The organism is Kitasatospora sp. NPDC051702, assembly GCF_040681575.1.
In the GTDB taxonomy this organism is placed as follows: Bacteria; Actinomycetota; Actinomycetes; order Streptomycetales; family Streptomycetaceae; genus Kitasatospora.
The window spans coordinates 1-57,491 of record NZ_JBFAZB010000012.1 but is presented as its reverse complement, the minus strand read 5'-3'; the positions used below and the strand labels follow the sequence as shown (position 1 = coordinate 57,491).

The 57,491-nt window shown below is 75.0% G+C and carries 48 protein-coding genes (1 of these 48 running past the window's edge); 28 read left to right on the top strand and 20 right to left on the bottom strand.

Annotation, left to right across the window (positions count from 1 at the left end; all coding sequences use genetic code 11):
• Positions 1 to 62, bottom strand: the start of a protein-coding gene (locus AB0N04_RS13240; RefSeq protein WP_360213813.1) for an O-methyltransferase. 547 nt of this gene lie to the left of the window's left edge; only the first 62 of its 609 coding nucleotides appear in the window; it begins with the start codon at positions 60 to 62; its stop codon lies off the left edge, out of view.
• Positions 63 to 260: 198 nt separating this feature from the next.
• On the opposite strand from AB0N04_RS13240, the gene sigE reads away from it, so the two are divergent.
• The 4 genes from sigE to AB0N04_RS13220 all read left to right on the top strand — a co-directional run bounded on the left by sigE (position 261) and on the right by AB0N04_RS13220 (position 3,601).
• On the top strand, positions 261 to 1,106 hold the full coding sequence (sigE, locus tag AB0N04_RS13235; protein ID WP_360213899.1) for an RNA polymerase sigma factor SigE: 846 nt from the start codon (positions 261 to 263) through the stop codon (positions 1,104 to 1,106).
• The gene (locus tag AB0N04_RS13230) at positions 1,103 to 2,128 is read left to right on the top strand and encodes a zf-HC2 domain-containing protein (RefSeq protein ID WP_360213815.1); all 1,026 of its coding nucleotides are present in this window, start codon (positions 1,103 to 1,105) and stop codon (positions 2,126 to 2,128) included. Before sigE ends, AB0N04_RS13230 begins: the two co-directional genes overlap by 4 nt.
• Positions 2,129 to 2,284: 156 nt before the next feature.
• Positions 2,285 to 2,722, top strand: a complete 438-nt coding sequence (locus AB0N04_RS13225; RefSeq protein ID WP_360213817.1) for a sec-independent translocase — start codon at positions 2,285 to 2,287, stop codon at positions 2,720 to 2,722.
• Between the two features lie 201 nt (positions 2,723 to 2,923).
• Entirely contained in the window at positions 2,924 to 3,601 is a 678-nt protein-coding gene (locus AB0N04_RS13220; RefSeq protein WP_360213819.1) for a hypothetical protein, read from the top strand.
• Between the two features lie 148 nt (positions 3,602 to 3,749).
• On the opposite strand, the gene AB0N04_RS13215 is transcribed toward AB0N04_RS13220, so the two are convergent.
• From AB0N04_RS13215 to AB0N04_RS13200, 4 genes are all read right to left on the bottom strand, one after another.
• Entirely contained in the window at positions 3,750 to 4,910 is a 1,161-nt protein-coding gene (locus tag AB0N04_RS13215) for an Mrp/NBP35 family ATP-binding protein (RefSeq protein ID WP_360213821.1), read from the bottom strand.
• A gap of 56 nt (positions 4,911 to 4,966) precedes the next feature.
• Positions 4,967 to 5,611, bottom strand: coding sequence for a DUF1003 domain-containing protein (locus tag AB0N04_RS13210; protein WP_363364279.1), 645 nt, complete (start codon positions 5,609 to 5,611; stop codon positions 4,967 to 4,969).
• Positions 5,601 to 6,902: a CBS domain-containing protein gene (locus AB0N04_RS13205; RefSeq protein ID WP_360213823.1), complete on the bottom strand. Its 1,302-nt coding sequence runs from the start codon at positions 6,900 to 6,902 to the stop codon at positions 5,601 to 5,603. Before AB0N04_RS13205 ends, AB0N04_RS13210 begins: the two co-directional genes overlap by 11 nt.
• A 130-nt stretch (positions 6,903 to 7,032) precedes the next feature.
• The gene (locus AB0N04_RS13200) at positions 7,033 to 7,572 is read right to left on the bottom strand and encodes a hypothetical protein (RefSeq protein ID WP_360213825.1); all 540 of its coding nucleotides are present in this window, start codon (positions 7,570 to 7,572) and stop codon (positions 7,033 to 7,035) included.
• Positions 7,573 to 7,785: 213 nt separating this feature from the next.
• Here AB0N04_RS13200 and AB0N04_RS13195 point away from each other — a divergent pair, with 213 nt between their 5' ends.
• Positions 7,786 to 8,643, top strand: coding sequence for a DMT family transporter (locus AB0N04_RS13195; RefSeq protein ID WP_360213903.1), 858 nt, complete (start codon positions 7,786 to 7,788; stop codon positions 8,641 to 8,643).
• Between the two features lie 62 nt (positions 8,644 to 8,705).
• Here AB0N04_RS13195 and corA read toward each other — a convergent pair whose 3' ends face one another.
• Positions 8,706 to 9,827, bottom strand: coding sequence for a magnesium/cobalt transporter CorA (corA, locus tag AB0N04_RS13190; RefSeq protein WP_360213827.1), 1,122 nt, complete (start codon positions 9,825 to 9,827; stop codon positions 8,706 to 8,708).
• Positions 9,828 to 10,256: 429 nt separating this feature from the next.
• Here corA and AB0N04_RS13185 point away from each other — a divergent pair, with 429 nt between their 5' ends.
• Complete coding sequence (locus AB0N04_RS13185) at positions 10,257 to 10,898, top strand: suppressor of fused domain protein (protein ID WP_360213829.1); 642 nt, start codon at positions 10,257 to 10,259, stop codon at positions 10,896 to 10,898.
• A gap of 76 nt (positions 10,899 to 10,974) precedes the next feature.
• Here AB0N04_RS13185 and AB0N04_RS13180 read toward each other — a convergent pair whose 3' ends face one another.
• The 5 genes from AB0N04_RS13180 to AB0N04_RS13160 all read right to left on the bottom strand — a co-directional run bounded on the left by AB0N04_RS13180 (position 10,975) and on the right by AB0N04_RS13160 (position 16,274).
• Entirely contained in the window at positions 10,975 to 11,835 is an 861-nt protein-coding gene (locus tag AB0N04_RS13180; protein WP_360213831.1) for a PHP domain-containing protein, read from the bottom strand.
• Positions 11,836 to 11,881: 46 nt separating this feature from the next.
• Complete coding sequence (locus AB0N04_RS13175) at positions 11,882 to 12,520, bottom strand: DUF6758 family protein (RefSeq protein ID WP_360213833.1); 639 nt, start codon at positions 12,518 to 12,520, stop codon at positions 11,882 to 11,884.
• 305 nt (positions 12,521 to 12,825) lie between these two features.
• Positions 12,826 to 12,984: a hypothetical protein gene (locus AB0N04_RS13170; RefSeq protein ID WP_360213911.1), complete on the bottom strand. Its 159-nt coding sequence runs from the start codon at positions 12,982 to 12,984 to the stop codon at positions 12,826 to 12,828.
• A 366-nt stretch (positions 12,985 to 13,350) separates the two neighbouring features.
• Positions 13,351 to 14,226, bottom strand: coding sequence for an alpha/beta fold hydrolase (locus tag AB0N04_RS13165; protein WP_360213835.1), 876 nt, complete (start codon positions 14,224 to 14,226; stop codon positions 13,351 to 13,353).
• A 119-nt stretch (positions 14,227 to 14,345) separates the two neighbouring features.
• Positions 14,346 to 16,274 carry a DEAD/DEAH box helicase gene (locus AB0N04_RS13160; RefSeq protein WP_363364220.1) on the bottom strand — a complete coding sequence of 643 codons (1,929 nt, stop codon included), beginning with the start codon at positions 16,272 to 16,274 and terminating at the stop codon, positions 14,346 to 14,348.
• 695 nt (positions 16,275 to 16,969) lie between these two features.
• On the opposite strand from AB0N04_RS13160, the gene AB0N04_RS13155 reads away from it, so the two are divergent.
• Positions 16,970 to 17,698: a ferritin-like fold-containing protein gene (locus AB0N04_RS13155; RefSeq protein WP_360213839.1), complete on the top strand. Its 729-nt coding sequence runs from the start codon at positions 16,970 to 16,972 to the stop codon at positions 17,696 to 17,698.
• 15 nt (positions 17,699 to 17,713) lie between these two features.
• Here the strand turns inward: AB0N04_RS13155 and AB0N04_RS13150 are convergent, their stop codons facing one another.
• The 3 genes from AB0N04_RS13150 to AB0N04_RS13140 all read right to left on the bottom strand — a co-directional run bounded on the left by AB0N04_RS13150 (position 17,714) and on the right by AB0N04_RS13140 (position 19,195).
• Positions 17,714 to 18,040: a hypothetical protein gene (locus tag AB0N04_RS13150; RefSeq protein WP_360213841.1), complete on the bottom strand. Its 327-nt coding sequence runs from the start codon at positions 18,038 to 18,040 to the stop codon at positions 17,714 to 17,716.
• A gap of 137 nt (positions 18,041 to 18,177) precedes the next feature.
• A complete protein-coding gene (locus AB0N04_RS13145; protein ID WP_360213843.1) occupies positions 18,178 to 18,405 on the bottom strand; it encodes a DUF3107 domain-containing protein in 228 nt (75 codons plus the stop codon).
• A 130-nt stretch (positions 18,406 to 18,535) separates the two neighbouring features.
• Positions 18,536 to 19,195, bottom strand: coding sequence for a TetR/AcrR family transcriptional regulator (locus AB0N04_RS13140; RefSeq protein ID WP_360213845.1), 660 nt, complete (start codon positions 19,193 to 19,195; stop codon positions 18,536 to 18,538).
• A 217-nt stretch (positions 19,196 to 19,412) separates the two neighbouring features.
• Here AB0N04_RS13140 and AB0N04_RS13135 point away from each other — a divergent pair, with 217 nt between their 5' ends.
• The 5 genes from AB0N04_RS13135 (at position 19,413) to moeZ (ending at position 25,985) form a co-directional block, all read left to right on the top strand.
• Positions 19,413 to 20,315, top strand: a complete 903-nt coding sequence (locus AB0N04_RS13135) for an alpha/beta fold hydrolase (RefSeq protein ID WP_360213847.1) — start codon at positions 19,413 to 19,415, stop codon at positions 20,313 to 20,315.
• 429 nt (positions 20,316 to 20,744) lie between these two features.
• On the top strand, positions 20,745 to 22,406 hold the full coding sequence (locus AB0N04_RS13130; protein WP_360213849.1) for a DUF3492 domain-containing protein: 1,662 nt from the start codon (positions 20,745 to 20,747) through the stop codon (positions 22,404 to 22,406).
• On the top strand, positions 22,406 to 23,500 hold the full coding sequence (locus AB0N04_RS13125; RefSeq protein WP_360213851.1) for a hypothetical protein: 1,095 nt from the start codon (positions 22,406 to 22,408) through the stop codon (positions 23,498 to 23,500). Before AB0N04_RS13130 ends, AB0N04_RS13125 begins: the two co-directional genes overlap by 1 nt.
• A gap of 86 nt (positions 23,501 to 23,586) precedes the next feature.
• Positions 23,587 to 24,576 carry an NAD-dependent epimerase/dehydratase family protein gene (locus AB0N04_RS13120; RefSeq protein ID WP_360213853.1) on the top strand — a complete coding sequence of 330 codons (990 nt, stop codon included), beginning with the start codon at positions 23,587 to 23,589 and terminating at the stop codon, positions 24,574 to 24,576.
• Positions 24,577 to 24,806: 230 nt separating this feature from the next.
• Positions 24,807 to 25,985 carry an adenylyltransferase/sulfurtransferase MoeZ gene (moeZ, locus tag AB0N04_RS13115; RefSeq protein ID WP_360213855.1) on the top strand — a complete coding sequence of 393 codons (1,179 nt, stop codon included), beginning with the start codon at positions 24,807 to 24,809 and terminating at the stop codon, positions 25,983 to 25,985.
• Between the two features lie 108 nt (positions 25,986 to 26,093).
• Here moeZ and AB0N04_RS13110 read toward each other — a convergent pair whose 3' ends face one another.
• Positions 26,094 to 28,874: a lysylphosphatidylglycerol synthase transmembrane domain-containing protein gene (locus AB0N04_RS13110; protein WP_360213857.1), complete on the bottom strand. Its 2,781-nt coding sequence runs from the start codon at positions 28,872 to 28,874 to the stop codon at positions 26,094 to 26,096.
• A gap of 143 nt (positions 28,875 to 29,017) precedes the next feature.
• Here AB0N04_RS13110 and AB0N04_RS13105 point away from each other — a divergent pair, with 143 nt between their 5' ends.
• The 4 genes from AB0N04_RS13105 (at position 29,018) to AB0N04_RS13090 (ending at position 37,556) form a co-directional block, all read left to right on the top strand.
• On the top strand, positions 29,018 to 29,491 hold the full coding sequence (locus AB0N04_RS13105) for an MGMT family protein (protein WP_360213859.1): 474 nt from the start codon (positions 29,018 to 29,020) through the stop codon (positions 29,489 to 29,491).
• Positions 29,488 to 32,802 (top strand): ATP-dependent DNA helicase, encoded by a 3,315-nt coding sequence (locus tag AB0N04_RS13100; protein WP_360213861.1) that lies wholly within the window; start codon positions 29,488 to 29,490, stop codon positions 32,800 to 32,802. Before AB0N04_RS13105 ends, AB0N04_RS13100 begins: the two co-directional genes overlap by 4 nt.
• Before the next feature lie 123 nt (positions 32,803 to 32,925).
• Entirely contained in the window at positions 32,926 to 36,174 is a 3,249-nt protein-coding gene (locus tag AB0N04_RS13095) for an ATP-dependent DNA helicase (RefSeq protein WP_360213863.1), read from the top strand.
• A gap of 194 nt (positions 36,175 to 36,368) precedes the next feature.
• Positions 36,369 to 37,556 carry a PP2C family protein-serine/threonine phosphatase gene (locus tag AB0N04_RS13090; RefSeq protein WP_360213865.1) on the top strand — a complete coding sequence of 396 codons (1,188 nt, stop codon included), beginning with the start codon at positions 36,369 to 36,371 and terminating at the stop codon, positions 37,554 to 37,556.
• Between the two features lie 14 nt (positions 37,557 to 37,570).
• Here AB0N04_RS13090 and AB0N04_RS13085 read toward each other — a convergent pair whose 3' ends face one another.
• Complete coding sequence (locus tag AB0N04_RS13085) at positions 37,571 to 38,542, bottom strand: endonuclease/exonuclease/phosphatase family protein (protein WP_360213867.1); 972 nt, start codon at positions 38,540 to 38,542, stop codon at positions 37,571 to 37,573.
• 76 nt (positions 38,543 to 38,618) lie between these two features.
• On the opposite strand from AB0N04_RS13085, the gene AB0N04_RS13080 reads away from it, so the two are divergent.
• From AB0N04_RS13080 to AB0N04_RS13055, 6 genes are all read left to right on the top strand, one after another.
• Entirely contained in the window at positions 38,619 to 39,269 is a 651-nt protein-coding gene (locus AB0N04_RS13080; RefSeq protein ID WP_360213869.1) for a PadR family transcriptional regulator, read from the top strand.
• A 65-nt stretch (positions 39,270 to 39,334) separates the two neighbouring features.
• Positions 39,335 to 40,099, top strand: a complete 765-nt coding sequence (locus AB0N04_RS13075; protein ID WP_360213871.1) for an ABC transporter ATP-binding protein — start codon at positions 39,335 to 39,337, stop codon at positions 40,097 to 40,099.
• Positions 40,096 to 42,966, top strand: coding sequence for an FtsX-like permease family protein (locus AB0N04_RS13070; protein WP_360213873.1), 2,871 nt, complete (start codon positions 40,096 to 40,098; stop codon positions 42,964 to 42,966). The genes AB0N04_RS13075 and AB0N04_RS13070 overlap by 4 nt, the downstream gene beginning before the upstream one ends.
• Positions 42,967 to 43,099: 133 nt before the next feature.
• On the top strand, positions 43,100 to 44,503 hold the full coding sequence (locus tag AB0N04_RS13065; RefSeq protein WP_360213875.1) for a dipeptidase: 1,404 nt from the start codon (positions 43,100 to 43,102) through the stop codon (positions 44,501 to 44,503).
• A gap of 138 nt (positions 44,504 to 44,641) precedes the next feature.
• Positions 44,642 to 45,583, top strand: a complete 942-nt coding sequence (nudC, locus tag AB0N04_RS13060) for an NAD(+) diphosphatase (RefSeq protein WP_360213877.1) — start codon at positions 44,642 to 44,644, stop codon at positions 45,581 to 45,583.
• Between the two features lie 209 nt (positions 45,584 to 45,792).
• On the top strand, positions 45,793 to 46,632 hold the full coding sequence (locus AB0N04_RS13055) for a GntR family transcriptional regulator (protein WP_360213879.1): 840 nt from the start codon (positions 45,793 to 45,795) through the stop codon (positions 46,630 to 46,632).
• Positions 46,633 to 46,661: 29 nt separating this feature from the next.
• Here AB0N04_RS13055 and AB0N04_RS13050 read toward each other — a convergent pair whose 3' ends face one another.
• Positions 46,662 to 46,919, bottom strand: a complete 258-nt coding sequence (locus AB0N04_RS13050) for a mycoredoxin (RefSeq protein ID WP_360213881.1) — start codon at positions 46,917 to 46,919, stop codon at positions 46,662 to 46,664.
• Between the two features lie 263 nt (positions 46,920 to 47,182).
• Between AB0N04_RS13050 and AB0N04_RS13045 the strand changes: the two genes are divergently transcribed.
• The 4 genes from AB0N04_RS13045 (at position 47,183) to AB0N04_RS13030 (ending at position 50,978) form a co-directional block, all read left to right on the top strand.
• Positions 47,183 to 49,351, top strand: coding sequence for an ATP-dependent DNA helicase UvrD2 (locus tag AB0N04_RS13045; protein ID WP_360213905.1), 2,169 nt, complete (start codon positions 47,183 to 47,185; stop codon positions 49,349 to 49,351).
• 237 nt (positions 49,352 to 49,588) lie between these two features.
• Entirely contained in the window at positions 49,589 to 50,047 is a 459-nt protein-coding gene (locus AB0N04_RS13040; RefSeq protein ID WP_360213883.1) for a hypothetical protein, read from the top strand.
• Positions 50,048 to 50,265: 218 nt separating this feature from the next.
• Positions 50,266 to 50,583, top strand: a complete 318-nt coding sequence (locus AB0N04_RS13035) for a WhiB family transcriptional regulator (RefSeq protein ID WP_360213907.1) — start codon at positions 50,266 to 50,268, stop codon at positions 50,581 to 50,583.
• Positions 50,580 to 50,978 carry a hypothetical protein gene (locus AB0N04_RS13030; RefSeq protein ID WP_360213885.1) on the top strand — a complete coding sequence of 133 codons (399 nt, stop codon included), beginning with the start codon at positions 50,580 to 50,582 and terminating at the stop codon, positions 50,976 to 50,978. The genes AB0N04_RS13035 and AB0N04_RS13030 overlap by 4 nt, the downstream gene beginning before the upstream one ends.
• Positions 50,979 to 51,127: 149 nt before the next feature.
• Here AB0N04_RS13030 and AB0N04_RS13025 read toward each other — a convergent pair whose 3' ends face one another.
• Positions 51,128 to 52,519, bottom strand: a complete 1,392-nt coding sequence (locus tag AB0N04_RS13025; RefSeq protein ID WP_360213887.1) for an AarF/ABC1/UbiB kinase family protein — start codon at positions 52,517 to 52,519, stop codon at positions 51,128 to 51,130.
• Between the two features lie 177 nt (positions 52,520 to 52,696).
• Positions 52,697 to 53,419, bottom strand: a complete 723-nt coding sequence (locus AB0N04_RS13020) for a TetR/AcrR family transcriptional regulator C-terminal domain-containing protein (RefSeq protein ID WP_360213889.1) — start codon at positions 53,417 to 53,419, stop codon at positions 52,697 to 52,699.
• A gap of 163 nt (positions 53,420 to 53,582) precedes the next feature.
• On the opposite strand from AB0N04_RS13020, the gene AB0N04_RS13015 reads away from it, so the two are divergent.
• Positions 53,583 to 55,097 (top strand): MFS transporter, encoded by a 1,515-nt coding sequence (locus AB0N04_RS13015; protein ID WP_360213891.1) that lies wholly within the window; start codon positions 53,583 to 53,585, stop codon positions 55,095 to 55,097.
• Positions 55,098 to 55,246: 149 nt separating this feature from the next.
• On the opposite strand, the gene AB0N04_RS13010 is transcribed toward AB0N04_RS13015, so the two are convergent.
• The gene (locus tag AB0N04_RS13010) at positions 55,247 to 56,335 is read right to left on the bottom strand and encodes a ThiF family adenylyltransferase (protein ID WP_360213893.1); all 1,089 of its coding nucleotides are present in this window, start codon (positions 56,333 to 56,335) and stop codon (positions 55,247 to 55,249) included.
• Positions 56,336 to 56,769: 434 nt separating this feature from the next.
• On the opposite strand from AB0N04_RS13010, the gene AB0N04_RS13005 reads away from it, so the two are divergent.
• Complete coding sequence (locus AB0N04_RS13005) at positions 56,770 to 57,327, top strand: M48 family metallopeptidase (RefSeq protein ID WP_360213895.1); 558 nt, start codon at positions 56,770 to 56,772, stop codon at positions 57,325 to 57,327.
• The last annotated feature ends 164 nt before the right edge of the window (positions 57,328 to 57,491 follow it).

Here is a 57,491-nt window from a genome sequence, read left to right as displayed (position 1 = left end):
GACTGCGCCCGGGCGTAGGTCAGCACCGCGTCCTCGCCGACGTAGGTGTCGGCGAGGGCCACGCGCGCGGGCCCGAAGTCGCTGATGGCTGCCTCTTTCGGAGCCCCGGGTGACGGCCCGGCGCCGGGGGAAGTCGATATTTCCTGCCACAGATTACTGGCCGACCGGGAACCGCGTACGGCGGCGGGCCGTTGTCAGGGAGGACCGGGTACGGGAGACCTCCCGGGCACTTTTATCCGGGCTTGACGGGTGAGGTGGATATGGTGGTGGCCCTGCTGGGCAGAAGAGCCGACCGAGGAGGTGTGGCCGAGGGCGACGTCCCCGTGCGGCGGCACTCCCGCGGCACCGCGTCGGCCCGTACGCCGAAGCCCGTGATGAACCAGCCTGCGCACTCCGACCTGGACCAGCCGGCCGCCGAAACGCCGGCCGCCGGGACCACCGAGGCCCCCGCCCTCGCGACCTTCACCGAGGGCCCCGACGCGCAGACCTGGACTCCGCCCACGTGGGAGGAGATCGTCGAGGCGCACAGCGCCCGCGTCTACCGCCTGGCCTACCGCCTGACGGGCAACCAGCACGACGCCGAGGACCTCACCCAGGAGGTCTTCGTCCGGGTGTTCCGCTCGCTGTCGACCTACACCCCCGGCACCTTCGAGGGCTGGCTGCACCGGATCACCACCAACCTGTTCCTGGACATGGTCCGCCGACGCCAGCGCATCCGCTTCGACGCGCTCGGCGAGGACGCGGCCGAGCGGCTCGCCTCCCGCGAGCCCAGCCCGGCCCAGCACTTCAGCGACACCCACTTCGACGCCGACGTGCAGCAGGCCCTGGACACCCTCGCCCCGGAGTTCCGGGCCGCCGTGGTGCTCTGCGACATCGAGGGCCTCTCCTACGAGGAGATCGCCGCCACGCTGGGCGTCAAGCTCGGCACCGTCCGCAGCCGCATCCACCGCGGCCGCTCCCACCTGCGCGCCGCGCTCAAGCACCGGGCCCCCGGCTCCGCCCCCGGGCGGGAGCGCCGCGGCGGCTCGGAGGAGCCGGTGCCGGTCGGCGCCGCCGCCGTCGAGGGCGCGGTCGCGCCCGGTGCGCGCGGACGGAGGCGATCGTGAGCGGAACCGGCCGGTCCGGGCCGGGCCAGTCGGACGCGTCCGGCCGGTCCGCCACCCGGCGGAGCTGGGCCCTGCCGGGCCGTCGCGGCCACGACGAGCCCGCCGAGCCGGTACCCCCCGCGGTCGCGCTGCCGGGCGAGACGGCGCTGCGCGCCGTGCCGGTGCGCCCCACCGAGCCCCCCGCCGAGGAACACCACCTCGGTGAGCGCCTCTCCTCGTTCCTGGACGGCGAGCTCGGCCACGACTCGCGCGAGCGCGTCCAGGCCCACCTGGCGACCTGCCCCCAGTGCCTCGCCGAGGCCGACGAGGGCCGCGCCGTCAAGCACCTGCTGACCCGCACCGGTACGCCCGGGCCGTCCACCGGGCTGATGGCCCGGCTGATGGCCGTCGGCGCCCTGCCGGACGGCGACCCGGCGGACACCGACTGGCCGGCCGGCCGCGGGGACGACGACGACCTGCCCGGCGGCGGTACCACGGCCCCCGGCACGCTCGGCGGCAGCCGGCTCAACGGCGGGACCTTCGGCCGCGGCGCCGGTGCCTCCTTCGGCGCGGGCGCGCTCGGCGCCGGAGCCCCGGTGCCCGGGGTCGACCCGCGGGCGTTCGGGCGCGGCGGCGCGGTGCTGCGTCCGCTGATGGGCCGGCGCTCGGCCCGCCCCGACGCCGCCGGCCACCCCGCGAGCCCCGTCCCGGCACGGGCGGCCGCCGCCCAGGTGCGCGCCGCCGCCCCGCGCGGGCGCCGCTTCGTCTTCGCCGCCGCGGGGGCCTTCTCGGTCGCCGCGGTCACGCTCGGCGGTGTCGGCGGCCTCAGCACCCAGGGCGAGGACCAGCACGGCACCTCGGTCAGCCCGGCGGGCAGCAACGGGAGCACCGGCCGCAGCGGCGGGCTGGTCCCGATGACCGGGCAGGTCCCGGTGGACTTCCCCGGCCGCCCCGTCGCGGCGACCCGCAACGCGACCCCGCCCCCGGCCCCGGAACGCCCCCCGGGCGGCCTCGTCGCCCTGCACCAGGAGACGGGCTACTAGGCCCGGACCCCGAGAGCCCGCCCATCGTCCGGACTCCGGCGCGACGGCCCCGGCCACCGGCAGGTCTTTACCACGGCTTCATCCCAGCGTGGACCAGGGACCCGCCGGTGGCCATTACCCTGTAGGAACCGTCGTCCGACGAGCTAGGGAGCTTAGGTGTTCAGCGATGTAGGCGGGCTGGAGATCCTGACCCTGATCGTGATGGCGATCATCATCTTCGGCCCCGACAAGCTCCCGAAGCTGATCCAGGACACCATGGGCTTCATCCGGAAGGTCCGGTCCTTCGCGGACAACGCGAAGGAGGACATCCGCAGCGAGCTCGGCCCGGACTTCAAGGACTTCGACTTCGAGGACCTGCACCCCAAGACCTTCGTGCGCAAGCAGCTGCTGGGCGGCAACGAGGACCCGCTGGGCCTCAAGGACATGAAGGACTCGCTCGACATCCGTTCCGTCCTGGACGACAAGCCCGCGGCGCCGGTGAACGGCCGCAGCGGCAGCGTCAGCTTCGACAAGCCCGCGGCCCCGGCCGCGGCCGCCGCGGGCGCCCCGCTGCAGCCCGGCGAGCGGCCCCCGTTCGACCCCGACGCCACCTGAGCACGTACCGACCGCGCCCCGCCCGGCCGCCCGGCTGAGCGGGGCGCCGGCGTGTGCGCCGCTATTGTGCTGATTGCTCCCGATGAGCCGTCCGTCACATTCCGCCCGGTCGCGGGCCAGGAACGGCCCCCGGGAGCGCCGCGGTACGCCACGATGGGAGCGCGCCACGGCAGGCAAACGTGCGGTTGAGGAGGTCCGGGGATGGACGCGACGAGTCAGTCGGTGGGGACGACGGCCACGGCCGGCGGCCCGGTGGTCGGCGGGCAGGCCGGTCCGGCGGACCCCCTGGTGCCCTACCTGTCCGCCGACTTCCCCTGGTACGGCCTGGACGACGGCTGGACCGGCCGCCGCTACCTGATGCAGGCCGGTGCGGGCGGCCCCCGCGCCGGGGCGGCCGGCGGCGTCGACTACGGCACCCTCGGCCACGGCGAGGAGCCGGCCAGACAGTACGAGCCGCGGGACGTGCGCCGCTTCGCCGTCGTGGTCACGGTGGCCCGCCGGGACAGCCGCCGCAGCGCCGACAACACCGGCACCCTGGAGGCGACCTCCGCCTCCTCGGCGGCCTGGCTGGCCGGCTCCGGCCTGCTCGCCTCGACCTGGCCCGGCCAGCTCGACCGGGCGCTGCGCCAGGACTGGCTGGACCAGCAGAGCAGCCTCGCCTGGGACCTCGCCGACGACCTGGCCGGCCCCGGCTGGTCCACCCTGAGCCTGCCGGTCAACGGCCTCCCGCAGCCCTTCCGCTACCGCGAGTCGGAGTACGGCTGGGTGCTCGCGGGCGAGGCCCCCGGCGTCCTGCTCGGTGCGTACGGCCGTGGCGTGAGCGCCTACGGCGCCGGCTTCGCCACCGTCCCGGACCTGGCGGCCTACACCCGCCCGTAGGCCCCGCAGGCCCCGTCGGGCCGGTCCTGCCGGCCGTTCCGGGGCCCGCGCCGGTCCGCCCCGCCGCCGCGGACGCCGGAGGCCGGGTGGTGGGCACCACCCGGCCTCCGGTCCGTCGGTCCGTCAGTTCCGCCCCGTGGGCCCGGGGTCAGAACTTGTTCTTGGGCGTCAGGCCCAGGGAGAGGCCGGACAGGCCGCGCTGGCGGCCGCCGAGCTTGCCGGCGACGGCGCGCAGCGCGGCGCCGGCGGGGGAGTCGGGCGCGGCGAGCACGACCGGGCGGCCGTCGTCGCCGCCCTCGCGCAGGCGGACGTCGATCGGGATCGAGCCGAGCACCGGGACGGTCGCGCCGACGGTGCGGGTGAGCGCCTCCGCGACGACCTGGCCGCCGCCGGTGCCGAAGACGTCGATCATCTCGTCGCAGTGCGGGCACGGCATGCCGGACATGTTCTCGATCACGCCGACGATCTTCTGGTGGGTCTGCACCGCGATGGTGCCGGCCCGCTCGGCCACCTCGGCGGCGGCCATCTGCGGGGTGGTGACGATCAGGATCTCCGCGTTGGGGACCAGCTGCGCCACCGAGATCGCGATGTCGCCGGTGCCGGGCGGCAGGTCCAGCAGCAGCACGTCCAGGTCGCCCCAGTACACGTCGGCGAGGAACTGCTGCAGCGCGCGGTGCAGCATCGGGCCGCGCCAGACGACCGGGGCGTTGCCCGGGGTGAACATGCCGATCGAGATGACCTTCACGCCGTTCGCCTGCGGCGGCATGATCATGTCCTGGACCTGGGTGGGCCGGCCCTCGACGCCGAGCATGCGCGGCACGCTGTGGCCGTAGATGTCGGCGTCCACGACGGCGACCTTCAGCCCGTCGGCGGCCATCGCGGCGGCCAGGTTGACGGTCACCGAGGACTTGCCGACGCCGCCCTTGCCGGAGGCGACGGCGTAGACGCGGGTCAGCGTGCCCGGCTTGGCGAACGGGATCTCCCGCTCGGGGGCGCCGCCGCGCAGCAGCTGGGAGAGCTCCTTGCGCTGCTCGTCGCTCATCACGTCGAGCTCGACCTCGACACCGGTCACGCCCGGGACCTTGCCGACCGCCTCGCGGACCCGGGTGACGATGGTGTCGCGCATCGGGCAGCCGGAGACGGTCAGGTAGACCGCGACGTGCACGGCGCCGTCCTCGGCGATCGCGACCGATTTCACCATCCCGATCTCGGTGATCGGGCGGTTGATCTCCGGGTCGTTGACGGTCGCCAGCGCCTGGCGTACGGAATCCTCCGTGACGCCGGCCGCGACCTCTGTCTCGTTGGCCATGCCTTGATGGTACGGCGCGGGGGGTGCCCCTTAACCAGTCGGTAGCGTGCCGCCGGTCACAGCGCCTCGGCGGACTCCCGGCGCTCGTCGATCTCCTTGAGGAGCGACTGGAGTTCGGTGCGGATGCTGCCCAGCTCGGAGGAGATGAAGGCGCGGGTGGCGACCTCCCCGAGCCCGTGGCGCAGGGCCGCGACCTCGCGGGTCAGGTACTCGGTGTCGGCGATGTTGCGGTCGCTGCGGGCGCGGTCCTGCTCCATGTTGACGCGGTCCCGGTTGTCCTGGCGGTTCTGCGCGAGCAGGATCAGCGGGGCCGCGTAGGAGGCCTGGAGGGACAGGACCAGGGTCAGGAAGATGAACGGGTAGCTGTCGAACCGCACGTCCTCGGGCAGCAGGGTGTTCCAGGCCACCCAGATGATGATCACCACCGTCATCCAGACGATGAACCGGCCGGTGCCCAGGAAGCGCGCGATCCGCTCGGAGAGCTTGCCGAACGCCTCCGGGTCGTACGAGGGCAGGCTGATCAGGCCGGGCCGGGCGGTGCGCGGCTGGTCGAGCCGGCTGCGCGACGGGCCGGTGGAGGAGGTCTCGGTGCGCCGCTCCCGGCCGCCCTCGCGGTTGCGCAGCTCCCGGAGCTGGCGCAGCTCGCTCTGGAGGCGCTGGCGGGGGGACTCCTCCCGCCGTCCCTTGCGGTCAGCGTCCACCACGCACCTCTTCCCTCGTGTCGTCGTCCTGTGCATCGTCGTGGCCGTGCAGGGCGGCCTCGCGCCAGTCCTCGGGCAGCAGGTGGTCGAGCACGTCGTCGACGGTGACCGCGCCGAGCAGGTGGTCCGCCTCGTCGACGACCGGCGCCGAGACCAGGTTGTAGGTCGCCAGGTAGCTGGTGATCAGCGACAGCGGGGTGTCCGGCGGCAGCGGGTCCAGGTCGTCGTCGACGAGGGAGCCGACCAGGACGTACGGGGGTTCGCGCAGCAGCCGCTGGAAGTGCACGGTGCCCAGGTACTTGCCGGTCGGGGTCTCGTTCGGCGGCCGGCACACGTACACCTGCGCGGCCAGCGCGGGCTTGTGGTCGCGGACCCGGATCCGGGCGAGGGCCTCGGCCACCGTGGCGTCCGGCTCCAGGACGACCGGTTCGGTGGTCATCAGACCGCCGGCGGTGTTCTCCTCGTACGACAGCAGGCGGCGGACGGGCTCGGCCTCGTCCGGCTCCATCAGCTGGAGCAGGCGCTCGGCCTCGTCGCCGGGCAGTTCGGAGAGCAGGTCGGCGGCGTCGTCCGGGTCCATCGCCTCGAGGACGTCGGCGGCGCGTTCGTCCTGGAGCTTGCCGATGATCTCGATCTGGTCGTCCTCGGGCAGCTCCTCCAGGACGTCGGCGAGCCGCTCGTCGTCGAGGGCGGCGGCCACCTCGGCCCGGCGCTTGGCGGACAGGTGGTGCATCACGCTGGCGAGGTCGGCGGCGCGCAGCTGCTCGAAGGTGGCCAGCAGGTTGGCGGCGCCCTGGTCCTGTTCGGGCAGCGCGAAGCCGGTGACGTCCTGCCAGTCCAGGGTGAGCCGCTCGCCCTTGCCCTTGCGCAGCCGGCCGGCCCGGCCGATCTGGACGAAGACCTTGCTGATCTCCCACTCGCGCAGCCGGGTCTGCACCATCCCGACGTCCAGGACGGTGACCTCCTCGCCGGTCTTGGACCAGGTGACGGTGCGGTCCAGCAGCTCGGCGAGCACCATCGTCTCGGACGGGCGCTGCTCGAAGCGCCGCAGGTTGATCACGCCGGTGGTGAGCACCTGACCGGACTCCATGCTGGTGACCCTGGTCATCGGCAGGAAGATCCGGCGCCGGCCGACCACCTCGACCACCAGGCCGAGGACCCGCGGGGGGCGGCCGCCGAGCCGCAGCGAGACGACCACGTCCCGGACCCGGCCCACCTGGTCGCCGTTCGGGTCGAACACGGCGAGCGCCGAGAGGTGGGAGATGAAGACCCGGGTACCTGGCCCTGCCATGAACTCCCTCGACTCGCTCGACGCCGGTGCCTGGCACGCCGGGGCGCACCCGGGGCCTAGGCTACCCGCGCGTCGGTGCCCCGGCCCGACGAGGCACCGTACACAGCCGCGGAGGCCCGGGCGTGAACCTTTAGCGGCGCTTGAACAGCAGTTTGGGCAGACCGGCCGGGATCGGCCGGCGGGTGGTGGCCGGGGTGTCCATCGGCCGGGCGGCGTGCGAGCCGTCCGGCATGGCGTCCGGGCGTTCGGTGAGGGCGCCGGCCGGCTCCAGCCGCAGCACCCGGCACTCGCGGGCCCAGCGGTCGCCGATGGTGTCGGTGTCGGGCGCGTTCAGCCGCTTGCCCTTGAGCTCCTCGACGGCGCCCAGCCAGGCCTCGCCGTTCGGGGCGAGCTCGGACACCCGGGCGTTCCAGCCGGTCAGTCGGCCGCCCTTGTCCTTGCTGCGGACGGTCACCATCGCGTCGGAGCCGGCCACCAGGCCGTGCAGCGGCTGCTCGCCGCCGTCGCCGACCACCACCACCGCGCCGTCGTGCCAGGCGTGCCAGAGCGGGCGGGCCTGTTCCTGGCCCTCCGCGCGGACCCAGAGGAGGCCGGACTTCTTCGCGGCCTCCTCCAGCAGGGCCTGGTCGAGGAAGTCGTCGGAGGTCGCGGCGGCAGGCGTACGGTCCATGGCGGACAGCGTACGGCCTCGGGCTCGCCCGCCGTCCACGGAGTGTCTCAGCCCCCGGGCGACAGCTCCGTGCCCGGCTCACGGGCCTTACCGTAGGAGCCCCTCGTCCACGTCACCCAGCAGAGGAGCGCCGTGCCCGCCGCCCGGCCCGCGACCGCCCCCGCACCCGCCGCCGACACCGTCCGGCCGGGCCACCCCCTCCCCACCCTCGACCTGGTGCTGCTCGCCGTCTCGATCGCCGGCATCTCGCTGTCCGGCCCGCTGATCAGCGCCACCGCCGCGCCCGCGCTGGCCATCGCGTTCTGGCGCAACGTCATGTCGGTCGGCGTGCTCGGCCCCTACGCGCTGCTGCGCCACCGCGCCGAGCTGCGCGGGATCGGCCGCCGGGCGCTGCTGCTCGCGACGGCCGCCGGCGCGCTGCTCGCCGTGCACTTCGCGCTCTGGATGCCCAGCCTGCGGATGACCTCGGTGGCCTCGGCGACGGCGCTGGTCACCACCACCCCGCTGTGGACGATCCTGCTGATGCGGCTGTTCGGCGTCCGGGCGCCGCGGCTGGTGTGGCTCGGGATGTGCGTGGCCTTCGCCGGTGTGCTGGTGCTGACCGGCGTCGACCTCTCGCTCTCCTCGCGCGCCCTGCTCGGCGACGCCCTCGCGCTCGGCGCGGGCCTGGCCGCGGCGGGGTACATGCTGCTGGGCGCCGAGGTCCGCAGGACCGTCAGCACCACGGCGTACACGCTGGTCTGCTACGCCACCACGGCGGTGGGCCTGCTGGTGATCTGCCTGGTCGCCGGGACCCCGCTGGCCGGCTGGCCGGCCGGGGTGTGGTGGCAGATCGTGCTGCTGATGGTCGCCGCGCAGCTGCTGGGCCACTCGCTGAGCAACCGCGTGGTGCGCACCCTCGGCCCCTCGATCACGTCCACGGCGATCCTCCTGGAGACCCCGGGCGCGGCCCTGATCGCCGCCCTCTGGCTCGGCCAGTGGCCGCCGGTGGCGGCCTACCCGGCGGTGGTGCTGATCCTGCTCGGCCTGGTGCTGGTCGCCCGGGGCGGCCGGCGCCGGGCCGAGGGGTAGGGCCTACGGCCTGTCTTCAAACCCCCGGCGTCGCCCCGCAGACGCGGGTTCGAAGACAGGTCCTAGAGCCAGCCGTTGCGGCGGAAGCCCCGGTACATGCCGATGCAGATCAGGACGATCGCGCCGAGCACCATCGGGTAGCCGTACTCGTGGTGCAGCTCGGGCATGTAGTCGAAGTTCATGCCGTACACGCCGGTGATCATGGTGGGCACCGCGAAGATCGCCGCCCAGGCGGTGATCTTGCGCATGTCCTCGTTCTGCGCCACCGAGACCTGGGCCAGATTGGCCTGCAGCAGGGAGTTCAGCAGCTCGTCGAAGCCGTGCACCTGCTCGGTGACCCGGGCCAGGTGGTCGGCGACGTCCCGGAAGTACTTCTGGATCTCCGGGTCGACGAGGCGCTGCAGGGGCTCCGACAGCTGCTGCATGGGGCGCAGCAGCGGCACCACGGCGCGCTTGAACTCCAGTACCTCGCGCTTGAGTTGGTAGACGCGGCCGACGTCGGAGCTGCGCCCTCCCTTGGCCGAGAAGACGCCGTACTCGATCTCGTCGACGTCGTTCTGCAGCCGCTCGGCGACCAGCAGGTAGTTGTCCACGACGTGGTCGGCGATCGCGTGCAGCACCGCGGACGGGCCCTTGGCGAGCAGTCCGGACTCGTCCGCGTCGGCCTCCAGCCGGTGCCGCAGCTCCTGCAGCGAACCGTGGCCGCCGTGCCGGACGGTGATGACGAAGTCCCGCCCGGCGAAGACCATCAGCTCGCCGGTCTCCACCACCTCGCTGGTGGGCGTGAGTTGGTCGTGCTCGACGTAGCGGATGGTCTTGAAGACGGCGAACAGCACGTCGTCGTAGCGCTCGACCTTGGGGCGCTGGTGCGCGTGCACCGCGTCCTCGACCGCGAGCGGGTGCAGGCCGAAGCGCTGGGCGATGCCCTCGAACTCGTCCTCGGTCGGCTCGTGCAGCCCGATCCAGCTGAACGACCCGTTGCCCTCGGCGAGTTGGTGCGACGCCTTGACCCGGCGGGCGGCCTCGCGCGGGCTGCAGGTCTCGCCGTTGCGCTTGCCGTGCTGGTAGACCGCGCAGTCGACGACCGCCGAGCCGGCGCCCACCGGGACGGCGTCGTACACGCCGGCCGCGGAACGACGGCGGTTGGTGCGGACGGCGGCGCGCAGGCTGTTGATCATCGACATGGCAGGCTCCCTGGGACAGGAGCCGCCGCACGGCGGCGCGGGATCCCCCCGGGCCTGGGCCGGGGGAGGAACGGGTGGCCGTGGTGCGACGGCGAAGAACACCGGTGAAGGGGATGAGGGGTGCTCTCCCGGCCGGTCCGTCCCGCGTCCGGCCTTGCCCGGGCTACTTCGGCTGGTTCAGCCGGTTCAGCCTGCGTGGCGAGGGGTACGGGGAGTTCGGGGCCGGGTAGAGCTGCCGGTACTGCATGGTCGGCCGGTATCCACCGCAACCACCTCCTTCGCGCCGCCGCCCCGGGAAACGCAGCGTTTCCGGTGGCCAGTCGCTCACCCTAACATCTGACCGGTCATCGGTGCCGCGGGGTTTCCCGAGTCTTTGCCCTGGCCCGCCCGCACGCGGTCGGCCGGCCCCCGCGGGTTACGCTCACCGGCATGGCGCACGACTTCCCGCTCTTCGGCGATCCCCACGGCGGCAGCTCCCCGGCGCTCTCCCGGGAGGCGGTGCTGGCGGCCGTCGAGGCCCGGCTGATCGCCACCTTCGGCGAGCCGAGCGGCCGCGCCGCGGTCACCTTCCTCGGCACCGACCGGATCGAGGTGCTGCGCTTCGGCCCCGACGCCGACGGACTGTTCCGCTACGCGACGCTCGGCATGTCCGCCGCGCCGATGGCCGACCCGACGGCGATGGTCGCCGACCAGCTGCGCGGCCCGCGCGCCGAGCTGGTGCTGACCGTCCGCGGCGGGCGCGACAGCGTGCTGCGCAGCCTGGCGACGCTGGCCGCGACGCCGCAGGTCGAGGGCCTGGTGGTGGCCCCGGGCGGCTCGCTGGACCTGGGCGCCCCGCTCTGGGAGGGCGCGCCCTTCACCTCGGTGCTGGCCGCCGAACCGGGCGGTCTGGTGCCGGACCTGGAACTGGACGAACCGGCCGATCCGGTGCGCTTCCTGCCGCTGCTGCCGATGACGCCCAACGAGGCCGGCTGGAAGCGGGTGCACGGCGCGGCCGCGCTCCAGGAGCGCTGGCTGAACCAGGGCACCGACCTGCGCGACCCGCAGCGGCGCGGCGTCCGGCTGGACTGACCGGCCGGGCCGGCCAGCCCGGCCGACGGGTCCGGCCGACGGGCCCGGCCGGCAGCGACGCCGGCCGGGCGGGGCGTCAGCCCGTGATCGGCTTCGCGCCGGTGGCCTGCGCCAGCAGCGCCTCGTACACGTCCGGGTCGGTGGTGTGCTCGCCGAGCCGGACGGTCTTGCGGCTGCCGTGGTAGTCGCTGGAGCCGGTGACCAGCAGTCCGAGCTCGCCGGCCAGTCCGCGCAGCCGCAGCCTGGTCTCCTCGTCGTGGTCGGTGTGGTCGACCTCCAGCCCGGCCAGCCCGGCGGCCGCGAGGTCGGCGATCACCTCGTCCGAGACGGTCCGCCCGCGCTTGACCGCTCCGGGGTGGGCGAAGACCGGGACGCCCCCGGCCGCCCGGACCAGTCGGACCGCCTCGACCGGGTCGGTCTCGTGCTTGCGGACGTCCGCCCGGCCGCCGTTGGCCAGCCAGTCGGCGGTGAAGGCGTCGGAGACGGTGGCCACCACCCCGGCCTCGACCAGCGCGCTGGCGATGTGCGGCCGCCCGACCGAACCGGCCCCGGCGATCCGCTGCACCTGCTCCCAGCTGATGTCGGCGCCGAGCTCCCGGCAGCGTTCGACGATCGCCCGCCCGCGCCGGAACCGGTCGGTGCGCACCAGCTCCCGCTCGCCGGCGAAGGCCGGCTCGTCCGGGTCGAAGAGGTACGCGAGCAGGTGCATGCTGACGTCGCCCACGACGCAGGACAGTTCGGCGCCGGGGACGACGGTCAGCCGGGTGCCGGCCGGCAGCGCCCGGACGGCCTCCTCGGCCTCCCGGTGGCCCGCGACGGTGTCGTGGTCGGTGAGCGCCACGACGTCGAGCCGCGCGGCCACCGCCGCGGCGACCAGCTCGGCCGGGCTGTCGGTGCCGTCGGAGGCGTTGCTGTGGGCGTGCAGGTCGATGCGCACGGGGCGGGCTCCTGGGGGCTCGTGGGTGCGGCCCAGGATAAGCCGTTCAACCGAGGAGCCGGGGGGAGAGGGCGCCGCAGGGGAGCAGGTCCAGCTCGGCGCCGGCCTCGCGCAGGTCGGTGAGCACCAGTTCGTCGTACATCACCAGGGCGGACTGCTCGGGCCAGGCGATCGCCCAGAGCCAGAGCCCCCTGGCCTCGCCGACGAACACGGCGCGGTCGGCCGGGGCGTCCGGGACGTGGAACATCGGGGTGGGCCGGCCGGCGGCCATCAGCTTGGCGTCGGCGGGCTTGTAGAGGCCGACGGAGTCGCCCGGGTCGGGCCCGGGCATCCCGGCGTAGCGGGCGCCGAGGCCGACGCCCAGCTCCTCGGCGACCAGCACCAGTTCGCCGAAGCCGCCGAGCGGTGCCGGGCCGGCGCAGGCCACGGCGGTGGCCCGGGCGCCGGAGACGTCGTCGCCGACGTGCGAGATGCCGGTGTAGAGCCAGCCGACCGGGAGCGGCCAGGGCAGCCAGACGGGGACCTGGGAACGGGCGACGGCCACGCCGAGGGCCTCCACGCTCGGCGGCAGCACCGGCTGCATCGGGTGCACGGCTCCGTGCCGGTCGCACTGCCAGGTGTCTGAGAACAGACCGGGGGCGCGGACCCGACCGGCGCACCTCGGGCAGCTGGGCTCGCCCCTCATAGCCGACAACGCTCCTCCCTCCGGACCGCCGCGTCAAGGACGATCACCCGTACGGAGGGCTCGGCGGTACCTGTCGGTGGCGGGCCCGTCCGGCGCGCGGTGGGCGCGGTGCGGGCGGTTCCCGTTGGGGGATGTCCCGTGGGGGGCGGCGGCAAACGTCGGGGGCGACGGGTCCGAACGCACTGACGCCCCGTCATCGGCGATCGCGGTGACGGGGCGTCAGTCGGGTATCGGTACGTCCGGATCGGACGCTCCGGGCTCGTCGGCGGCGGGTGAGGTCTCCGGGCCGGAGGCGCCGCGCGTGGTCAGACGGTCGGGCACGGGCGGATGAGCAGTCGCTCGCCGGTGCTGGCGGCGGCCTGGACGAGCTCGCGGACGGTGTCGGCGTCGGCGATCACGCGGTCGGTGGCGGAGCCGTTGGCGTCGTCCAGTCGGACGATCTCGAAGCGCATGGTCTTCGTCATGGGCGTCTCCTTTCCTGGCCCCGCGGGGCGGGGCGGTCGCGGCTGAGTCGGTATCAGCCCTTTCGGGGTCGTGCGGGTCCGGCGGTGAGTCCGGACCGTTCGGTTCGTGCGTTCGGCTGCCTGCTGCGGCAAGGGTCCCCCTCTTGCCCGGTGCGTCTGGTGCCTCGTGAACCACGGTGTCGTGGCGGTGCTACCGGGCCGTTGCCCGTCCGTAAAGTCCAGGTTTCGGATGGTTCGCGATGACCTGGAGGCCGGTGATGATTCCCGGACAGAATCAAAGATTACCGTAACTAACGAATTTTGTCCCGTGTTGAGGACGGTCGAACTTCGAAAAGTGGTTCAGACCACTCCCGGAGGTCGGGGCGGTCAGCCCCAGAAGTCGGCCAGCGCCGCGGCCGTGGCGGCCGGACGCTCGGCGTTGGGGGAGTGACCGGCGTCCTCGACGACCACCCGGCGGGCGCCCAGCCGCCGGGCCATCGCGGACTGCTCCGGCACCGGCCAGGCGTAGTCCCGCACCCCGGACAGGACCAGCACCGGCAGGCCGGCGGTGGCCGCGGCCAGCTCCGCCACCCGGTCCGGGGCGGCGACCAGATGGCCCCCGGTGACGGTCAGCGCCAGCGGGACGTTGGCCAGCCAGCGGCGGTGCAGGAACTGCGCGACCGCCTGGTCCGGGCGCTGCCGCTGGTCCCCGGAGCCCTCCTCCATCTGCTGCATGACCTGCCAGATCTCCTCCAGGCTCAGCGCCGGGAGGGCGTCCAGCAGCAGCTTGGTGCGGGCCGCCTCGGCCGGGTCGATCGCCCCCGGGCCGGTGGCCATCAGGGTCAGCGAGCGCCACGGTGACGGGCCGTCCGCCGCGGCGGCCAGCACCGCCTCCCGGACCACCTGCCCGCCGAAGGAGTGGCCCAGCAGGTGCGTCGGGACGCCCTCCGCGGCGACGGCCGCGGTGAGGGCCCGGACGTCCGCCCCCAGCGCGCCGACCGCGTAGGCGGCCGGGTCGTCCGGGCCGCCGGTCTCGTACTGGCCGCGCTGGTCCACCGCCGTCACCCGGTAGCCCGCCGCCGCCAGCGGCTCCAGCAGGGCGATGAAGTCCTCCTTGCTGCCGGTGAAGCCCGGTACCAGCAGCGCCGAGCCGCGCACCGGCCCGTCCGGCTCGGCCCGCAGCGCGGCGAACTCCCCGCGGGCGGTCGACAGCCGCAGCGCCCGGGCGCAGCGGGGGAGGGTGAGGAACGGCGGGGTGCTCATGGGCTGCTCTCCTGCGGGCGACTGGCCGGTAACCCGAGCGTATCGGGGAACCCGGGAACGCCGGAGGGGGCGGGCCGGGCCGCGATCGGCCGGGCCCGCCCCCTCCGGGGCGGGGTGCGTCAGCTCTCCGGGGTCGCCTCCGGGGCGGCGGCGGCCTTGCGGGTGCGGGTGCGCTTGCGTGGGGCCGGAACCTCGGCGACGGCCTCGGCGGCCGGGGCCTCGGCCGCCGCCGGGGCGGTCTCGGCCTGGGCCTTCGGCTTGCGGGTCCGGGTGCGGGCGGGCTTCTTCTCCGCGGTGGCCGGGGCCTCCGCAGCGACGGCCTCGGCGGCCGGGGCCTCGGTGGCGGCCTCGACGGCCTCCGCCTTCGGCTTGCGGGTGCGCGTCCGGGCGGGCTTCTTCTCCGCGGCGGCCGGGGCCTCCGCGGCGACGGCCTCGGCGGCCGGGGCCTCGGTGGCGGCCTCGACGGCCTCCGCCTTCGGCTTGCGGGTCCGGGTGCGGCGCGCGGCCGGCTTCTCCTCGGCGACGGCCTCGGCGGCCGGAGCCTCCGCCACCGGAGCCGCCACGACGGCCTCGACGGTCTCGGTCACGGCGACGGCGGCCTCACCGGCGGCGCCGCGCGAACGGCGGCGACGGCGGCGCGGAGCCGCCTCGCCCTCGGTGCCCTCGACGGCCACGGCCGACGCGGTCTCGACGGCCGTACCGGCCTCGCCCTCGCCGACCACCGAGCCCCGCCGGGTGCGGCGGCGCTCACGGGTGCGGCGCGGCTGCTCCTCGGTCGCCACGGCGGCCTCGACGGCCTCGCGGGCCGGGCCACTGCGCCCGCCGCGGCCGCGGGCGGCGCGCGCACCGCGTCCGCCGGTCTCGCCGAGGTCCTCGACCTCCTCCGCGTTCAGCCCGGCGCGGGTCCGCTCCGAGCGCGGCAGGACGCCCTTGGTGCCCGGCGCGATCTTGAGCAGCTCGTACAGGTGCGCGGAGGTGGAGTAGGTCTCCTCCGGGTCGTTGAACGGCAGCTCGAGCGCCTTGTTGATCAGCTGCCAGCGCGGGATGTCGTCCCAGTCGACCAGCGTGACCGCGGTGCCCGAGGCGCCGGCCCGGCCGGTGCGGCCGATCCGGTGCAGGTAGGTCTTCTCGTCCTCGGGGCACTGGTAGTTGACGACGTGGGTGACGCCCTCGACGTCGATGCCGCGGGCGGCGACGTCGGTGCAGACCAGGACGTCGACCTTGCCGTTGCGGAAGGCGCGCAGCGCCTGCTCGCGGGCGCCCTGGCCGAGGTCGCCGTGGACCGCGCCGGCCGCGAAGCCGCGCTGGGTCAGCTGGTCGGAGACGTCGGCGGCGGTGCGCTTGGTCCGGCAGAAGATCATCGCCAGCCCGCGGCCGTCGGCCTGCAGGATGCGCGAGACGACCTCGACCTTGTCCAGCGAGTGGGCACGGAAGATGTGCTGCTCGATGTTGGCGACGGTGGTGCCGGTGTCGTCCGGGGCGGCGGCCCGGATGTGGGTCGGCTGGCTCATGTACCGGCGGGCGAGGCTGATGACCTGGCCCGGCATGGTGGCCGAGAACAGCAGGGTCTGCCGCTTGGCCGGCAGCATGGTGATGATCTTCTCGACGTCGGGCAGGAAGCCCAGGTCGAGCATCTCGTCGGCCTCGTCCAGGACCAGCGAGCGGACCTTGGACAGGTTCAGCTTCTTCTGGCCGGCGAGGTCCAGCAGACGGCCCGGGGTGCCGACCACGATGTCGACGCCCTTGGCGAGCGCCTCGACCTGCGGCTCGTAGGCGCGGCCGCCGTAGACGGCCAGGACGCGGACGTCACGGACCTTGCCGGCGGTCTGCAGGTCGTTGGTGACCTGGGTGCAGAGCTCGCGGGTCGGGACGACGATCAGCGCCTGCGGGGACTCGGAGAGCTGCTCCTCGGTGGCCCGGCCGGCGTCCACGTCGGCGCGCACGATGACCCGCTCGATCAGCGGGAGGCCGAAACCGAGGGTCTTGCCGGTGCCGGTCTTGGCCTGGCCGATGACGTCGTGGCCGGTCAGCGCGACCGGGAGGGTCATCTCCTGGATGGGGAAGGGATGGACGATGCCGACGGCCTCCAGGGCCTCGGCGGTCTCCGGGAGGATTCCCAGGTCCCGGAAGGTCGTCTTGATGGGTTCAGCGGTGGTGGACAGGGTGCTGCCTCTTCCGTGTGGAGGGGCCGAGAGCGAGCGGCGGGCGGGCAGCCGCGCGGCTGCGTACGGGCCGGGACGGCCCTGATACAGCTGCGCGGACGCACAACCGCGCCGGTCCCTGCGGCCGGCCGGTGCGCGCGGCCCGGTGCGGGGCGCGTCGCCGGCGGCGTCGGGGAGGATTCCCGTGAGGGACCTGCGCGGGACCATGCGCCAGGGGGCGCGGTCTCGGCGGCCCTCGCTCGGCCACTGATGCGGTGCCAAGGCTTGAAGTCCAAGCCATGGTCGGAGCCGATCGGCTCTCCGACCGGGCATCCGCGTACGTGAGTACCCGTGCCTCCGGTGCGGACGCGTCCGGGTGGACGTCGCCGCTAGGGAGCGGGCTTGCGCGGGGCACCGAGACGGCGGTGACACCGTGCGAGCACGACGGGGCTCCGTACCACCATACAGTCAGGCGACGACTCGAACACGTGACGCGTCTGACATTGCCCCGGGCGACCACGGCCGGAACCGGGATTCCGGCCGGTCACCCGGGTGCGTCCGGTGGTGGGGGAGCCGGGCCGTCGGGACTAAGGTGACGGGTCATGGAGACCCATGGTGAGACGCAGGACGCCGCGGCCGGCTCGATCGGGGACTGGGCCGCGTGCTCGGCCGACCCGGGGTACCGGGCGGCGGTGCTGGATCTGCTCGGCGCGCTCGCGTACGGCGAGCTGAGCGCCTTCGAGCGCCTCGCCGAGGACGCCAAGCTGGCGCCGGACCTCGCGGACAAGGCTGCCCTGGCCCGGATGGCCTCCGCGGAGTTCCAGCACTACCAGCGGCTGCACGACCGCCTCGCCGAGGTCGGTGCCGACCCGCAGGAGGCGATGCGCCCCTTCGTCGAGCCGCTGGAGCTGTTCCACCGGATGACGGCGCCCTCGGACTGGCTGGAGGGCCTGGTCAAGGCCTACGTGGGCGACGCCATCGCGACCGACTTCTACCGCGAGGTCGCCGTCCGGCTCGACGACGACACCCGCGAGCTGGTGCTCGGCGTGATGTCCGACACGGGCCACGCCCAGTTCGCCGTGGACAAGGTGCGCCAGGCCATCGAGGCCGACCCGCGGGCCGGCGGCCGGCTCGCCCTGTGGGGCCGGCGGCTGATGGGCGAGGCGCTCAGCCAGGCCCAGCGGGTGGTGGCCGAGCGGGACGCGCTGTCCAACCTGCTGGTCGGCGGCGTCCGGGTGCAGGGCTTCGACCTGGTCGAGGTCGGCAAGATGTTCAACCGCATCACCGAGGCGCACACCCGGCGGATGGCCGCCCTGGGCCTGGCCTCCTGACCCACCGGACAGGACCTACGCGGGCCGGTGCCGCCGCGGCGCGCGGTGGGCGCCGGCCCGGTGCGGGTGGTGCCGGTGCGCCGGGGCCCGCCCGGCGGCCAGGTCCGGCCGGGCCAGGGCCGAGGTGAGCACCGCCGAGGCCAGCACCGCGGCCGCCACCGCGCCGACCGGGTACCGCCCGTCCAGACAGAAGTGCGCGACCACCCCGCCCAGCAGGGCCGCCGCCAGCGCGGTGCCCATGGTGAGCGAACGGGCCGCCGGGAAGTACGCGGGCCGGGCCAGCAGCGCGGTCAGGCCCGTGACCAGGCCGACCAGGGCGAAGGCGATCGACTCGACCAGCAAGACTGCCTCCCCGGGGACGGGTGCGCGGCGCCGCCGGCCGCACTGACGCCGTACCCAGGCCCACCGGGCGGTACACGCAGCGGTGCCCCGCTCCCACGGGGGGAACGGGGCACCGGGTGCGCTGCTCGGACGTCGCCTCAGGCGGTGCCGAAACCGACCTTGCGGACGGCCTGCTCGCCGATCTCCACGTACGCCAGGCGCTCGGCCGGGACGATGACGCGGCGGCCGTGCTCGTCGGTCAGCGCGAAGAGCTTGGTGGAGCCCTCCAGCGCCTTCGCGACCGCGCTCTCGACCTCATCGGCAGTCTGCGAGCTCTCGATCACGATCTCGCGCGGCGCGTTCTGCACGCCGATCTTGACCTCCACGACTTCCGTCCCTCCGGGGTTGCAGCCTCCACGCGCGGACGACGCCCGCCTGGAACAAGCGTTCGCGGCGACCGCGCCGTACGGCTTCACCATAGAGCACGGGATCACCGCGGCGGCGAAGGTCGCCGGATCACCCCTGCTGGGAGGGTGCCTCGCCCTCGCCGGTCGGGTGCATCGGGAAGCCCTTCAGGCCGCGCCAGGCCAGGCTGGCGACCAGCCGCACCGCCTCGTCGCGGGGGATCTCCAGGCCCTGCGAGAGCCAGTAGCGGGCGGTGATCTGGGCCAGGCCGCAGACGCCGGCGGCGAGCAGCTTGGACTCCGACTCCGGCAGGTCGGTGTCCTCCTGGATCACCTTGCTGACCAGCGTCGCGCTCGCCTCGGAGGCCCGCTCGACGCGCTCGCGCACGGCCGGCTCGTTGGTCAGGTCCGACTCGAAGACCAGTCGGAACGCGCCGGACTCGCTGGAGACGTAGTTGAAGTACGCCTCCATCGTCGCGGCGACCCGGAGCTTGTTGTCGGTGGTCGTCGACAGCGCGTCCCGGGTCGACTCGACGAGGGCGTCGCAGTGCTTGTCCAGCAGCGCCAGGTAGAGCTCCAGCTTCCCGGGGAAGTGCTGGTACAGCACCGGCTTGCTGACCCCGGCGCGGTCGGCGATGTCGTCCATGGCGGCCGCGTGGTAGCCCTGGGCGACGAACACCTCCTGGGCGGCACCGAGCAGTTGTTCGCGGCGGGCGCTTCGCGGCAGGCGGGCACCGCGCGGGCGCTCCTGCGCCTCCTGGATGGCCGTCACGGCGCTCCTCACTTCGGGTTGTTCCGGGCTGGCAAGAGGGCCGATTCTACTTTTCGGTAACCGCTTCCGCGTTCGGCGGGAACGAGAAAAGGCCTCGGCCTCCTTGTCAGGAGCCCACAATACGGCGCTGACCTCGGCATCGGCAGGGGTGCGACGGGGGAGGGAACGGCCGGACCGCCCCCGCGGCCCCGGCCGGGGCTCACTACCATCGTCCACCATGAGCGGCGCTGAGCAGCAGGTGCGGACGGTCGAGGTTCCCGGCGCGGTGCTCGCGGTGCACCGCCCGGCCGCGGGCGACGGGGCGGACGGCCGGGAGCCGGGCCTGTTCGTGCACGGCCTCGGAGGCTCCGCGGCCAACTGGACGGCCCTGATGGACCGGCTCGGCGACGTGGTCGACGGCGAGGCGGTGGACCTGCCCGGCTTCGGGCGCTCCGGCCCGCCCGCCGACGGCAACCTCAGCGTCTCCGGCCACGTCCGCGCGGTGATCGGCTACCTGGAGGCCGCCGGCCGCGGGCCGGTCCACCTGTTCGGCAACTCCCTCGGGGGCGCGGTCGCCGTCCGGCTGGCGGCACTGCGCCCGGACCTCGTGCGCAGCCTCACCCTGGTCTCGCCGGCCCTGCCCGAGCTGCCGCCGCAGCGCTCCGCCTGGTCGACCGGCCTGCTCGCGCTGCCCGGGCTGCCCGTGCTGCTGCGCCGCCTGCCGGTGAACGCGCGCGGCCCCGAGCAGGCCACCGAGGACCTGCTGCGGCTGGTCTACGGGGACCCGGCCGGACTGTCCGCGGCGGCCCGTGCCGAGGCGGTGGCCGAGTACCGCCGCCGGCTGGAGGTGCCGCACGCGATGCAGGCGCTGACCGGCTCGGCCCGCGGGATCGTCTCCGCCTACACCGAGCGCGGCGACCAGGCGCTGTGGCGCCAGGCCGAGAACGTGCCGGCGCCGGTGCTGCTGGTGTACGGGCTGCGCGACAAGCTGGTCGGCTACCGCTCGGCCCGGCGGGCCTGCGCGGCGTTCGCCGACGCCCGGCTGCTGGTCCTGCCGGAGTCCGGCCACGTCGCGATGATGGAGCACCCCGACCAGGTGGCCAGGGCCGTGCGCGAGCTGATCGCGGAGGCCGCCCGGTAACGGCCCCGTTCCGGGCGAGGTCACGCCGGTTCACTCGTTCAGGTGGCAACCAGGCATGTGACCGATGGATTGCCCGGGCCCGGTCCTACCTTTCTGCTGTCGGACCGAACAGGTGTGGGGGAGGCGCGGTCGCCGGAGGAGCCGGAGGACGGCCGCACCCGTCGTCCCGGCGGGTCGGGACCGACCGCCGGAACGGGCGCGGGCCCGGGGAACGGATCGCGGGAGGACCGCGGCCGGGCCGCCGCCCCGACACCACCCGGCCGTGCGGCCGGGGAGCGTCCCGGTGCCGTCGCACCCGGCCGACCGGGCCCTTCGCCCCGGCCGTCCCGCCGCCGCGCGGGGCCGCCCCGGCGACCGCCCGGGCCGCCCGGCCCATCCGTCGATCCGCCCGTGATCCGCCCGTGATCCGCTCTGTCCTGGAGGTCTCCCGTGCGCGTTGCCCTGCTCACCGAGGGTGCCCGTCCGCATCCCCAGCGTGCCGCCGGCGGCTGGTGCGACCGGCTGGCCGAGGGCCTCCCGGAGCACGGGTTCGAGCTCTACCTGCTCGCACCGCCCGGGGGCCGGGCCGCCGCGGGGCGTCCGTCGTCCGTCTGGCGCGGGGTGCACGAGCTGGCGCTGTGGGGGCGCCGGCGGGGCGGCAGAGCCCCCGGCGCGCTGCGCAGACGCCGCTACGCCGGGGCGTACGAGCAGCTCGTCCGGGCGCTGGTGATGCCGGGGGAGCGGGCGGGCTTCGGCGCCGGGCTGTACCGGCTGGCCGCGCTCGCCCGGGAGGACGGCGCGCTGCCCGCCTTCCTCTCCTCGGTGCACGCCCGGCGCACCCTGGAACGGGTCTGGCGGCTGCCGGGCGCGGACACCTCCGCCGGGCAGCCTCTGGTCTGCGACGTGCTGGTCGCGGCGGACCTGCTGGAGCAGTGCCTGCGGCCGCTCTCCGCGCCGTGGTACGGCACCGGGCCCGGCGGCCTGGGCGGTGCCGACCTCTGCCACGTGGTCGGCGGCGGCCCGGCGGCGCTGCCCGCGCTGGTCGCCCGGCAGCTGCACGGGGTGCCGTTCGTGGTCACCGAGCACGGCCTGCACCTGCGCGAGCAGTACCTCGGCTACCGCGAGGCGCCGTACCGCTGGCCGGTCCGGGCGCTGCTGCTGGCGTTCTTCCGGGCGCTCACCGAGGAGACCTACCGGCAGGCCGCCGTACTGACCCCCGGCAGCGTCCACGACCAGCAGTGGCAGCGCCGCTGCGGGGCCGATCCGGCGCGCACCCGGGTGGTGTACGAGGGCACGTCCGCGGTGTCCCGACCGGCGGCCGGGCCCGAGCCGGACGAGCCGACCCTGGTCTGGGCGGGCGCGTTGGAGCCCGGGCGGGACGCCGAACTGATGCTGCACGCCTTCGCGAAGGTGCGGGCCGAGGTGCCGCGGGCCCGGCTGGTGGTCCACGGCGAGGAGGCGGCGCCCGGCTACCGGGCGCACTGCGCGGCCGTCGCCGAGCGGCTCGGGGTGGCGGCGGCGGTCGACTTCGCCGGCCGGCCCGGCTCGCTCGCCGAGGTCTGGGAGGGCGGCACGGTGGCGGTCTTCTCAGGGCTGTCCCAGCGCAGCCCGCGGCTGCTCGCCGACGCGATGCTCAGCGGCCGCGCGGTGGTGTCCACCGACGTCGGGGTGGCCCGGGAGGTGGTCGGGCCGACCGGACTGCTGGTGCCGGCCCGGGACCCGCGCGCCCTGGCCGGCGCCTGCCTGGCGCTGCTGCGCGACGAGGAGCGGCGGGCCAGGCTCGGGCTGGCCGGGCGGCTTCGGGCGCAGGAACGCTTCGCCGTCGAGCCGGTGATAGGTGCCTTCCGGGAGATCTACCTGGAGCTGGTCTCGCAGTACCCGGCCTTCCCGGACGGCGCCGGCGGCGGCACGGCCGGGGAGCCGCCGCGCCCGTTCGCCCGGCCCGCCGAGTACTGGCTGGCCGACGGACGGCGCGGCGCGGACGCCCCGGACGGCGGCCCGCACCGCCCCGCCGACCCGAGGGCCGGCCGGCCCGGCCCGGCCGGTCCGGCCGAGGAGAGCGGTGACGCCGGCGCGCAGGAGCGCCCCGGCGCCCTCGCGGAGGCCGTCTGATGGCCGGCGGCGCGGCGGTCGGCGGCACCGGCCGCCCGGTGGGCGACCCGGTCCGCGAGGTGATGGCCGAGCACCGGACGCTGTGCGAACGGGCCGTCGACCCGCTGGAGATCGCCGCCGGGCTGGAGGAGGCCGGGTTCGGCCCGGACGCCGCCGCGCGCTGCCGGCACGCCGACCTGTTCTCGCTCGCCGAGGAGCTGTACGCCCGGGTGCCCCGGCGGCCCCCGGCCCCCGAGCCGCCGTGCGGCGGCCGGCAACGCGGCGCCGCCCGGGCGAGCCTGACCGCCGCCGGGCTGGCCGCGCTGCCCTGTGCGGCGGCCGCCGCGCTCGGCGGCCGCTGGCCGGTGCTGCTGCCGGCCGCCGTCCCGCTGCTGCTCCTGCCCGCGCTGACCGCGGACCCCGCGGTCGAGCCGGCACCGCCGTCCGGCGGCCCGGTGGGGGCGCTCGGCCCGGCCCGGCCGGTGCGCCGCCCGGCGGGCTCGCGCCGGAACCCGGCCGCGTTCGGGTACGGGCTGGGCCTGGCCGGGCTGCTGCTGCTCCCGCTGGCCGCGGCGGACGGGGACCGGCGGCTCGCGGCCGCCCTGGTGCTCGCGGCGGCGCTGTCCGCCGGGTCGGCCGAGCGGGCCGCCCGCTGGTACCGGCAGGTCGGCCGCGGGCACCTCGGGGCGGCGGGCACGCTCGCCGAGTTCCGGGCCCGGATGCGGCCGGTGCTCCCGGTGGCGGTCGCCCTGCACCTGGCGGTGCTCGCGGTGCTGACCTTCGCCGCGCTGGCCGTGCTGACCGTCGTCGCGCCGCGCCCGGGCCCCGGCCACGGCGGAGGGCTGCTCCACCTGGCGGCCGAGCGGGCCGGCGCCGCGCAGTGGGCGGCGCAGGGCGTGCTGGGACTTCTGCTGGTGCTGCCCGCGCTGCTCGCGCGCTGCGGCCGGGAGCGGGCCGCCGCGCTGGGGGCGGCGGCCGGCCCCGCGGCGACGCTCGTCCTGCTCGTGTCGGGCCGGGCCGTCCCGGTGGCCGTCCTGCTCGGGGGCGGTGCGGTCGCCGCGGTGCTGCTGGTGCACGCCTGGGCGGTGCTCGGCCGTGCGGGGTCGCACCGTTGAGCCCGGCCCGCCGTCTCCCCCGTTCCGTCTGTTGGTTTCAGTCCGCCAGGTCGTCCCCGACCTCGCTTCGTGGAAGGACGCCCCCGATGAGGGTGCTGCTGCTGGGCGCCGACGGCTTCATCGGCCGCCGGGTCACCGATCGTCTGCTGATGGACCACGAGTTGCAGGTGACGGTGCTCGGCCGGCGCGACTCGGCCGACATCCGCTTCGACCTGACCACCGGGAGCCCGGGTGCCCTGGCCCGGTTCCTGGACGCGGTCGCGCCGCAGGTGGTGATCAACTGCGCGGGCGCCACCTACGGCAGCTCGCGCACGCTGATCCGGTCGAACACGCTGGCCGTCGCCACCGTCTGCGAGGCGATCCGGCGCAGCCGGGAGCCGGCCCGGCTGGTGCACGTCGGCTCCGCCGCCGAGTACGGCCCGGTGCCCGGCGGGGTGCCGGTGTCGGAGCAGGCCGAACCGCGGCCGGTCGGCCCGTACGGGGTGTCCAAGCTGGCCGGGACGGAGCTGGTGCTGGCCTCCGGCCTGGACGCGGCGGTGCTGCGGGTGTTCGACGTGGTGGGCCCGGGCGCCCCGACCGCCTCGCTGTTCGGGCGGCTCGCGGAGGGGCTGCGGCGGGCGCTGGAGCGGGACGAGGCGCAGGTCCGGATGCCGGACCTGTCCGGATACCGGGATTTCGTGGACGTGCGGGACGTCGCGCGGGCGATCCAGGCGGCCGCGGTGTCGGCCGCCACCGGGGTGGTCAACATCGGCAGCGGGCACGCCGTCCGGGCCCGGGACGCGGCCCAGCTGCTGGTCCGGGCGTCCGGCTTCGAGGGGTCGATCGTGGAGGAGAACCGGCAGGTCCTGCTGCCCGCGCAGGCCGGCGGGCCGGTCGGCGACCACCTGCCCGGCCACCATCTCCCGGGCCACCGCCCGGAGGGCCACCGTCCGGAGGGCCGGGCCGCCGCGGGGGAGCCGGTGCCGTGGCGGCAGGCGGACGTGCGGACGGCCCGGGACCGTCTCGGCTGGCGGACACAGGTGCCGCTGGAGGAGTCGCTCGGCGACGTGTGGCTGGAGACGGCCTGCCGGGTCTGACCGGTGCCCCGGGGCGCTCCGGGCCTGTCACCGCAGGCCCGGAGCGCCCTGCGGGCGGCGGCGGCCGGTTCCACGATCCGACGCCACCCGTCTCGCCCATCGGACGGGCTGTCTCGGAATACCGGAGGGACGTGACACTGTTGGCGTAAGCAGCCACCCGCGTGGCGGAGCAGAAACCCCACCAAGAGGCTGGCCCTGGCCACCTGAACCAGACACCCATCGGAGTCCCCGTGTCGTTGCCACCCCTGGTCGAGCCGGCCGACGAGCTCACCGTTGACGAGGTCCGCAGGTACTCCCGCCACCTGATCATCCCCGACGTGGGCATGGCCGGGCAGAAGCGGCTGAAGAACGCCAAGGTGCTGTGCGTCGGCGCCGGCGGCCTCGGCTCGCCCGCGCTGATGTACCTGGCCGCCGCCGGTGTCGGGACGCTGGGCATCGTCGAGTTCGACGTGGTGGACGAGTCCAACCTGCAGCGCCAGATCATCCACGGCCAGTCGGACGTGGGCCGCTCCAAGGCGGAGTCGGCGCGGGACTCGGTCAAGGAGATCAACCCCTACGTCGACGTGATCCTCCACGAGGAGCGCCTCGACAACTCCAACGTCATGGAGATCTTCTCCGGCTACGACCTGATCGTGGACGGCACGGACAACTTCGCCACCCGCTACCTGGTGAACGACGCCGCGGTGCTGCTGGGCAAGCCGTACGTGTGGGGCTCGATCTACCGCTTCGACGGCCAGGCGAGCGTGTTCTGGGCCGAGCACGGCCCCTGCTACCGCTGCCTCTACCCGGAGGCCCCGCCGCCGGGCATGGTCCCCTCCTGCGCCGAGGGCGGCGTGCTGGGCGTGCTGTGCGCGTCCATCGGCTCGATCCAGGTCACCGAGGCGATCAAGCTGCTGGCCGGCGTGGGCGACCCGCTGGTCGGACGGCTGATGATCTACGACGCCCTGGAGATGAACTACCGCCAGGTGAAGGTCCGCAAGGACCCGAACTGCGCCGTCTGCAGCGAGAACCCGACGGTCACCGAACTGATCGACTACGAGGCCTTCTGCGGCGTCGTGTCGGAGGAGGCGCAGGCCGCCGCCGCCGGTTCGACCATCACCTCGCAGCAGCTGAAGCAGTGGCAGGACGAGAAGGAGGACATCTTCCTGATCGACGTCCGCGAGCCCGGCGAGTACGAGATCGTCAACATCCCGGGCGCGGTGCTGATCCCGAAGAACGAGTTCCTCATGGGCGACGCCCTGGAGAAGCTGCCGCAGGACCGCAAGATCGTGCTGCACTGCAAGTCGGGCGTGCGCTCGGCCGAGGTGTTGGCCGTGGTGAAGGCGGCCGGCTTCGCCAACGCCGTCCACCTGGGCGGCGGCGTGCTCGGCTGGGTCAACCAGGTCGAGCCGCACAAGCCGGTCTACTAGACCCGGGCTCCGGCAGGAGCGACCACGTCTGCGAAGGGCCCGCCCCGGCGGGCCCTTCCGCGTGTCCGGGCCCCGCTGCGGGGCCCGGGCGGCGCGGCTGCGCAGGGGTCAGAGCGCGCCCCGGCGCTGCAGCACGTTGTAGGAGATCCAGCCCGGCAGCACCGGCAGCCAGAAGGTGAGCGCCCGGTAGAGGAAGACCGCCGGGGTGGCGACCGCCGGTGAGACGTCCGCGACCGTCAGGGCGCCGATCAGCGCGACCTCGACCGGGCCGATGCCACCGGGGGTCGGGATCGCCGAGCCGGCCGCGTTGGCGGTCAGGAAGACCACCGCGACCGCCGAGAAGCTGACGTTGCCGCCGAAGGCCTGCACCGAGGCGTCCAGGCAGGCGGTGAACGACAGGGTGAGCAGCAGGATGCCGCCGAAGCCGGTGACCAGCTTGCTGGGCGTCTGCATCAGGTCGAGCATCCGCGGCACGACGCCGAAGAACAGCGAGCGCAGCCGGCCCAGCACGAACCGGCGCAGCGGTGCGACGGCCGCCACCACCAGGGCGAGCACGGCGGCGGTCAGCACGCCGATGATCACCGCGCGGGAGGCCGAGAGGTCGCCGTTGGTCTGGCTGCCGGTGATCAGGCCGAAGCTGAACAGCAGCAGCAGGTGCCCGGCCAGGCCGGCCAGCTGGGAGGCGCCGACCGAGGCCACCGCCTGGCCGGAGCGGATCCCGGCCTTCTGCAGGTACCGGGTGTTGAGCGCGATGCCGCCGATCGCGGCGGGGGCGACCAGCTTCACGAAGGAGCCGGCCAGCTGTGCGGCGACGGTGCGCCGGAACGGGAGCTTCTCCGGCACGAAGCCGGTCAGGCTCATCGCGGCGGCCACGTAGCTGAAGGCCGCCGCGGCCAGCGCCGCCGCCGCCCAGGCCCAGTCCATCTGGGAGAGCTTGAGCTGGGCCGGCTTGATGGTGGTCAGCGCCAGGTAGGCGGCGAAGGTGAGCGCGATCACCATGATCAGGCTCTTCGGCTTCAGCCGTTCCAGCTTGGCCGGCTCCATCGGCGCCTCGGGGGCGATCTGCAGGATCTGTCCGCGGATGCGGCTGAGCAGGTCCTCGCCGGCCGTCGCGATGTCCTCCTCGGCCTGCTGCTGGGTGCGCTCGCCGGCGGCGACCTGCTCCAGGGCCTTCGCGCGGGCGGCGGCCTTGCGCTCCTTGCTCAGCTTGTTGAGGTCGATCCTGGTCGAGCGGCTCATCCCGACCGGCTGGAGCAGCGGCAGGGCCTGCGCCACCCGGTCGGCGCCGAGCACGGCGTTGGCGGTGGCGACGGCGCGCTCCGGGCCGATCCGCAGGGCGAAGGTGGTGACCAGCTGGGCGACGTCGATGCGCAGGGTCAGGTCGGTGGCGGCGATGTCGCCGCCGGAGAGGTTGACCAGGCAGGCCGTCTTCTCGTCCACGACGAGCAGCGACTCGCCGGTGAGCCGGCGGTGGGCGATCCGGCGCTCGTGCAGCGCGGCCACCGACTCCCAGAGCGAGGCCATCACCAGGTCGGTGACCTCCTCGTCGGCGAGCTCGTCCAGGGTCCGCCCCTCGACCTTGCCGTAGACCAGGATCGCGGCGTCCGGGCCCAGCTCGGAGGTGGCGACCAGCTGCGGTGCGCGGGCGCCCGAGGCGGCCGCCGCGTAGGCGATCAGGGCCTCCTGCTCCAGCGCCTGGCGCAGCGACTGCGGGCTGCGGCGCACCGCCACCGAGCGCAGCCGCAGCCGCCGCCAGGCGCGGTAGAAGAAGCCGGAGGCCTGCTGCTCGCGGTCGATGATGTGGACGTCCAGCGGCGGGCCGCTCTGCTGGGTCACGTAGTAGCGGCGGGTGCCGCCGGGCGCGTCCGGGGCGCGGTGGGCGCTGCGCGGGGTGAAGCCGACCTTGCGCAGGCCGATCATCAGGTGCTGGCCGGTGGGCCGGATGTTCGGGGAGCCGATCGCGTACAGCGTGCCGTAGGCGACGGACCAGCCGATCAGCACGGTGAGGAGCAGGGACAGCGGGGTGGTGTAGCCGCCGAGCAGCTCGGTGACCCCGCTGAAGACCACCACCACCCAGAGGGCGACCCGCCACCGGGGGCGGCTCGACATGCCGACCGCGGTCATGTAGGCGATCACCGGGGCCAGGTAGCCGTGCACCGGGTCGGTGAGGGTGCCGTTGCTGTTCATCGGCAGCCGGGTCAGCGCGTCCCGGATCTGCTCGGAGGCGCCTTCGGCCACCCACCAGTCGATGCCCAGCGAGACGCCGTAGGCGAGGACCGAGGCGAGCACCCCGTCGGCGACCCGCAGGCCGTCGCGTTTGATCAGCCGCTCGACCGCGAACGCCAGCGGCACGGCGAGCACCGCGACGCTGGAGAGCAGCCCGGTGACGGTGGACAGCACCGCGGAGAAGTGCGGCGCGTTGTCGGAGATGTCCTTCTCGATGCCGGTGGTGGTCGAGGTGGCGATGCCGGCCAGGACGAAGACGGCGACTATGCCGAGGACGCCGGCCAGGAAGCGGATCAGGTCGGACGGGCGGTGCGCCCGGGCGGCGAGCAGGGGCTCGTCGACGTCCAGGTACGGGGTGTCGTCCAGCGGGTCGTGCTGCTCGGGCAGCGGCCGCCGGGCCGGCGGTCCGGGTTCGACGGGCTCGACGGGTTCGGCGGGCCGCGGTCCGGCGGGTGCCGGTCGGGCGGGCTCGGTGGGCCCGGGTTCGACGGGCTCGACGGGTTCGACGGGGCGCGCCTGCGCGGGGGTCTTGATCGTCAGGTCCTTGATCAGGGAGACTTCCGGAGTCGGCCCTTCCGCGGGCCCGCCACCGGGAGCCGGGGGCACGGCGGCGGTGGACTCGTCGGAGTCCTCGTCCACGCCCACGTCAGCCGTCCCGGTCATCTGGTCTTGTCCTCGTATCACCACTCACCGCCCCGAAGATGGTGGCATGCCCCGGCGCCCCGTGCTGGACAGGGGGCGGATCGGGCGCGGCGGATCGTTCGTACGGGACCGCGGGTGCGCCCCCGTGCGGAAGAATGCCGCAGGTGACGGACGTAACAGACGACGGCCTCCCGGACGACCTGCCGCCCTTCGCCGAACTGGTGCTCGACCTCACCGAGCGGATTCCACCCGGCAGGGTGATGACCTACGGGGACGTTGCCGAGTACCTCGGCCAGGGCGGCCCCCGGCAGGTCGGCCGGGTGATGGCACTCTACGGCGGCTCGGTCCCCTGGTGGCGGGTGATCCGCGCCGACGGCCGCTTCCTGCCGGGGCACGAGCACCGCGCCCTCGCCCACTACGGCGAGGAGGGCACCCCGCTGCGCGAACTCGCCGACCCGCCCCGGGTCGACCTGCGCCGCGCCCGCTGGGACGGCCGGGAGGCGGCCGCCCGGCGGAGATCCCGCGAAACGGCCGCGCCGGCGGGAATGACGGGGCAGGATCGTAGGCTCGATACGGGCGGGCCCCGGCGGGCCCGCCCGGCCACGTCTCCCGCACAACCCCCAGGACCCGCCCCTTGAGCTCCCCCTACCGGCTCGTGCGCAGCCCGCTCGTCCAGCCCGACCCGCCCGTGCTGGACGCGTACCAGCGCGCCGTGGTCGAGCACGCCGGCGGACCGCTGCTGGTGCTCGCCGGCCCGGGCACGGGCAAGACCACCACCCTCGTCGAGGCCGTCGCCCGGCGGATCGAGGACGGCACCGACCCGGAGCGGATCCTCGTCCTCACCTTCAGCCGCAAGGCCGCCATGGAGCTGCGCGACCGGATGTCCGGCCGCCTCGGCGCCTCCGCCGCCGCCCCGCAGGCCACCACCTTCCACTCGTTCTGCTACGCCCTGCTGCGCGCCCACCAGGACCCCGGGGACTACGCCGAGCCGCTGCGGCTGCTCTCCGGACCGGAGCAGGACGTCATGGTCCGCGAGCTGCTCGCCGGCGGCGCCGAGGACGCCCGGCTCGGCAGCTCCCGCATCCACTGGCCGCTCGACCTGCGGGCCTGCCTGACCACCCGCGGCTTCGCCGACGAGGTCCGTGCCGTCCTCGCCCGCAGTCGCGAGCTCGGACTCGGCGAGGCCGAACTGGAGCGCTTCGCCCAGGGCGTCCAGCGGCCCGACTGGGCCGCCGCGGCGCACTTCCTCGCCGACTACCTCGACGTGCTCGACCTGCGGGGCGTCCTCGACTACGCCGAGCTCGTCCACCGCGCCGTGCTGCTCGCCGAACGCCCCGAGGTCGGCGAGGAACTGCGCCGCCGCTACGAGGTGGTCTTCGTCGACGAGTACCAGGACACCGACCCCTCCCAGGTCCGGCTGCTGCACCGGCTCGCCGGCGGCGGCGGGGACCTCGTCGCCGTCGGCGACCCCGACCAGTCGATCTACGCCTTCCGTGGCGCCGACATCAACGGCATCCTCGACTTCCCGCAGGCGTTCCGCCGGGCCGACGGCAGCCCCGCCGAGGTCAGGGTGCTGCGGGTCTCCCGCCGCTCCGGCGCCCTGCTGCTCGCCGCCTCCCGGGAGATCGCCCGCCGGATGCCGATGGGCCGGCTGCCCGCCGACAAGCTCGCCCAGCACCGCGCCCTGCTGCCCTCCCGCGAGGGCGGCCGGGTCGAGGTGTACACCTACCCCACCCCCGGCGCCGAACTCGACTCGATCGCCGACCTGCTGCGCCGCGCCCACCTGGAGGACGGTGTCCCCTGGGGCGAGATGGCCGTCCTGGTCCGGGCCGGCGGCCGCTCCATCCCCGGCGTGCGGCGGGCGCTCAGCGCCGCCGGCGTCCCGCTGGAGATCGACGGCGACGACCTGCCGCTGCGCGAGGAGCCCGCCGTCGCCCAGCTGCTGCTCGCCCTGCGGCTCTGCGCCGAGCAGGCCGACCGCGACCGGCACGGCGACGCCGACCGGCCCGACCCGCTCACCACCGACCTCGCCCGCACCCTGCTCACCGGCCCGCTCGGCGGCCTCGACGGCTCCGACCTGCGCCGCCTCGGCCGCGCCCTGCGCGAGGAGGAGCGCGCCGCCCTGCGCGCCGACGGCGACCCGAGCGCCCCCCGCCCGGCCGACGAGCTCATCCGGGAGGCGCTCGCCGAGCCCGAGCGGCTGGTCGCCCTGGACCCCGGCCACGCCCGCCGGGCGCGCGACCTCGGCACCCTGCTGCGCAAGGTCCGCGAGGCCCTGGCCGGCGGCTGCACGGCCGAGGACGCGCTCTGGGAGCTGTGGGACGGCAGCCGCCGCTGGCGCGAACGCCTCGAACGGGCCGCCCTGCGCGGCGGCGCCGCCGGCCGCAACGCCGACCGCGACCTCGACGCGCTGTGCGCCCTGTTCGAGACCGCGGCCCGCGCCGAGGAACAGGTCACCGGCCACCGCGGCGCCCTCGACCTGCTCGCCGAGCTCGACGCCCAGGACATCGCCGCCGACACCCTCACCGTCCGCGCCGTGCGCCCCGAGGCCGTCCGCCTGATGACCGCCCACCGCTCCAAGGGCCTGGAGTGGCGCCTCGTCGTCGTCGCCGGGGTCCAGGACGGCCTCTGGCCCGACCTGCGCCGCCGCGGCTCCCTGCTGGAGGCCGACCGGATCGGCCGCGACGGCCTCGCCGAGCCGCTCTCCCCGGCCGCCCTGCTCGGCGAGGAGCGCCGCCTCTTCTACGTCGCCGCCACCCGCGCCAGGGAGCGGCTGATCGTCACCGCCGTCAAGGCGCCCGCCGACGACGGCGACGAACCCTCCCGCTTCCTGCGCGAGCTCTACCGCGAGGACGTCGACCCCCGGACCGGCAAGGTGGTGCGCCGCACCCCGCCCGTCACCGTCGAGGACGTCACCCACCGCCCGCGCCGCCCGCTGTCCGTCCCCGCGCTGGTCGCCGAACTGCGCGCGGTCACCGTCGACCCGTCCCGCTCGCCCGAGCTGCGCCGGGCAGCCGCCGAACGGCTCGCCCGCCTGGCCGCCGCCACCGACGACGAGGGCCTGCCGCTGGTGCCCGTCGCCCACCCCGACCGCTGGTGGGGGCTGGACGACGCCACCGCCGCCCCCGACCCGCTGCGCAGCCCCGACCTGCCGGTGCGGCTGTCCGGCAGCGGCCTGGAGCAGCTGGAGAGCTGCTCGCTGCAGTGGTTCCTGGAGAAGGAGGTCAAGGCCCAGGGCCCCGGCTCCGCCGCCCAGGGCTTCGGCAACGTCGTGCACGCCCTCGCCGACGAGGTCGGCTCCGGGCGCGCGCCCGCCGACCTCGCCGTCCTGATGGAACGCCTGGACACGGTCTGGGACGCGCTGGCCTTCGACGCGCCCTGGAAGTCCCACCAGGAGAAGACCGAGGCCCGGGCCGCCCTGGAGCGCTTCCTCAACTGGCACGTGCTGGAGCGGGGGCGCGACGTCGTCGCCACCGAGCACGGCTTCGACGTCACCCTCGACGTCGGCGGCGTCTCGGTGCGCATCCGCGGCTCGATGGACCGGGTCGAGAAGGACCGGGCCGGACGCGCCTACGTGGTCGACTTCAAGACCGGCAAGCAGATCCCCACCGAGAAGTCGCTGCCCGAGCACAAGCAGCTCGCCGTCTACCAGCTCGCCGTCCGGGCCGGGGCGCTCAACGCCCTGCCCGGGTTCGACGAGCGGCCCCCGGCCGCCGGCGGCGCCGAACTCGTCCACCTGCGCGAACCCGCCGCCAAGGCCGTCCAGGACGTCCCCAGGGTGCAGCGGCAGGAGCCGCCGGAGGGCGAGCCGTGGATCGAGAACCTGCTCGCCGACGCGGCCGGCAAGGTCCTCGCGGAGCGCTTCGTCCCGCAGACCGGTGGCGGCTGCGACCGCTGCTCGTTCCGCCGCAGCTGCTCCGCCCAGCGCGACGGGGCGCAGCTGCTGTAGGGCCTGCCCGGCGAGCCCGTCCTTCGGGCCGGGCGCCGGGCCCGGGTGCGGGGGGGGGCGGAGTAGCCAGGGTCACTCCGGCCGGGCGTCCGGAGTGTCGGTCCGGCCCGTTAACGTTGCGGGGTGACAGCCGTGCTCAGCCATCCCGACCAGCTCAAGGAGCTGTTGGGCATCCCGTTCAACCGGGAGCAGATGGCGGCCATCGGCGCACCCCTGGAGCCGGCCGTGATCGTGGCCGGCGCCGGCTCCGGCAAGACCACGGTGATGGCCGCCCGGGTGGTCTGGCTGGTCGGCTCCGGCGCCGTGCGGCCCGAGGAGGTCCTCGGCCTCACCTTCACCAACAAGGCCGCCGGGGAGCTCGCCGAACGCGTGCGCACCGCGCTGCGGGTCTGCGGGCTCGGGCTCCCCCCGGCCGAGGGCTGGGGGAGGGGCGCCGACCAGGACGACGCCGAGTCGCTCGGCGAGCCGGAGATCTCGACCTACCACGCCTTCGCCGGCCGATTGCTCAAGGAGCACGGCCTGCGCATCGGCATCGAGCCGGACGTGCGGCTGCTGGCCGACGCCACCCGTTTCCAGCTCGCCGCCAAGGTGCTGCGCACCGCCCGCGGCCCGTTCCCCGCACTGACCGGCACCTTCGCCAACCTGGTCGCCGACCTGATCGCGCTGGACGGCGAGCTCGCCGAGCACCTGGTCGAGCCGGCCGCCCTGCGCACCCACGACGAGGAGCTGCTGGACGCCCTCGCCACCGTCAAGCTGACCAACGACGACCTGCGGGCCGTCCCGGCCACCGCACGGGCCCGACTGGAGCTGTTGCGCCTGGTCGAGGAGTACCGGCGGCGCAAGCGGGCCGCCGGGCTGATGGACTTCGGCGACCAGATAGCCGCCGCCGCCCGGCTCGCCCAGGACCGGGCCGAGGTCGGCGAGCTGCTGCGCGGCCAGTTCCGGGTCGTGCTGCTCGACGAGTACCAGGACACCTCGGTCGCCCAGCGGCTGATGCTCGCCGGCCTCTTCGGCGCGGGCCCCGACGGCCGGGGCGGCGGGCACCCCGTCACCGCCGTCGGCGACCCCTGCCAGGCGATCTACGGCTGGCGCGGTGCCTCGGTCGCCAACCTCGACGAGTTCCCCCGGCACTTCCCGCGGGCCACCGGCGGGCCCGCCGCCCGCTACGCGCTCAGCGAGAACCGCCGCAGCGGCGGGCGCCTGCTCGCCTTCGCCAACGAGCTCGCCGCCCCGCTGCGGGCCATGCACGAGGGCGTCGAGGCGCTGCGCCCGGCGCCCGGCGCCGAGCAGGAGGGCTACGTGCGGGCCGCGCTGCTGCCCACGCACGCCGAGGAGGTCGACTGGCTCGCCGACTCGATCGCCCACCTGGTGCGCACCGGCACCGCGCCGGGCCGGATCGCGGTGCTCTGCCGGGGCGGCGCGGCCTTCCCGGACATCCACGCGGCGCTGGTCGCCCGGGAGGTCCCGGTCGAGGTGGTGGGCCTGGGCGGACTGCTGCAACTGCCCGAGGTGGCCGACCTGGTGGCGGTCTGCGAGGTGCTCCAGGACCCGACCGCCAACGCCGCGCTGGTGCGGCTGCTGATCGGTCCGCGCTGGCGGATCGGCCCGCGCGACCTCGCGCTGCTCGGGCGCCGCGCCGCCGAGCTGGTGCGCACCGACCGGCCGGAGGGCGTGGAGGCGCTGACGGCGGCCGTCGCCGAGGCCGACCCCACCGAGGTGGTGTCGCTGGCCGACGCGGTGGAGACCTTCCTCGACGCGGACCAGCCCGACGAGCTCCCCTTCTCCGCCGAGGCCCGGGTCCGCCTGGCCCGCCTCGCCCAGGAGCTGCGCGACCTGCGCCGCTCGCTCGCCGACCCGCTGATGGACGTGCTGCACCGGGTGCTGACCGTCACCGGCCTGGAGGTCGAACTCGCCGCCTCCCCGCTGGCGCTGGCCGCCCGGCGGCGGGAGACCCTGCACGCCTTCCTGGACGTCGCCGCCTCCTTCGCCGACCTCGACGGGGACCCGGGCCTGGCCGCCTTCCTCGCCTTCCTGCGCGCCGCCCAGGAGTACGAGCGCGGCCTGGACAGCAGCCTGCCCGGCGGCGAGGACACCGTGAAGGTGCTCACCGCGCACAAGTCCAAGGGCCTGGAGTGGGACGTGGTCGCCGTCCCCGGGCTGGTGAAGGGCGCGTTCCCCTCCGGCAGCCCGCGCGAGCGCTGGACCAGCACCAAGCGGGTGCTCCCGCACGCCCTGCGCGGCGACGCGGCCACCCTGCCGGACGTGCGCGGCGGCTGGAACGGCAAGTCGATGACGGCCTTCCGGCAGCAGCTGGCCGAGCACGCCGGGATCGAGGAACTGCGCCTGGGCTACGTCGCTTTCACCCGCCCGCGCGCCCTGCTGCTGGCCTCCGGGCACTGGTGGGGCCCGAGCCAGAAGACCGTCCGCGGTCCGTCCGCCTTCCTGGAGAAGCTGCGCGAGCACTGCGAGCTGCCCGGCGCCGGCGAGGTGGAGTGCTGGGCCGAGCAGCCGGAGAAGGGCGCCGAGAACCCGGCGCTGGCCGCGGTGGTGGACCGCCCGTGGCCGCTGCCGCTGGACCCGGCCGCCCAGCACGCCCGCCGCCGGGTCGCCGCGGTGGTCCGCGCCCGGGTGGCCGGGCTGGGGGCCGAGCCGGTGCCCGTCGAGCCGATGGCCGTCGAGGACCAGCGCCAGTTGGCCTCCTGGGACCGCGACCTCACCTCCCTGCTGGGCGAGTTGGAGCGCTCCCGGCGCACCGCCCGCGACGTTCCGCTGCCCGCCGCGCTGTCGGCCACCCAGCTCCTGCGGCTGGCCGCCGACCCGGACGGCTTCGCCCGCGACCTGGCGCGGCCGATGCCGCGCCCGCCGCAGCCGGCCGCCCGGCGCGGCACCCGCTTCCACGCCTGGCTGCAGTCCCGGATCGAGCCGCTGATGCTGATCGAGCCGGGCGCGCTGCCCGGTGCGGACGACGACGGGATCGAGGACGAGCAGGACCTGGAGCGGCTCAAGGAGGCGTTCCTGCGCACCCCGTACGCCCAGCGCCGGCCGCACCGGGTGGAGGCGCCGTTCCACCTGGTGCTCGGGGGGCGGGTGGTGCGCGGCCGGATCGACGCGGTCTACCGGGACGGTGACGGGGAGTCGGAATCCGGTGGTGCGTCACGCTACGAAGTGGTGGACTGGAAGACCCACCGCGAGGAGACCGCCGATCCGTTGCAGCTCGCGGTGTACCGGATCGCCTGGGCGGAGCAGGCGGGCGTTCCGCCCGAGCAGGTCACGGCTTCGTTCCTGTACGTCCGCAGCGGGCGGATCGTCCGCCCGACAGGACTTCCCGACCGAAAAGAGTTGGAACGGCTCCTGATCGGGAACAGTGAATAATGAGTCACGCAGAGCATCCAAGTCATCACGGCAACGCCCGAAACCTGTGCGTCATGCACGTTTCGCGCCTATTGTGGGGTCGGTAACCGGTCAACCCCCGTGCTCCGGCCGCCAGCGAGGCCCGCATTCCCTAACCCTCAGTCATCACCGCAGGTGCCCCAGGGCATCGGCGTCTTCTGCTGGAGAGATCGACGTTGAGCGCGACCGGATGGATCAGAGAGCGGTTCACCGGGCCGACCCCGGGACCCGCTCCGGGCGCGACCGGCACCTGGCCGAGGACGGCGCTCGCGCTGCCCTTCCTCGGCATGGCGCTGATCGTCGCCCTCGACTACGTCAGCAACACCGAGGTGACGGTCGAACCGGCCCTCACCGCCGTCCCCGCGCTGGCCGCCGTGGTCAGCCGCCGCACCTGGTACCCGCTCGCCATCGGTCTGTGCACCGAGACCGTGGCCTTCCTGATGGCCCTGCGCAGCGACGCGCTCGACCAGTCCGTGCACGCCGCCAGCGTCTTCGCGATCCTGCTGGTCGCCACCATCGGCTGGGTCAGCGCGACCCTGCGGCTGCGCCAGGAGCGGGCGCTGGCCGACGCCCAGCTCGTCGCCTCGATCGCCCGCCGGGTGCTGCTGCGGCCCGTCCCCGAGCGGGTCGGCACCGTCCGGGCGGCCGTCCACTACGAGGCCGCCGCCGCGCACGCCAGGATCGGCGGCGACCTGTACGAGGTGGTCAACACCCGCCACGGCGTGCGGGCCGTGGTCGGCGACGTCCGCGGCAAGGGCCTCGGCGCGGTCGAGACGGCCGCCGCGGTGCTGGGCGCCTTCCGTGAGGCCGCCCACCAGGAGGGCGCGCTGGACCGGGTGGCCGGCTGGCTGGCCGTCAGCCTCGACCGGGCCCTGCACGAGAACGACCACCCGGGCGTGGAGGAGGAGTTCGTCACCCTGGTGCTGATCGGCGTCGGGCCGGACGGCACCGCGGAGCTCGTCAACTGCGGCCACCCCGCCCCGCTGCTGCTGCGCGGCGGGGAGGTCAGGCCGCTCGAACTCGCCGAGACCGTCCCGCCGCTGGGGGTCCTCGACCCCGCCGACGTCCGGCCGCCGGTGCACCGGGTGCCGCTGCGTTCCGGCGACCGCGTACTGCTGTTCACCGACGGGGTGATCGAGGCCCGGGACCGCTCGGGCGCCTTCTACCCGCTCGCCGAGCGCCTCCCGCGCTGCGCCGACGGCCGCCCGGCCGAGGTCCTGCAGCGCCTGCACGAGGACGTGGTCCGCCACGTCGGCCGCCAGCTCGGCGACGACGCGGCGATGCTGCTGCTCCAGTACGAGCCCCCGTCCGTCCAGGGCGCCCGACTGCCCCACCAGAACGGAGTCCTGGCCCACCGGACGTAGGGCCCGTCCACTTCCTAGAGCGAGACCTCCACCAGCAGCGGCCGGTGGTCGGAGACGGCCGCGCGCGGTGCCGCGGCCGGGCCGACGGCCGTGCGCGGCACGCCGATCGCCAGCACGTGGTCGAACTGCACCGCCGGCCGGTGCGATGGGTAGGTGGGCGTGCGGGCCAGGTCGTACCAGCCCTGCAGCCGGGCCCGGGGTTCGCGCACCCGGCGTCGGCGCGGCTCGGCCAGGGCGGGCCGCGCCCGCCGGGCCGCCCGCAGTTCGCGCACCCGGGCGCGCGGCGCGGTGCGCTCCAGCGCGGTCGCGCCGCCGAGGACGGTGCGCGGCACCGCGCCGACCAGGTTGAAGTCGCCGAGCACCAGGTAGGGCTGCGGCAGGTCGGCGATCCAGCGCCGGATGCCGGCCAGTTGCGCCATGTTCCACCCGGGGACGAAGGAGAGGTGCGCGGCGACCACGGTGAACGGCCCGCGGTCGCCCTCGAGCACCGCGGCCAGCGCCGCCCGCGGTTCGTCCGGCACGGGGGTGAGACCGCGCCGGCCGGCCACCCGCAGGGGCAGCCCGAACGGTGCCGGGGCGAACCGGCGGGCCCGCCAGTGCCGCACCGGCAGCCGGGTCAGCAGCGCGGTGCCGTAGGACGGAGGGGCGCCGTCGCCGACGTCGCCGGGGCCGTAGACCCGCAGGCCGCCGGGCACGGACGGCTCCGGCACCCAGCCGGCCACCGGTGCGGGCCGGCCGTGCAGGGCGGCGGCGAAGCGCCAGTCGGCGGCGCCCATGGCCTTGGCGGCCACCGCGGTCTGGTCGGTCCCGCCGGAGCGGGACTGGTGGCGGTCCACCTCCTGCAGGGCGAGCACGTCGGCGTCGAGGGCGGCCACCGCGTCCGCCAGCGGGCCGCCGGCGTCGGCCGGGTAGGGCCGCGGGGCGCCGTCGGGGGCGAGCGGCTGACCGTGCAACAGGTTGAAGGTGGCGATGCGCAACTGGCTCACACCGCACGACGGTACCCGCTCGACGGGGGAGGGGGCGGCTTGAGCCGGTAGGGCATACCGGGTATACATACTCGGTATGTCCATCCGTCACGGTCTGCTCGCCCTGCTCGACCAGGGCCCGCGCTACGGCTACCAACTGCGCACCGAGTTCGAGGCGCGCACCGGCGCCACCTGGCCCCTCAACGTCGGGCAGGTCTACACCACGCTGTCCCGCCTGGAGCGCGACGGCCTGGTCGAGTCCGCGGGGGAGGACGAGGAGGGGCACCAGTTCTACGCCGTCACCGATGCGGGACGCGCCGAACTGCGGGCCTGGTTCGACACCCCGGTGCCCCGGACCAACCCCCCGCGCGACGAGCTGGCGATCAAGCTCGCCATGGCCGTCACCGTCCCGGGCGTGGACGTCGGCGCCGTCGTCCAGGGCCAGCGCCGGCACAGCATCAAGGCGCTGCAGGACTACACCCGGCTCAAGGGCCGCGCCCTGGCCGGCGGCGCCGCGCCGGGGGAGAAGGGCCGGCCGGGTGCGGTGCCCACCGAGGGCAACGACCTCGCCTGGCTGCTCGTCCTCGACCAGCTGATCTTCCAGACCGAGGCGGAGATCCGCTGGCTCGACCACTGCGAGACCCGGCTCGCCCAGCACGCGCAGACCCTGCAGGCCCGCGCCGCCGAGGCCGCCCGCGACGGCGGGGCCACCGCCACCGCACCCGGCCGCCGCCGCTCACGGACCTGAGCCCGGCCACAAGGAACCACCGGCTCGGCCCCGACACCGAGCCCACGACCAGCAAGGGGGGAATCGTGTCCCACTCGGACCCGACCCGGCACACACCGGTGCTGCACCTGGAGAACGTCACCCGCGTCCACGGACAGGGCGCCGCGGAGGTGCAGGCGCTGCGCGGCATCGACCTGAAGGTCCACCCCGGCGAGTTCGTCGCCGTCATGGGCCCGTCCGGCTCCGGCAAGTCGACCCTGCTCACCCTGGCCGGCGGCCTGGACAGCCCCAGCAGCGGCCAGGTCCTCGTCGAGGGCGTCGCCCTCGGCGGACTCACCCGCAAGCGGCTCGCCCAGGTCCGTCGCCGCGCCGTCGGCTACGTCTTCCAGGACTACAACCTGATCCCGGCGCTCACCGCCGCGGAGAACATCTCGCTGCCCCGCGAACTCGACGGCCTCTCCGCCCGTGCCGCCCGCCGCGAGGCGCACGCCGCCCTGGAGGAGCTCGGCATCCCCGAGCTCGCCGACCGCTTCCCCGACGACATGTCCGGCGGCCAGCAGCAGCGCGTCGCCATCGCCCGCGCCCTGATCGGCGACCGCCGCCTCGTCCTCGCCGACGAACCCACCGGCGCCCTCGACTCCACCACCGGCGAGGCCGTCCTCGCCGTGCTGCGCGCCCGTTGCGACGCCGGCGCCGCCGCCATGATGGTCACCCACGAGGCCCGGCACGCGGCCTGGGCCGACCGCGTCGTCTTCCTGCGGGACGGCCGGATGGTCGACGAGAGCGCCAGCCAGGACGCCGCCAGCCTGCTCGTCACCGCCGCCACCAACAGCCTGAAGGTGGACGAGTGAAGCTCAGCGCCTGGCGGGTCGCCCTGCGCATCGCCCGCCGTGACGCGCTGCGCGCCAAGGGCCGCAGCGCCCTCGTCATCGCCATGGTCGCGCTGCCGGTCCTCGGCGTCGCGGGCGCCGACGTGGTGTTCCGCAGCGCCGAGCTCGACCCGGGCGAACGCGTCGTGCGGATCATGGGGCAGTCCGCCGGCGAGCTCCAGATGATCGAACGCGGCTCCACCGTCCTGCAGGCGCCCGACCCCGACACGGGCGTGTACGTCCAGAACCCCAAGGACGACGCCAAGAAGGGCGCGCCCCCGCAGTACACCCCGGCCCAGCGCCGCAGCCTGGACACCGAACCGGCCGACCTGGCGAAGCAGCTGCTCCCGGCCGGCGCCACCCTCGTGCCCGAGCGGCAGGGGCCCTACACCTCGGCCAGCAGCGCCGAGGGCCTGCTCAGCACCCAGACCACCGAGGCCGACCTGACCGACCCGGTGTGGCGCGGCCGGCTCGACCGGGTCAAGGGCCGCGCCCCCGAGCGGGACGGTGAGGTCGCGGTGACCACGGCGTTCCTCGCCCGCTCCGGCCTCAAGGTCGGCGACCGGACCACCGTCCGGGGCCTGGAGGCCACGCCGTTCACCATCACCGGCGTCTACGAGTACCCGGGCGAGCTCACCGCCACCGAGATCATCGCCCGGCCCGGCACCCTGATCGACCCGCTCGCCAAGCTCCCCGGCGCCGTCCAGAGCCGCAGCGCCGGCACCGGCGCGCCCACCCGCTGGCTGGTCGAGCTCCCGGCCGGGGCCGTCCTCGACTGGCCCAAGGTCACCGAGCTGGGCGGCTACGGCTTCACCCTCGCCTCGCGGGCCGTCCTGCTCGACCCGCCGGCCCGCGCCGACGTGCCCTACTACACCCAGGCCGACAAGCAGCGGGTCACCGAGACCTCCTACTTCGACCGGACCTCCGTCGTCATGCTCGCCACCGTGGTCGGCATGGCCCTGCTGGAGATCGTGCTGCTCGCGGGCCCCGCCTTCGCCGTCGGGGCCAGGCGCTCCCGGCGGCAGCTCGGCCTGCTCGCCGCCGGCGGCGGTGACCGGGCGCAGGTCCGGGCCGTCGTGCTCGGCGGCGGCGTCGTCCTCGGCGTCACCGGCGCCGTGGTCGGCCTCGCCCTCGGCGTCGGCCTGGTCGCCCTGCTGCGCACCCAGGCCGAGGAGTACTCGGGCAGCCGCTTCGGCCACTTCGACCTGCAGCCGCTCGACCTCGTCGGCGTGCTCCTGGTCGGCCTGGTCACCGGCCTGCTCGCCGCCGTCGTCCCCGCCGTCCAGGCCTCCCGCCAGGACGTCGTCGCCGCCCTCACCGGGCGTGACTCGCTCAAGCCGCCGAACCGCAAGCTCGCCGTCCTCGGCCTGCTGATGGTCGCCGGCGGTGCGGCGCTCGCCCTGCTCGGCGCCACCAGCGGCTTCGCCAGCCGGAGCCTGGCCGTCCTCGGCGGCTCCGTGATCGCCGAGCTCGGCATGGTCGCCCTCACCCCCTACCTGGTCGGGCTGTTCGGGAAGCTCGGACGCTGGCTCTCGCTCGGCCCCCGGCTCGCCCTGCGCGACTCGGTGCGTCACCGCGGCCGGACGGCTCCCGCCGTCGCCGCCGTGATGGCCGCCGTCGCCGGCTCGGTCGCGGTCGGCGTCTACCTCGCCAGCTACGAGGAGCAGGGCCGCCGCGAGTACGTGGCCTCCGGCCCCTCGGGCGCCGTCATGCTCGGCGGCGGGTACGCCTCCAACGGCCAGGAGAAGCTGCTGCCGCAGATGCGCGACGCCGTCGAGCGCAACATCCCCGGCCTCGGCCAGCGCGCCGACGTCCTGCGGATCAACTACAAGGGCGACTGCTCCGACGGGAACAGCTGCGGCTACGCCCGGATCGAACTGCCCAAGGACCTGCGCTGCCCCGCCTACGAGGGCGACGACCAGCGCGACCCGGAGGAGATCGAGCGCATCGTCCGCTCCGACCCGCGCTGCCAGACGGGCGGCCGCCGCGCCAGCCACTTCGGCGACCTCTCCGCCGGCGACGCCACCCTGCTGCGCAACCTCTACGGCGTCACCGCCCCGGCCGCCGGCGAGGCCCTCGCCGCGGGGCGGGCGGTGGTCTTCGACGCCCGCTACATCAAGGACGGCAAGGTCGTCGTCGAGCTCAACGAGCCCTCGGACGAGGCCGCCGACGGCTCGGTCAGGACCCGGCCCAAGCGCACCGAGGTCGCCGTCGACGCCGTCCTCGCACCGGCCGCGATCCCGGGCGCCGGCCAGGCCGTGATCAGTCCGCAGACCGCCGCGCGCCTCGGCCTCACCACCTCCCCGGCCGGGTCGGTCTGGCTGCCCGACGCCGTCCCCTCGGACGGCGCCGAGCAGAAGGCCAACGGCGCGCTGTCCAGGCTCACCGACCAGCAGGGCCTCACGGTCGAGCGCGGCTACCAGTCCAAGACCGGGCTGATCGGCCTGGGCCTGTCGGTCTTCGCCGCCATCGTCGCCCTGGGCGCGGCCGGCATCGCCACCGGTCTCGCCGCCGCCGACTCCCAGCGCGACCTGACCACCCTCGCGGCGGTCGGCGCCGAGCCCCGGATCCGGCGCTCGCTGTCGGGCTTCCAGTGCGGGGTCATCGCGGCGATGGGCACCCTGCTGGGCATCGTCTCCGGGGTCGTGCCCGGGGTGGCCCTGCGCAAGGTCGAGGCCGCCGCGCACAGCTATCCCGGGATGAGCCCCGATGCGGTCGCGAACCAGGGGATCGTGGTCTTCCCGTGGCCCACCATCACCGTCACCGTGGTGGTGCTGCCGCTGCTCGCGGCCGGGCTGGCGGCGCTGCTCACCCGTTCGCGGATCTCGCTGCTGCGCCGCTCCGGCTGAGGCCCGCGCGTCGCCCCGTCACCCCCGGCAGCCCTCGGCGGCGGCCGGGGGTGACGGATGTTACAGCTCCCGCGGCGCCCGGCAGCCGGACGGCCGGGGCGGGCACCCGCACGGGCGAACTAAAGTCGTCCGTATGACGAGAACCCCGGACAGCGTCGTCCGCTCCTTCATCGACCAGCACTGGTCCGAATTCCTCGCGGACCTCTCCGAGTGGCTGACCATCCCCTCGGTCTCCGCCGACCCGGCCCGGGCCGGCGACGTGCGGCGCTCCGCCGAGTGGCTGGCCGCCAAGCTGCGCGACACCGGCTTCCCGGTGGCCGAGGTGTGGGAGACCGACGGCCTGCCGGCGGTGTTCGCCGAGTGGCCCTCCGGGGACGACTCCGCCCCGACCGTCCTGGTCTACGGGCACCACGACGTGCAGCCGGCCGCCAGGGAGGACGGCTGGGACACCGAGCCGTTCACCCCGACCGTGGTCGACGGGCGGCTGTTCGCCCGCGGTGCGGCCGACGACAAGGGCCAGGTGTTCTTCCACACCCTGGGCCTGCGCGCCCACCTGGAGGCCACCGGCCGCACCGCGCCGGCCGTCAACCTCAAGCTGCTGATCGAGGGCGAGGAGGAGTCCGGCTCGCCGCACTTCGCCGACCTGGTCCGGCGGGAGGCCGAGCGGCTGGCCGCCGACGTGGTCGTCATCTCGGACACCGGCATGTGGTCCGAGACCACGCCGACCGTCTGCACCGGCATGCGCGGCCTGGCCGACGCCCAGATCGACCTGTACGGTCCGGACGCCGACATCCACTCCGGCTCCTTCGGCGGTGCGGTGCCCAACCCGGCCGAGGTCGCCGCGGAGCTGGCCGCCGGCCTGCACGACGCCGACCGCCGGGTGGCCGTCCCGGGCTTCTACGACGGTGTGGTCGAGCTGACGGAGCGCGAGCGCGAGCTCTTCGCCGAGCTGCCCTTCGACGAGGAGCAGTGGCTGCGGGTCGCGAAGTCGTACGGCACCCGCGGCGAGGCCGGCTACACCACCCTGGAGCGGGTCTGGGCCCGTCCGACCGCCGAGGTCAACGGCCTGTGGGGCGGCTACACCGGCCCCGGCGGCAAGACGATCGTGCCGTCCTCGGCGCACCTCAAGCTCTCCTTCCGGCTGGTCGCCGGGCAGGAGGTGGAGAAGGTCCGGGAGGCCGTCCGCGCGTGGGTGGCCGAGCGGGTGCCCGAGGGCATCCGCCACGAGCTGGTCTTCCCGGGCGCGACCCGGGCCTGCCTGACCCCGCTGGACCACCCGGCGCTGCAGTCCACCGTCCGGGCGATGGGCCGGGCCTTCGGACAGCGGATCCTCTTCACCCGCGAGGGCGGCTCCGGCCCCGCCGCGGACCTGCAGGACGTGCTCGGTGCGCCGGTGCTGTTCCTCGGCATCTCGGTGCCCTCGGACGGCTGGCACTCGATCAACGAGAAGGTCGAGCTGGACCTGCTCGCCAAGGGCGTGGAGACCGCCGCGTACCTGTGGGGCGACCTGGCCGAGAACTTCCGGCCCGGCGCGTGAGCGCACCGCGGGACGGGCGACCCGGCGTGCCCGTCACGCCGGGGCACGCCGGCCCGGTCCCGGCGCGGGCGGCCTCCGGGCGCGCCACGGCCGGCAGATCACTCATCCGGATGATTCACCACGTGGGGATGGAACGAAGTGAGCACCGTGCCTGAGACCGAACCCCGGCTGCCCCTGGCACTGGCCCGGGCCGGAGTGGACCGGGCGGCCGAGCACCGGTTCGACGAGCCCTGGCTGGCGGCGGCCTGGAGCCACCCGGCGACCCGGGTGCTGCCCATCGCCGGCGGCGAGGCGTTCGTCGTCGACACCGCGCAGGGCACCGAACTCGTGCTGCTGCCCTCCTTCGAGGCGCCGCAGACCGGGGACCGGTACTTCCTCGGCACCGACGAGGACGGCGTCTCCTACTTCGCACTGGCCGGCGAGAGCCTGCCCGGCCGGCTGGACGGCGACGCCCGCCCGGCCGGGCTGCGCGAGGTCGGCGCGCTGCTGTCGGACCGGGACGCCGGACTGCTGGTGCACGCCGTGGCGCTGGAGCACTGGCACCGGCTGCACAGCTTCTGCTCCCGCTGCGGGCACCCGACGGAGAAGGCCGGCGCCGGGCACGTGCGGCGCTGCACCTCCTGCGCGGCCGAGCACTACCCGCGCACCGACCCGGCGGTGATCATGGTGATCACCGACGAGCAGGACCGCTGCCTGCTCGGCCGCCAGGCGCTGTGGCCGGAGGGCCGCTGGTCGACCCTGGCCGGGTTCGTCGAGCCGGGGGAGTCGATCGAGCAGGCCGTGGTGCGCGAGGTGCAGGAGGAGGCCGGCGTCCGGGTCGGCGAGGTGCACTACGTGGCCAGCCAGCCCTGGCCGTTCCCGTCCAGCCTGATGCTCGGCTTCACCGGCCGGGCGCTGCCGGACGGCACGGCGATCACCGTGGACGGCGAGGAGCTGGCCGAGGCGCGCTGGTTCTCCCGCGAGGAGCTGCGGGCCGGGATGGCGGCGGGGGAGATCCTGCCGCCGTCCGGGATCTCGATCGCCCGCCACCTGGTGGAACTCTGGTACGGCGAACCGCTGCCGTCGTCGGCGCGCTGGTAATTCCGGCCGAATGGGGGCGCGTGGCTTATGCCGCGCGCCCCCATTCGTCTTTGCAATCCCTTCCCGATTCCGACACGAGCGGATGTTCGTAGTCGGACGGGCCAGTTCTGCTACCGCCCGGTGCCGCCCGGCGTGCGGGCCCCACCCGGGCGGACGACATTGCCGGAAACGGCTGAAAACGCGTCACCGCGCTCGCTAGATTCACTCGGGTGACAATCCCCCGGGGCACCGCCCAATCCCCCAAATACCAGCGACTCGCCGCCGACCTGCGCCGCCGGATCGCCGAGGGCGAGTTCACCGCCGACGCCGCCCTGCCGGTCGAGAGCGAACTGGAGCGCCAGTACGGAGTCGCCCGCAACACCGTCCGGCTCGCCGTCGACGTCCTGGTCAACGAGGGCCGCCTGGTCCGCCTCCAGGGCAAGGGCACCTACCTGCGGGAGCACCCCGTCCTGGACCACCGCGCGTACGGGCCGACGCTCGCCCCGGCCGCCCGCGACTGCCTGGCCCTGCCCTCCGCCGTCTACCTCGGCGAGGCCGCCGAGGCCGGCCGCGAGCTCACCACCGACTTCGAGATGATGATCGTCCGGGCCCGGGTCGACATCGCCGAGCGGCTCGGGCTGCGCCCCGGCGAGGCCATCGTGGTCCGCCGCCAGCTGCGGCTGCTCGACCGCGAGCCCTACTCGATCGAGGAGAGCCACTACCGCGCCGGGCTCGCCGCCGGCACCCCGTTGATGGAGCCGGACCCGGTCGAGGGCGGCGACGAGGCCGTCCTCGAGGGGCTCGGCCGCACCGAGATCGGCGCCGTCGACCACCTGGTCGCCCGGATGCCCGGCCCCGAGGAGGCCCAGTGGTTCCAGGGCGGCCCCGGTGTGCCCCTGGTGGTGCAGACCCGCGTCACCTACGACCGGCGCGGGCCCGTCCGGGTCATCGAGACCCGGTACTCGGCCGACCGCAGCCGGCTCGTCTACGGCGTCGGCGACCTCGGCGCGCGGGTCACCCTGCCGGCGCCCGCCGCACCCGTCGACCCCGCCCGGGCCGACGCGCCGTGACGCGCGCCGGCCCGGCCGTCCGGGCCGGCTCAGGCCGCCAGGGCCTTCTTGACCTGCAGCAGGCTCGGGTTGGTCATGACGACCTGCTCGCCGCCGCCGGCCGGCTTCACCAGCACCGTCGGGACCGTCTGGTTGCCGTTGTTCACGGACTCGACGAAGGACGCCGACGCCGGGTCCTCCTCGATGTTGATCTCGGTGTAGCCGATGCCTTCACGGTCCAGCTGGCTCTTGAGCCGGTTGCAGTAACCACACCAGGTCGTGCTGTACATCGTCACGGTGCCGGACATCGAGGGGACTCCTTCGGAAGGGGGGTGCGTACGGTCTCTGGACCGAACGTCCACCGGGCGGCGGGCATTCCGACACCCTGTCGACCGCACTGCGGAGCGATCATCCTCCGATCGCACCGGCCCTGTGGACAACCCCGCCACCGTTGTCCCACCGGGCTGAGAGGATGGAACGCATGCAGGAAGACCTCTTGAGCGGCAGCCCGTCCGACGGCCCCCACGGCTCCCCCTGGGCCGACCCCGGGGCCGCCACGGGCCCCGACGCCGTGCTCGCCGGGCTCGACCCCGAGCAGCGCGCCGTCGCCACCGCCCTGCAGGGCCCCGTCTGCGTGCTGGCCGGGGCCGGCACCGGCAAGACCCGGGCCATCACCCACCGGATCGCCTACGGCGTGCGCAGCGGCGTCTACCAGCCCCAGCAGGTGCTCGCCGTCACCTTCACCGCCCGCGCCGCCGGCGAGATGCGCGGCCGCCTGCGCGAGCTCGGAGCGGACGGCGTCCAGGCCCGCACCTTCCACGCCGCCGCCCTACGCCAGCTCCAGTACTTCTGGCCGCGCGCCGTCGGCGGGCCGGTGCCCCAGCTGCTCGAACGCAAGGTCCAGCTCGTCGCCGAGTCCGCCGGTCGCTGCGGACTGCGCGTCCAGCGCACCGAACTGCGCGACCTCACCGCCGAGATCGAATGGGCCAAGGTCACCCAGACCGGCCCCGACGACTACCCGGCCGCCGTCCAGAAGTCCGGCCGCGAGGCCCCGCGCGACCCGGCCGAGACCGCCCAGGTCTACCGCGTCTACGAGGAGGCCAAGAGCCGCCGCGGCGTCATCGACTTCGAGGACGTCCTGCTGCTCACCGCGGCCATCCTGGAGGACCGCCCCGACATCGCCGACCAGGTCCGCGCCCAGTACCGGCACTTCACCGTCGACGAGTACCAGGACGTCTCCCCGCTCCAGCAGCGCCTGCTCGACCAGTGGACCGGCCCCGGCGGCGGCGCCAGCCTCTGCGTCGTCGGTGACGCCAGCCAGACCATCTACTCCTTCACCGGCGCCACCCCCGACTACCTGCTCGGCTTCCGCGGCCGGCACCCCGGGGCCACCGTCGTGAAGCTCGTCCGCGACTACCGCTCCACCCCGCAGGTCGTCCACCTCGCCAACGGCCTGCTCTCCCAGGCCCGCGGGGAGGCCGCCCGGCACCGGCTCGAACTCGTCTCCCAGCGCGAGGCCGGCCCCGAACCGGTCTACACCGAGTACGAGGACGAGCCCACCGAGGCCGAGACCACCGCCCGCCGGATCAAGGACCTGCTCGCCGCCGGCGTGCGGGCCAGCGAGGTCGCCGTCCTGTTCCGCACCAACGGCCAGTCCGAGGTCTACGAGCAGGCCCTCGCCGACCTCGGCGTCCCCTACCAGCTCAAGGGCGCCGAGCGGTTCTTCGAACGCCCCGAGGTCCGCGACGCCGGCGTCCTGCTGCGCGGCGCCGCCCGGGCCGCCGCCGACCCGCTCACCGCCGGCGCCCCCGACCTCGCCGGGCAGGTCCGCGCCGTGCTGGCCAGCCGCGGCTTCACCGCCGAGCCGCCGGCCGGCTCCGGCGCCGTCCGCGACCGCTGGGAGTCCCTCGCCGCCCTCGTCCGGCTCGCCGAGGAGTTCGAGCGGACCAGGGCCGCCGCCGGCCAGGACGCCGACCTCGCGGCCTACGTCGCCGAGCTCGACGCCCGCGCCGCCGCCCAGCACGCGCCCGCCGTCGAGGGCGTCACCCTCGCCTCGCTGCACGCCGCCAAGGGCCTCGAGTGGGACGCGGTCTTCCTGGTCGGGCTCACCGAGGGCACCCTGCCGATCATCTACGCCAAGACCGACGAGCAGGTCGAGGAGGAGCGCCGGCTCCTCTACGTCGGCGTCACCCGCGCCCGTCGGCACCTCTCGCTCTCCTGGGCCCTCAGCCGCTCCCCGGGCGGCCGGGCCAGCCGCAAGCCCAGCCGCTTCCTCGACGGGCTGCGCCCCGGCTCCAGCGCCCCCGGCGCGCGCACCGGCGGGCGCGGCGGGCGCGGGGGCGTCGAGCCCGGCGAGCGCTCCGCCGGTCGGCGGGTCCGCGGGCCGGTCAAGTGCCGGGTCTGCGACCGGGTGCTGACCGAGGCGGTCGAGCGCAAGCTGCGCCGCTGCGAGAGCTGCCCGTCCACCATGGACGAGGCGCTGTACGAGCGGCTGCGCGACTGGCGCGCCGGGCAGGCCAGGAAGCAGGGGGCGCCGGCCTACGTGGTGTTCACGGACGCGACGCTGATGGCGATCGCCGAGGACGTCCCGGCCAGCCGCCAGGAGCTGGCCGCGATCTCCGGGGTCGGTGCGATGAAGCTGGACAAGTACGGGGCGGCCGTGCTCTCGTTGTGTGCGGGGGAGGAGCCCGAGGAGGATCCGGACGGCGTCGGGGACGGCGAGCCGGTCGATCCGGCGTGAGCCGGTCCGGGCGCGGTCGAGGGGACTGCTCGGGGGACTTCGCAACCCGCCGCGAAAAATAGTTTGCGCCGCGTGCCGGGAGCGCAATAGCCTGCCGGAGCGGTCAAGGGGACGCGGTCGCACGGGGTGACACCTGTGCCGAATCCCCCACACGCAACAGCTTCACCGAGACAGACATCCGAACATTCGGAGCCTGGGGAACCGGGCTCCGCGAGACGCCGAGAGGAGGCGAAGACAGTGGGAAACATCATGATCACCAAAATGACTGGCCAGACCGTTGTCGCTGCCTCCCTGCGTGCCGCCCGTCTGCGGGCGCTCGCCGAGCTCGGTGGAACCGGTCTGGGTCTCGACACCACCGGTGTCTCCGTCGTCCCCGCTGTCAGTGGGCTTGGCCACACTGATCTCTGCGTCGCGGGCGGCAGGGGCGCCGAAGGCACCTCCGTCGAGACCGGTCTGTCCCGCGACTGGGCCTCGGTCGGCACGCCGCGCTCCCCGCGCGACGAGCGACCGATCCAGGCACCGAAGGCAGCCGTAGCCGCCGCCATGCATGGCGGCTATGCGCAGGTCATCGGTGCCGGAAACACCCAGAAGCAGAACGAGCAGCAGATCAACCTGGCCCTGGCCGCCCTCACGGGCGCCGAGGCCATCCGGATGCGGGCCTTCCGCGGGCCTGAACCCTGGAGAGAACGAACCTGAGCAAGCTTCAGGTCGGCACCTCCAGGGCCGCGGAACCCGTCACACCGGGATCCGCGGCCCTTCTGTTTTGTCCGGTACGCAAGACCACCCAGGCCCCTCGGGGCCTCCGGCCCAGACCACCAGTCATCCGGGCCGGAACCACTGAGAAGACGAGGAAGACGCCCACAGTGTCCACGGTCATCACGCCGCCCATCCCGTCCGTACCGCCGACAAGCCAGATCACCAAGGCCGACCAGGCCGACCCCCCGGAGGTTCCTTCCATGCAGCTCAGCTCCATCGAGCAGGCCGAGGCTCTCGGTCTCCCCATCCCCTGCCGCGCCTTCGACCCCGAGGTCTTCTTCGCCGAGACGCCCGCCGACGTCGAGTACGCGAAGTCCCTCTGCGGCACCTGCCCGGTCAAGGACGTCTGTCTGACCGGTGCGCTCGAGCGGCGCGAGCCGTGGGGCGTCTGGGGTGGCGAGCTCTTCGTCCAGGGTGTCGTCGTGGCCCGCAAGCGGCCGCGTGGCCGTCCGCGCAAGACCGAGGTCATGGCGTGAACCGCGAACACGGTGCCAGGGCCGTCCGCCGGGGAGAGCAGCCCCTGTCGGAAACCTCCCTCCGCCGCTCCGTCCGCATCGCCGCCGCCAAGGCCGACGCAGTCCGACCCGCCCACTTCCCGAGCACGCACCCCGAGCAGGACCACCACATGACCGCCGCCGCCATCGATCCGACCGTCCGCTCCGAGCAGACCACCGAACTTCAGATCCAGAACAGGACCCTCGAGATGCAACTCCTCCACGAATCCCTGGCCCGGGCCCATATGCAGGAGCGCCTGCACGAGGCCGAGCACCAACGCCTCGTCACCCGGGTCGCCAGGGCCCGCAGGCTCAAGCAGCGGGCCGAGCGCGCCTCGCTGCGGGCCCGCAAGGCCCTCGCCGTCGCGCTGATGTAATCGCGCCGGTGTCGTCGAGGCCGCCCGGGGACGCCCGGTGCCGCCCCACCCCCGTCGTGCCGCAGGCCGCCCCCCGTCATGGGGGGCGGCCTGCGGTCGTCGGGGTTCCGGGTCCGGTGCGCGCCCTCGCGCGCCCAGCCCGGCCCGGGTCAGTCCTTGCCGAGTCGGGCGCGGGTGCCGGACGTGCGGGGCGCGGCGGCGGGGGGCGCCCCCTCGTCGGCGAACCGGGGGAGCCACTGCAGCATCTCCGCCCGGAACGGGGCCTTGGCGCCCAGCTGGCAGAGCACCCCGATCGTGCTCAGCGTGACCCGGTGGATCAGCAGGTACGCCGGCGGGAGGTTCAGCTGCTTGCCCAGGTTGTAGGCGGGCGAGCGGGGATCGGCGATCCTGGCCGCCTGGGCGCGCATCCAGGCCCGGGTGAAGTGGAAGTCGTCCACGGCGGCCGGCTCGATGATCGGCAGCAGGTAGTCCAGCACCGCGTCCGGGTCCAGCTCGATCGACGGCTTGACGAAGCCCTCCTCGCGCAGCATCGTCAGCACGCCTGCGGCGTCGCCCGCCAGGGCCATCCGTAGCGACGCCCCGATCGGCGCGGGCAGCCCGCCCGGCAGCCGGTCCACCGTGCCGAAGTCCAGCACCCCCAGCCGCCAGCCCGACGCCGGGCCGTCATCCTTCAGCAGCCGGAAGTTGCCCGGGTGCGGGTCCGCGTGCAGCAGACCCGTCCGGGACGGGCCGGCGAACAGGAACCGGGCCAGCAGCTGCCCGGCGCGGTCACGCTCCTCCTGGGTGCCGTCGGCGATCACCTCGGCCAGCGGGGTGCCGTCCATCCACTCGGTGACCAGCACCTGGTCCGCCTGTGCCACCACACCGGGCACCACGATGTCCGGGTCGTCGGCGAACTCCTCGGCGTGCAGGCGCTGGGCCTGCGCCTCCAGCTCGTAGTCCAGCTCCTCCGACACCCGCTCGCGCAGCTCGGTGATCAGCGGCTTGATGTCCAGCCCGGGGATCAGCGGCCCCACCAGCCAGGCCACCCGGCTCAGTTGCGTCAGGTCTGCCAGCAGGGCGTCCCCGGCGCCGGGGTACTGCACCTTGACGGCGACCGGGCGCCCGTCGTGCCAGACCGCCCGGTGCACCTGCCCGATCGAGGCGGCGGCCGCCGGCCGGTCGTCGAACTCCTGGAAGAGCCCGCGCCAGTCCTCGCCGAGCCGCTGGGCCAGCGCGGTGTGGACCTTGGCGGCGGGCATCGGGGGAGCGGCGTCCTGCAGTTTGGTGAGCGCGGCCCGGTACGGCCCGGCGACCTCCTCGGGCAGTGCGGCCTCGAAGACGGACAGCACCTGTCCGAACTTCATGGCTCCGCCCTTGAGTTCACCCAGGACCTTGAACAGCTGGTCGGCGGTGGCCTGCTGCAGCTCGGCCGTGACCACCTCGGCCGAGCGGCCGCCGATGCGCCTGCCGAGTCCGAGCGTGGCGCGACCGGCTATCCCCAGGGGCAGGGCGGCGAGCCGTGCCGTGCGGGTCACTGCCTTGCGCGGAAGATCGCTCACCCGGGCCTCCAATCCCTGGCCCCCCGACACCGGACGGCCCACCATCACTAGGCCATTGTGCCCGCTCCCCGACCCGCCCCCGGCGGAATTTCGTCGGCGCGGAGCGGGGAGTGCCGCACGCCGGCCGGGTCCGACCGGCCGGGCCGGCCACCGTGGCGGCGGTCGGCGTGGCGGTGGTCAGCGTGGCAGGCGGAGGGCGAGGCCGTCCAGGACCACGTCGAGGCCGTACGCGAACTTGGCGTCGCGGAGGGCCGCCGGGTCCGGGGCGGCCGCGGCGGCCGCGTAGGCCTCCGGGAGGAGGTCGAGGCCGGCGATGGCCTCCTGGGCGGCGGGCATCAGCCGGGCGATGAAGTCGACCTCGCTCTGGCCGGAGCGGGCGATGGTGGTGAGCCAGGCCGCCTCGGTGGTGCTCATGCCGACGACGTACGCGATGACGGCGTCGATCGCCCGGGAGGGTTCGGGGAAGCCGGCCGAGGTGAAGAGGACGGCCATCCGCTCGCCGAAGGCCATCAGGTTGGGGCCCAGGTAGGCGAGGCCGGCCTGGCCGAGGACGGCCGACAGCCAGGGGTGGCGCAGTGCCGTCGCCCGGAACGCCCCGGCGGCGTCGGTGGCGGCGGCGCGCCAGTCGGGGCTCTCGGCGGGCGGCAGGGCGATCTCGCCGAAGACCTCGTCCACCGCGAGCTCCATCAGCTCGTCCTTGGTCGCCACGTGCCGGTAGAGGGAGGTGGCGCCGGCGTTGAGCCGGGTGGCGAGCTTGCGCATGCTCAGGGCCTCTATGCCCTCGGCGTCCAGCACGGCGATCGCCTCGCGGACGATCCCGGCCCGGCTGAGCGCCGGCTGGTCGGGCTCGCGCTGCGGACGGGCCCACACGGACGGGATCGGGTTGGTGCGGGCGGCCATGGCGGCACCCCTCCCTCTTCTCTGCTTCGGTGCGTACAGCGTTCGCATCGAGCGTACAGCAGTCGGTTATTGCGCACACCGTTCCGCTGTGCGTACAGTGTTCGCAACGCAGGAACGGAGTGCGCACCGGGGGAACGGTGTGCGCAGACTGGAGGGGTGGCAGATGTCAGCGTCAGAGGTGGCCGGGGGCCGCAATCCGCACCGCTGGTGGATCCTGATCGTGCTGTGCCTGAGCTCGCTCGTCCTGGTGGTCGACAGCATGGCGCTGACGGTCGCGGTGCCCTCGATGACGGCCGACCTGGGGGCCAGTGCCCAGGACACCCAGTGGATCCTCGACTCCTACGTCCTGGTCTTCGCCGGACTGCTGCTGACCTCCGGGAGCCTCGGCGACCGGTTCGGCCGCCGGAGGATCATGATCATCGGGCTGTTGCTGTTCGGTGCGGCATCGCTCGCGGCCACCTTCTGCACCAGCCCCGGTGAGGTCATCGCGGCACGCGTCGCGATGGGGGTCGGCGGCTCGCTGATCATGCCCTCGACCCTGTCGATCCTCATCACCGTCTTCGACGAGGACGAGCGCAACAAGGCGATGGCCGCCTGGAGCTCGGTGGCGATGCTGGGGCTGGTCGGCAGCCCCGTCCTCGGCGGCGGCCTGATCGACCACTTCTCGTGGCACTCGATCTTCTTCATCAACGTCCCGGTCGTGGCGCTGGCGATCCTCGCGGGCCTGCTGCTGATGCCGGAGTCCAAGGGCCCGTGGCAGAAGCCCGACCCGCTCGGTGCGGTGCTCTCCGCCGTCGGCATGACCGCGCTGGTCTGGTGGATCATCGAGATCCCGCAGCACGGCGCCTTCGGCGGTCAGGCCCTGGTCACCCTGGCCGTCGCCGTCCTCTCCCTCGGCGGGTTCGCGGTCTGGGAGAACGTCACCTCCGCGCCGATGGTGCCGCTGGTCCTCTTCCGGCACCGCAACTTCAGCGGGGGCTCGCTGTCGCTGACCCTGGTGCAGATCGGCAACGGCGGCCTGCTGCTGGTGCTCACCCAGTACCTGCAGTCCGTGCTCGGGTACTCCCCGGTCAAGGCGGGCCTCGCCTTCGTCCCGCTGGCCGTCGCCGCGCTGCTGGGCAACGGGGTCGGCGCCAAGCTCGCCGCCACCATCGGCAACCGTCTGCTGATCCTGGCCGGCATGCTCGTCATGGCCTCCTCCTTCCTCCTGCTGACCACCGTCACGGCGGACGGCGGCTTCACCGTCCCGGCCGTCGCCCTGGGGCTGCTCGGGCTCGGCGCCGGCCTGGCGATGCCGGCCGCGGTCGGTGCGCTGATGGGCACCATCCCGCCGGAGCAGGCGGGCGTCGGCTCCGCGCTGAACGACACCATCCAGCAGGCCGGCACCGCGCTCGGCATCGCGATCCTGGGCTCGCTGCTGTCGAGCGGCTTCGCCGACGAGATGCCGGCCGGGCTGCCGGAGGAGGCGAAGCACTCCATCGGCGGGGCGCTGGCGACGGCCGGCGGGGACGCCGGGCTGATCCGGACCGCCCGGGAGGCGTTCACCTCCGCGATGTCGACGACCTTCACGGTCAGCGCCGTCGGCGTGCTGGCGGCGGCCCTGGTGGCCACCCTGGTGATGCGGGACCGCAAGGCGGACGCGGCCGCCGTCGGTGAGCCCGCCGAGAACGCCGCCTGACACCGGCGGACGGCCCGCCCCCACCGAGAAGGCCGGTACCCCTCCGGGGCGCCGGCCTTCGGCGTGCCCGGAGCTCGCCCGGTGGACCCGGTCGACCCGGTGGGTCCGGTGGGTCCGGGCGCCGCCCGCGCGCCCGGCGGCCCGCGCCCTCATCGCGGTGGCTGCGGCTGCCACAGGCACCCGCAGTGCGGATGGCCGCGCAGCCGCAGCCGGCGGGGCATCCCGTCGCCGGCCGACACCTCGCACCAGCCGTCCACGCTCGGCGGCCGCCCGCCGTCCAGCTGCACCTGGACGTGCAGCGCGGCGAGGCCGGCCACCGCCGTGGCCAGCGCCGAGTCGCAGGCCGGGGCGTGCGCCCGCCCCGGCCCGCCGTCGGCCAGCTGGGCGAGCACCCGGGGCCAGGCCGCGTCCTCGTCCTCCCGGCGCAGCACCAGGCAGTGCCCGCAGGCCGACACCCCGGGCAGGACCAGCGGCCCGACCACGCCGAACTCCTCGACCACGCCGACGTAGAGGTGCGGCACCCCGGCCCGGAGCAGCAGGCGGGCCTCGTACGCCCCGCCGGCGAACGCCGCGCTGCCGTCCCGCGGTGCGAGCACGACGAAGTCGGGCGGCTGCTCGCCGCCGCCGCGCCGGGGCGCCGGAGCCGGGGGCCGGGCCGCCGCCCGCTGCACCGCCTCCCGAGCGGCCGTCGTGCGCAGGCGCCCGACGTCCCCGGGCGGCAGCCCGGCCGGGGAGCAGTCCTCCGGGCGGACCCGCCCGGAGTCCACCACGGTGACCCGGCCCGCGCCGCCGGCCGCGAGGACGGCCGCCACCGCGGCCCCGACCCGCCCGGCGCCGCGGACCTCGATCCGGGCGTCGGCCCGCCGGGCCAGGACGGCCGGTGCCGCGCCCGGGCCGGAGTGGACCAGGGAGAGCGAGGAGAAGTCGGGCCCGAGCACGCCCCGGTGGGGCTGCGGGAAGCGGGCCAGGGCCGCCGCGGTGGCGTCCGCGTCGTCCAGCAGGCCGGTCTCCGCGAGGTCGGTCAACAGGGCGTCGGCGGGATCACGGCCGAGACCGATCCGCTCGCCGGCGTCGAGCAGCTCGGCCCGCCCGCGCGTCCCGTCGAGCAGGGCGAGGAAGTCGCAGAGGGTCTTGTCGGCCTGGCCGAGCACGCCGGCGTGGCGGGTGACGGTCCCGAACTGCAGGGTCTCGGCGTCCCGCCAGCTGCGGGACAGGGCGGGCTTCAGCTGGAGGCGCACGGCGGCTCCCCTCCGATCGATTCCGGACGGCTGACCGCAGCATGCCCCACCGGGCCGACACCGTGCTCCGGGTTATCCACAGGCGCGGGCCCATGATCACATCAGCTGTTCGCAGTCCCTGTGGATAACTGCCCGGCCCCTCCGGCGTCGATTTCCGGACACCCGCCGTCGGCCTTTCGTTCCCGATCACTCCACGAAACATTTCGGCCACGGCAGCGGACTTCTGTCAGGGGTTCCGGGTAACGTCGTGTGCCATGGCAGCCGAGCGGGACTCCCATCCATCGGCGTCGCGTCGGCGTGCCCGTGCAGCGTCCGGGTCGCAAGTGGCGGCGCCGAGCACGCGTGGACGGCCGGACGAGCAGCAGCCGAGGTCCGCACAGCCGCAGCACCCGTCCGTCACGGGCGCACCCCCGGAGCCGCACGACCGCGGCCGCGTGGAGGTGCGCCGCAGCGCCCGCCGCAGCCGCACCGTCTCCGCCTACCGCGAGGGCGACCGCACCGTCGTCCTGATCCCGGCCCGGATGTCGCACGCCGAGGAGCAGCGCTGGGTCGCGCAGATGCTGGAGAAGCTCGCCGCCCAGGAGAGCCGCCGGATCCCCGGGGACGACGCGCTGGCGGCCCGGGCCCGCGAGCTCTCGGCCGCCTACCTGGACGGCCGGGCCCGGCCCACCCAGGTCCGCTGGGTCACCAACCAGAACTCGCGCTGGGGCTCCTGCACCCCCAGCGAGGGCACCATCCGGCTCTCGCACCGCCTCCAGGGCATGCCGGAGTACGTGCTGGACTACGTGCTGCTGCACGAGCTCGCCCACCTGCTGGTGCCGGACCACGGCCCGGCGTTCTGGGCCCTGCTGGAGGCCTACCCCCGGACGGAGCGGGCCCGCGGGTACCTGGAGGGCGTGGTGTCGGCGGCCCGGCTGCCGCACATCCCGGGTGCCCGGCACGCGGACCGGGGGCCCGAGCGCGGCGTCGACCCGGCCGGCTCCTGCGGCTGAGCCGGGCCGCCGGCCCACCGGCGGGGACGCTGCCGGGAACGCGGACGCAGCCGTGAACGCGGACGACGTCGGGAGGGGCGCGGACCTCGGCTGCTGCTCGTCCGGCCGTCCACGCGTGCTCGGCGCCGCCACTTGCGACCCGGACGCTGCACGGGCACGCCGAC

What these genes read in the sequence shown, in the direction of transcription:
- AB0N04_RS13050 (WP_360213881.1), bottom strand. Translation starts at nt 46,919, where the DNA reads ATGTCCGGCACCGTGACGATGTACAGCACGACCTGGTGTGGTTACTGC.
- sigE (WP_360213899.1), top strand. Translation starts at nt 261, where the DNA reads ATGGTGGTGGCCCTGCTGGGCAGAAGAGCCGACCGAGGAGGTGTGGCC.
- AB0N04_RS13080 (WP_360213869.1), top strand. Translation starts at nt 38,619, where the DNA reads ATGTCCATCCGTCACGGTCTGCTCGCCCTGCTCGACCAGGGCCCGCGC.
- corA (WP_360213827.1), bottom strand. Translation starts at nt 9,827, where the DNA reads ATGTCGATGATCAACAGCCTGCGCGCCGCCGTCCGCACCAACCGCCGT.
- AB0N04_RS13155 (WP_360213839.1), top strand. Translation starts at nt 16,970, where the DNA reads ATGGAGACCCATGGTGAGACGCAGGACGCCGCGGCCGGCTCGATCGGG.
- AB0N04_RS13175 (WP_360213833.1), bottom strand. Translation starts at nt 12,520, where the DNA reads ATGAGGGGCGAGCCCAGCTGCCCGAGGTGCGCCGGTCGGGTCCGCGCC.
- AB0N04_RS13185 (WP_360213829.1), top strand. Translation starts at nt 10,257, where the DNA reads ATGGCGCACGACTTCCCGCTCTTCGGCGATCCCCACGGCGGCAGCTCC.
- AB0N04_RS13205 (WP_360213823.1), bottom strand. Translation starts at nt 6,902, where the DNA reads ATGGCAGGGCCAGGTACCCGGGTCTTCATCTCCCACCTCTCGGCGCTC.
- AB0N04_RS13015 (WP_360213891.1), top strand. Translation starts at nt 53,583, where the DNA reads ATGTCAGCGTCAGAGGTGGCCGGGGGCCGCAATCCGCACCGCTGGTGG.
- AB0N04_RS13160 (WP_363364220.1), bottom strand. Translation starts at nt 16,274, where the DNA reads ATGACCCTCCCGGTCGCGCTGACCGGCCACGACGTCATCGGCCAGGCC.
- AB0N04_RS13135 (WP_360213847.1), top strand. Translation starts at nt 19,413, where the DNA reads ATGAGCGGCGCTGAGCAGCAGGTGCGGACGGTCGAGGTTCCCGGCGCG.
- AB0N04_RS13120 (WP_360213853.1), top strand. Translation starts at nt 23,587, where the DNA reads ATGAGGGTGCTGCTGCTGGGCGCCGACGGCTTCATCGGCCGCCGGGTC.
- AB0N04_RS13020 (WP_360213889.1), bottom strand. Translation starts at nt 53,419, where the DNA reads ATGGCCGCCCGCACCAACCCGATCCCGTCCGTGTGGGCCCGTCCGCAG.
- AB0N04_RS13165 (WP_360213835.1), bottom strand. Translation starts at nt 14,226, where the DNA reads ATGAGCACCCCGCCGTTCCTCACCCTCCCCCGCTGCGCCCGGGCGCTG.
- AB0N04_RS13065 (WP_360213875.1), top strand. Translation starts at nt 43,100, where the DNA reads ATGACGAGAACCCCGGACAGCGTCGTCCGCTCCTTCATCGACCAGCAC.
- AB0N04_RS13170 (WP_360213911.1), bottom strand. Translation starts at nt 12,984, where the DNA reads ATGACGAAGACCATGCGCTTCGAGATCGTCCGACTGGACGACGCCAAC.
- AB0N04_RS13215 (WP_360213821.1), bottom strand. Translation starts at nt 4,910, where the DNA reads ATGGCCAACGAGACAGAGGTCGCGGCCGGCGTCACGGAGGATTCCGTA.
- AB0N04_RS13200 (WP_360213825.1), bottom strand. Translation starts at nt 7,572, where the DNA reads ATGGACCGTACGCCTGCCGCCGCGACCTCCGACGACTTCCTCGACCAG.
- AB0N04_RS13220 (WP_360213819.1), top strand. Translation starts at nt 2,924, where the DNA reads ATGGACGCGACGAGTCAGTCGGTGGGGACGACGGCCACGGCCGGCGGC.
- AB0N04_RS13125 (WP_360213851.1), top strand. Translation starts at nt 22,406, where the DNA reads ATGGCCGGCGGCGCGGCGGTCGGCGGCACCGGCCGCCCGGTGGGCGAC.
- AB0N04_RS13110 (WP_360213857.1), bottom strand. Translation starts at nt 28,874, where the DNA reads ATGACCGGGACGGCTGACGTGGGCGTGGACGAGGACTCCGACGAGTCC.